This is a genomic window from Serratia sp. CY76391 (genome assembly GCF_052166695.1).
Lineage (GTDB): Bacteria > Pseudomonadota > Gammaproteobacteria > Enterobacterales > Enterobacteriaceae > Serratia > Serratia nematodiphila.
Genome location: NZ_JBJNOJ010000001.1, coordinates 609180 through 665555 on the forward strand (window position 1 = coordinate 609180; position 56376 = coordinate 665555).

Sequence of the window (56376 nt, forward strand, 5' to 3'; positions counted from 1 at the left end):
CGACGAGCAGCTGGACGCGTTCGTGCGCGAGCACGCCGAAACCGCCTTCCACCCGTCCTGCTCGTGCAAGATGGGCGAAGACGAGATGGCGGTGGTCGACGGCCAGGGCCGGGTGCACGGCATGGAAGGATTGCGGGTGGTGGATGCATCAATCATGCCGCTGATCATCACCGGCAACCTGAACGCCACCACCATCATGATCGCCGAGAAGTTAGCCGATCGCATTCGCCAGCGCGCGCCGCTGCCGCGCAGCACCGCCGACTATTACGTCGCCGCTGCCGCGCAGCACCGCCGACTATTACGTCGCCGGCGATGCGCCGGTGCGCAAGCAGTAACCGACACGCCCTCTCGCCGTTGAGGGGGAGGGCCGCCGTAGCAAGCAACCCCTCTCCATATGCTCTTCCCCAAGGCGAGGGGGCAACTCTCTTTTATCCCTTATCCCATCATGCCGCCGGCAGCGAGATCGCCTGATCGAAACTGGTGGGCGTCGCCATGCGCCACATGCGGGCGTAGAACTCGCTTTTGATCTCCGGCTGCAGCAGCGCGCCCGGCTCCAGGTAATAATAGATATCGGCGTATACCTTGATCTCGGTCGGCGTGATGCGGCGCAGCATATGGTGCGAGGTCAGCTGCTCCGGGCGGCTGACGCCGGCCGCCGCCAGCATGTCCGCCAGCGCTTTCACCGTATTCTGATGGAAGTGGTAGACGCGTTCCGCCTTGTTCGGTACCACCAGCGCCTTTTGCCGCAGCGGATCTTGCGTCGCTACGCCGGTCGGGCAGTGGTTGGTGTGGCAGCTTTGCGACTGGATGCAGCCGACGGCGAACATAAAGCCGCGCGCCGAATTCACCCAGTCGGCGCCGAGCACCAGCACGCTGGCGATGTCAAAGGCGCTGATGATCTTGCCGCTGGCGCCAATCTTGATTTGGTCGCGCAGGCCGCAGCCCACCAGCGTGTTATGCACGAACAGCAGCCCTTCGCGCAGCGGCATGCCCATATAGTTGGAGAGTTCGAGCGGCGCGGCACCGGTGCCGCCCTCCTTGCCGTCCACCACGATGAAATCCGGTAGGATGCGGGTGTGCAGCATCGCCTTGACGATGGCGACGAACTCCCACGGGTGGCCGATGCACAGCTTGAAACCGACCGGTTTGCCGCCTGACAGCTCGCGCAGCTGTTGGATGAACTGCATCATTTCCAGCGGGGTGGTGAAGGCGCTGTGCGAGGCCGGCGAGATGCAATCCACGCCTTCCGGCACGCCGCGGGTAGCGGCGATTTCCGCATCTACCTTTTTCGCCGGCAGAATGCCGCCGTGGCCCGGCTTGGCGCCCTGGCTGAGTTTGATTTCAATCATTTTCACCTGCGGGCTTTGCGCCTGTTCGGCAAAGCGGCGCGGATCGAAATGGCCGTCGGCGGTGCGGCAGCCGAAATAGCCGCTGCCCAGCTCCCACACCAGGTCGCCGTTGTTTTCGCGGTGATAGCGGCTGATGCTGCCCTCACCGGTGTCGTGGTAGAAGTTACCCTTGGCCGCGCCGAGGTTGAGCGCGCGGATGGCGTTGGCGGAGAGCGCGCCGAAGCTCATGGCCGAAATGTTGAAGATCGACGCGGAGTAGGGCTGGCGGCAGTCGGCGCCGCCGATGGTGATGCGGAAACTGGTTGGGTCGGCGGCTTCCACCGGCCGCATGGAGTGGCCGATGCACTCATAGCCGGTTTGGTAGACGTCCAGCAGGGTGCCGAACGGTTTGTCACCCATCTCGTTTTTCGCCCGGCGATACACCAGCGTGCGCTGGGTGCGCGAAAACGGGATCTCTTCATTATCCTGCTCGAGGAAATACTGGCGCAGTTCCGGACGGATGAACTCGAAGAAGAAGCGCAGGCGGCCGATGATCGGGTAGTTGCGGCAAATGGCGTGGCGCTGCTGCGTGAGATCGTAGATACCCAGCACCATCAGGCAACCGCAGGCCAGGGCCGGCAGCCAGAACCACGGATGGTTGTGCATCATGATCAAGAAAACCAGGGTGAGCAAGATGCTCAGCACAAAGCAGGTATAGCGGCTGAATAAGGACGACTTCATAACATCTCCTGATGTTTATTTTAATCCACACGACATGACTCACGGATAATCCGTGTGCAAATCGTAACCAACAGGAGAGGATGTTGTGTGTCTGTTGCTGCTTTGTCGCCGGTTGTTACATTAATTTAACCTGGCGGAAGGGAGGGGTTGCCGCGCGGCGTGCCGCGCAACAAGCCAAGATGTTTATTTGCCGGCGACGAAGATGGTGCTCATGCTGCGCAGCCGCAGCTTTTTCATCGCGCTGTATTTTTGCGAGAAGATGGTTTTCGGGTGCGTGCCGCGCTTTTCCGCAATGTGCAGCAGGCTGTCGCCGCGCAGCAGGTTGAAGATCACATCGCTTTCCGCCGGGCTAAGCTCGCGGGTTTTCTGCACTCTGATGCCGCCCGGTTCTTTGCTTTCCAGCAGCCGCTGGATTTTTTCCTGCAGCGAATAAAGCGGAATGCGGGTAGAGACCAATTCAACGGAAATCCCCAGGATCGACAGCAGTTTCACGACGCGCTCGTCGTCATAGAACACCAGCAGGCGCGTCTTGCTGTTGTATTGCTGGTGCAGGGACACCAGGCTTTCGATCACGTTGACGCTCTGTTCAAGGTTTTGCGAGGTGAAAATCAGCGCGATATCGTGCTTGGTGATCTTCTCTGCTTTAGCGCCGCCGTGCATGAAATCGGAAAACAGGCGGATATCGTAGGCGCCGTAATGTTTCTTCAGCAGCACCGACAGGCCAACATAGCTGTACTTACACTCACTAATCACAAGAACGTTGTTTTTAGACATAGGGCAAACACCAATACCGAGTTAAAAGTATTCAGCTGTAAGAAGCGAGTTCAAATCCTTGATGCTGGATTCCTTCCACAGCTTTCCCTGCAGTGCGTAATATGGCATTTCATCCAGCCATTTCTTGTGTTCGGGAGTTTCAACTCCTTCGATAATTACCTTGTAATGATTAAGGTAAAAGAAGCGCAGTAATGCGCGCATCAAGCCCTCGCCGCCGGACTTTTTCATAAAGTCCCAGAGCAGAAAACGATCGAGCTTAACGAAGCGGAACTGGCTGTTGTACAACGCGGAAAAACCCGCATAGCCAGAACCAAAATCATCGAGCCAAAATGAATAACTATTCAATGACGGATCGCCGTGCACGCGATCTTTCACCAGCCGTGTTGAATTCTCGCTGATCTCAAAATGAATACAGCGCAGGGCATTAATTCTTTCGGCAAAGTGACTATTCGCCAGCGATTGCAGGGAATAATCGTCAACATTCAAAGTGGCTATCACTTGGTTTTCATGAAACCAGTGTTTGTATTTATCGATCAGATTGATCTGATCCATCAAAATCTCAATCCGGGTGGCGCTGTCGGCGTGACGAAAGAACTGTTCAGGAGAAAAATGGGCATATTCGCTATTAAACGTAAAGCGAGACAGACATTCAACGGCCAGCAATTGTCCCGATTTCGCGAACATTGGCTGAAAAACATAATTAATGCCGTTATTTTTCTCTCTGAAAGAACCGCTCATTTCCCAATCCTTGGATTGATATTTAACTTGTTGATTTTAAATGATTAAAAAGAAAGTTACTCCAGGTTTATTGGTAAATTTCTTATTTAAAGCGTCAGGATGGCCGAAACGTGTCGACAGACCATTAAACGCGTAATTCGTGCCAAAGTCCAAACGTCGCAATCTGTTACTAAATGTAAATATTCGGGATAATATTCTGATTTTCAGGCCTTAACGCAAAATCTTGAACTCTGCAGCTTTCCCAAACACAGATTATTCCTATTCATATGAATCGTCAACATCGATCGATAGGTATCCGCCGATAGTTTATTCCTATCAAGAGGGGGCTTATGAATGTTTTAAACGATTTAACATTAAGAATATGCTTAGTCTATATTTCGTCCGGCAATGAGTTCATCGAGGCAACGCTCCTTTTCAGCAAGGGAGTGCTATCGCTGAGTGTATGCTCAGTGGCGGCAATATATATATAAGCCCGCCACTGAATCGATTATTTTATTGTTCTATGGAGCTGGAAATGAAAAAAGTATTATTGCCTTTGGCTGCCCTGGTATTGTCTGCAACTGCTTCCAACGCAATGGCAGCAAACGGCAACGTTAAATTCACCGGTGAAATTGTACAGTCCACCTGTAAAGTTGTTGATAAAGACCAGAATAAAGAAGTTTACCTGGGTAAATATCCTACCACCGCTTTCCCAACTGCCGGTTCTACCAGCGGTGCTAAAGCTTTCGATATCAGCCTGGAGAAATGTGAAGCGGGTAACTACACCCTGCGTTTCGACGGTAACACCCCAGCTGGCCACCCAGAGCTGTTGGCTGTAACTGGCGGCGCGACTGGCGTTGGCGTTGAAATTCTGGATAACAACGGTTCTACTCTGCCAATCTCTCAGGAAGTGGCTACCCCAGCTACCGTAACTGTTGCTGCTGATGGCGATAACCCAGGTGCTGCGACTTTCAACCTGCGCGCTCGTTACAAATCCTTCCAGGATCTGGTAACTGCCGGTCAGGCAAACTCTAACGCTACCTTCACCATCGAATACAAATAATTCGCTGGCAGGATAGATAGAGTTATTGGCCAAGGATGGCTAAATTTTGAGAGTTGAGACATTCCGATGAAAAAAATTCTGACTGGTATTTTATTCGCATTCTCTGTTAATGCCTTTGCCGGCATTCAGGTTGATGCGACGCGTGTCATCTATAACAGCGCAAGTAAATCCGCATCGCTCTCAATCAGCAATGACAGCGACGATACCTACATGGTGCAAACCTGGCTGGATACTGGCGATGCAAGCCAGATGCCTAAGAATTTGCCGATCGTGGTGACGCCACCCATTTTGAAGCTGGCTGCCAAGAAAGACGCCATTTTGCGTTTTATCTATTCCGGCAGCGGTTTGCCGCAGGACAGAGAATCTCTGCTCTGGGTCAACGTACAGGAAATTCCGCCAACGCCTAAGCAAGATAACGTGCTGCAGGTGGCGATCCGTACTCGTATCAAACTGTTCTATCGCCCGGATTCGTTGAAAACCAACCTGCAACAGCAGGCGGAAGCGCTGAAGTGGAAGCGCCAGGGCGGCAATTTAGTCGTGACTAACGATGGCCCGCTGTTCGTCACGCTGGGCGTGTTGAACCTGAAGAGCGGCGGCAAGAACTGGAAAGTGAACGCCGACATGGTCAAGCCACACGACAGCCTGCGTATTTCCCTGCCTCAGGGGGCGCAATCAGCCAACAATATGTCGTTTACCTATATCAACGACTATGGCGGTCACACCGAGATTAAAAACGTCGCACTGAATTGATTTGAAGCACTTCAAGGAATGAAAGAAATGGCACACAAAAGAATAACAACCCTCGCGCCAAAACGTTTGGTGAAGCTGATTAATGGTGTAATTTATTTTTCTGCTGTGCCTTTTTCATTCTCACATATGGCCATGGCGGAGGAGCAGTTCAACACCTCCTTCATCCATGGCGATGACAATATCGCCCAGGTGGCGTCGTTGGCCAGCGGGGATGACATTCTGCCGGGTAAATATCCGTTTGATATTTATCTCAACGGGCAGCGTATCGATCACCGCGAAATCGAGTTCAAGAAAGAATCCAAAGACTCTCCGGTAGCGCCGTGCCTGACGGCCGCGGACTATCAGGATTACGGCGTAAAGCTGCCCGGCGATCTGACCACCGCCGGTGCCGCGCAATGCTACGCATTGCCACAACAGATCTCCGGCGCCAAGCTGAGCTATGACGCCGCCGTACAGCGTATGGATCTGGAAGTGCCGCAGGTGTTTCTGATCCCGCGCCCGCAAGGTGCCATTTCGCCGAAAGTTTACGATCGCGGCATCAATGCCGGCTTTGTTAACTATAACTTTAGCGGCACTCATAACCGCTACGGCAACAACCAGAACGACAAGACTTCCGACTATTACTTCCTGAGCCTTAACAATGGCCTCAATATTGGCGATTGGCGCCTGCGCAACAACTCGACGTTGAACCAACAGTCGGGCGCCGGTACGCATTGGAAGAACATTTCCAGCTGGGCGGAAACGGACATCGTTTCTCTGCGCAGCCGTCTGGTGATCGGCCAGACCAACACCAATAACAATGTGTTCGACAGCATTCAGTTCCGCGGTGTGCAGATGTCCAGCGCCGACGACATGCTGCCGGAAAGCCAGCGCGGCTATGCGCCGGTGGTGCGCGGTGTGGCGACGACCAATGCGCGCGTTGAAGTGCGTCAGAACGGCTATACCATTTACAGCACCAACGTGCCGCCAGGGCCGTTTGCACTGACGGACATTTTCCCAAGCACCCTGAGCGGTAACCTGGACGTGACGGTGATCGAAGCCAACGGTTCGAGAACCTCTTTCGTCGTGCCGTTCTCCTCGGTGCCGAACATGCTGCGCGAAGGGATTTGGAACTATCAGCTGACCGCCGGTAAATACCACGACGGCACCAGCCGCTATCAGCCCAAGTTTGTCCAAGGCACCTTGTCGCACGGTATGGCGTATGACATCACGCCTTACGGTGGCGTGCTGGTGGCGGAAAACTACCGTTCAGCGGTCGTGGGCCTCGGTAAAAACCTGGGGAACTGGGGGGCTGTCTCTTTTGATATGTCCTATTCCGACACCAACCTGGTGAACGGCGATGACAAGCAGGGGGAGAGTTTCCGTTTCCTGTATTCCAAGTCGCTCAACGATTGGGGGACGGAATTCCGCATTGCCGGTTACCGTTACTCGACCTCCGGTTATTATGATTTCTCCGATGCGGTTGCCGAGCGCGAACGCTATGAGAACGGTTATTACCGTAACGATTACTACGATCAAAACGATCGTAACCTGGGCGTGCCGGACTGGGCGGAATCTCGCCGCCGCAGCTATTACACCAGCCGTTTCAACAACAAACGCCAGCGCGTTGAGCTGTCTGTCAACCAGCGCATCGCCGGTAATTCGACGCTGTACGCCAACCTCAGCAACCAGTCTTACTGGGGCGGATCCGGCGAAGACCGCACCGTACAAACCGGTTTTAACAGCAGCTATAAAAATATCAGCTATGGCGTCTTTTATCAGGACAGCCGCAGCAACTACGGCTATAAAGACCGCAGCGTCAATCTGACCGTATCGATTCCGTTCAGCTTCTTCAGCAAGGATTCGTCGGACATGACCGCCAGCTTCAACGCCGGCCACAGCAAGCAGAGCGGCAACACCTACAGCGCCGGCCTGAGCGGCACCGCGCTGGATGACAACCGCTTGAACTATGCGGTGCAAAGCGGCCATGATCGTTATTCGGGCCAAACCAGCTCGGCCAACGTCGGTTATCAGGGCAGCATGGGGACCATCAATGCCGGTTATAGCTACAGCAAAGATTATCAGCAGTCTTCGTTGGGCGTGGCGGGCGGTATCGTTGCACACTCCGGCGGCGTGACGTTGACCCAGCCGCTGCAGAATACGTTTGTGCTGGTGGAAGCCAAAGACGCCAAGGGCGTTCGTATCGAAAACCAACCGGGCGTCGCCATCGACCGCTTCGGTTACGCGGTGATGACCTCTGCGTCGCCATACCGCCATAACCGTGTGGCGCTGCGCACCGAAGATATCGGCAACGGCCTGGATATCCCGATGGCGGCAAGAGACGTGGTGCCGACTTACGGCGCAATCACCCGCGTGAAGTTTGAAACGCACACGGGCCAAAGCCTGTTGGTACACAGCAAGATGGCCGACGGCAGCGTACCGCCGATTGGCGCCAACGTCTTCAGTGCGGACGGCAAGAACAACGGTACTGTCGGTACCAACGGCGATATTTATATCTCAGGTGCCTCCGCAGGGGATCGTCTGCTGGTGAAATGGGGCAACGACGCGGGCGAAAGCTGCTCACTGGTGGTGCCGGAATTGAAAGCGGCGACCGAACAGTTGATGGGTTATCAGGAACTTTCGCTGACCTGCGGAAAACCGTAAAAGGAAAGGATATGTCTTCTTTGTTAAAGCATAAGAATCTCGGGTTGGCGGCTGGGCTGCTGGTCACGCTGGGCGCGTTTTCGCAGAGCAGCTATGCGCTGTCGTGTAAGCAGAACGGCAGCATTCGCCAGGATATCGTGCTGGATAAAGCCATCAAGGTGTCGACCGCCAATACCGCGCCGGGCGCGTTGCTGTGGCGTTCGCAGACCTTTACTTCCGTTTTTCAGTGCTCGGATACGGATGGTATGCCGCAAGGTGAAAACGCCTACTTATATTGGGATCCTCAGGCTCGCATGAGTCAGATCCATAACTCGATCGAAGTGGGTGTCACTTATCAGGGGATCGATGTTAAACCGACTAAGGGCGCACGCCAGGACGTGGGGCCCGGCACGGAATGCCGTCGTTCGGGCAGCCGCTGCCTGTCTCCGGCCAGACCGCTGACGGTTACCGTGTCGTATGCTGTCTATATCAAAGCGACCGGCAAGGCGCCGCCGGCCGGCGGCAAGATCAACGATAACAACTCGTACTCGGTGTTCCAGGTTGATGGCGTCGGCGGCTTGAACAGCCGTCCGAACAGCAACTTTAACGCCTACATTTCCGGGCTGGGCAATATTCAGTTTATTTCCTGCAACCCGAAAATCACCGTGGTGGCCAACAACGGTTCGACGGTGAATTTCGGCACTATCCCGCGTCAGAATGCGGTGGTGGGCAAAATCGAGAAACAGGTGCCATTCTCGGTTGCCGCCAATATGTCCGATCCGACGACCGGACAGGACTGCCAGGGGGAGACGCTGCAGGCCAGCTTCAGCAGCACTTATCCGCTGCAGGATAACAGCGTGATCCTGCCGACCAGCGACAGCGGCTTCGGTATTTTGATCTCGCAGGCGGCGACGCCAAATACGCCGATCATGATGAACAGCCCGGTCGATCTGGGCCTGGTCAACGGCACCATCGTTGAAAAGAACTTTATGGCCAGCCTGAAATGGTTGAGCACCAACCCGAAAGTGGGGCCGTTCAGCGCATCGGCGAATATTGACGTCACCTTTAAATAATTCGGTGTCTCGTCAATAGAGAAAGGGTTCAGTTCTCGCGAACTGAACCCTTTTTTGTGCCTTATACCGCGCTGATTAACGCAGCCCCATCCAGCTGGTGCAAACGCCTTCCGGCGGCTTGCCGGCGTACCAGCGGGGCAGCGTGGGGGCATCATGGCGCGGTTCGGTCTCCAGCTCTACCGGCTGCGCCGGCCATTCTGCGACGTCCCAGCGGGTGGTGCGGCGATACACCGCCGGGGTTTTGCCGAACTGTTTCTTGAAGGCGCGCGAGAACGAAGGCTGAGAGTCGAAATGGTATTGCAGGGCGATATCCAGGATCGGTCGTGGAGTGGAGCGCAGCGCCTGCGCCGCCTGCGACAGGCGCCGCTCGCGGATATAGCTGCCGAGCGCGTGGCCGGTGGTGCTGCGGAACATGCGCTGCAGGTGCCATTTGGAGTAGCCCGACTTGGCGGCGACGTTATCCAGCAGCAGCGGCTGATCCAGATGAGTTTCAATCCAGTCTAGTAAATCGTGAATGATATTGACGCGATCCATGGTTTTAGTTCTCCCGCAAAAACGACATTCAGGTCACAGTGACTTAGCTTAATTATCCAAGAATATGCTTTGATAATAGGCGTGACTACGCCGTTACGCAAGGGTAAGCCGGGGATAAAAAGGTGGCCAAAAATGCTCTTTGAACGGCAGGGGAATAGAAGAAAGGCCGCATAAAGCGGCCTTTTCAGTAGGAAGTGACGGAAAATCAGTTAGTTTCCGGTTTCACTTCAATGTAGTTCAGACCCAGCACGCTGCTGGTGTAACCGCGGATCTTGTTGGTCATCTCGATATCGCCGTTCAGCTTGTGGCCGTAGGACGGGATGATCTCTTTCAGCTTGCTCTGCCATTCCGGCGTCGCCACTTTGTCTTTGAACACGGTTTCCATCAGGTGCAGCATGATTGGCGCAGCGGTGGAAGCGCCCGGCGAAGCGCCCAGCAGAGCGGCGATGCTGCCGTCTTCAGAGCTGACGACTTCGGTGCCGAACTGCAGCACGCCGCCTTTATCCGCGTCTTTCTTGATGATCTGTACGCGCTGGCCTGCGGTCCACAGCTTCCAGTCTTCCTGCTTGGCGTCCGGGAAGTACTCTTTCAATGCGGCGAAGCGATCGTCGTCGTTCATCATCAGCTGGCCGACCAGGTATTTCACCAGATCGAAGTTATCCAGACCGACGTGGGTCATCGGCATCAGGTTCGAGGTGCTCAGCGAGTGCAGCAGATCAAACAGCGAACCGTTCTTCAGGAACTTGCTGGAGAAGGTGGCGAACGGCCCGAACAGCAGCACGCGCTTGCCGTCCAGCATGCGGGTATCCAGGTGCGGCACGGACATCGGCGGCGAACCTACGCTGGCCAGGCCATACACTTTGGCCAGGTGCTGGTTGGCGATCTCCGGGTTGGTCGTGACCAGGAACTGGCCGCCGACCGGGAAGCCGCCGTAACCGTCGGCCTCAGGGATGCCGGATTTCTGCAGCAGGGTCAGGGACGCGCCGCCTGCACCGATGAACACGAACTTGGCGTTAACGGTGGTTTCTTTACCGTCGCGGTTCAGATCGGCAACGGTTACGCTCCAGGTCTGGTCGGCGTTGCGCTTGATGTCGCGCACTTCGTGGCTCAGGTTCAGCTTGAACTTGTCGCTGGCGCTCAGTGCGTCAACCAGCTGGTGGGTGATCACGCCGAAGTTAACGTCGGTACCCAGCGGCATGCGGGTGGCGGCGATTTTCTGCGCCGGATCGCGGCCGTTCATCACCAGCGGCGCCCACTGTTTGATTTGCGCAGGGTCTTCGGAGTATTCCATGCCGCGGAACAGGGTGCTGTGCTGCAGCGCCGCGTAGCGTTTACGCAGGAAGTTGACGTTGTCGTCGCCCCACACGAAGCTCATGTGCGGCACGCTGTTAATGAAGGATTTCGGATCTTTCAGGACATTGTTTTTCACCTGATAAGACCAGAACTGACGGGAGATTTCGAAAGACTCGTTGACCTTCACCGCCTTGCTGATGTCGATGGTGCCATCGGCTTTTTCCGGCGTGTAGTTCATTTCGCTGAAGGCGGAGTGGCCGGTACCGGCGTTGTTCCAGCCGTTGGAGCTCTCTTCCGCCACGCCGTTCATGCGCTCGTACATGTCGATGGTCCAGGTCGGCTCCAGCTCATGCAGATAGGTACCCAAGGTGGCGCTCATGATGCCGCCGCCGATCAACACCACGTCGACGGTTTTATTCTTCTCTTCAGCCGCCGCCTGTTGCGTAACGCCAAACAGGCTGAGACTGAAAATCAGGACGAGTAATTTTCTCATTGAATTAAATCTCTTGTGTGTAAATTCTACTCATTGCAGGTGAAAGAATTTAGCGGGAGTTACCCTGGAAATAATGAAGCCGACCGCCCGGCGTGAGCCGATAGGCAGCAATAATGCCTTTTTGTTAATAGGGTTTTTAACGAAAAGTGAACTATTGCAGGCCATCCGGGTGCAAATTGATCGGTTCACGTTACTGGCGGGGTATTATTGTTTGCGAGAATGTTAAAAACTACTTTTGTAACTAAAAAAAATGAATATAAGCAAAAATAGGCCGGTTGCTGTCGCAGTAATAAACAAAGAGGGAAGAAAGGTCGTATAACCGCGTTATTTCCGGGGGTTAATTGTCGCGTAATTAAACGTTATTTCGTTATCACACAATAATTGCGGTTAAATTGCAAATACCTATCGGTAACCAATAATAAATGGCCGCCGTTGCGGGCGGCCATCGCGCAGAAGGCGGTTACTTGATGCCCATCGCATCGCGCATGGTGAAGAACAGATCGGTCTGATCGGTCAATCCCACCACGTTGGCGGCGTGCGGGCCGTAGGCCGCGACGCGCAATTGGGTGCCGGTGTGCCCCTGCGACTCTTCTTCCGAGTTGCCGTAGCTGAGGGTCATCGGCGCGCCGTCTTTGGTGGTCAGCATCTGTGTCAGGCCCGGCGCTTTGGCGTCGGCGGCGACGATCTGGCTGGAGTGCGCATGGTCGGCGGTGACGATCACCAGCGTGTTGCCGTCGGCGCGGGCGAAAGCCAGCGCTTTTTGCACCGCTTCGTCCAGATCGACGGTTTCACCAATCTGCCCGCACGGGTTAGCGGCGTGATCCTGCTTATCGATCGACGCGCCCTCTACCTGCAGGAAGAAGCCGTTCGGGTTATCTTTCAACAGCGCGATCGCTTTTTCGGTCATCGCCGCCAGCGTTGGCGTGGCCGCGGTGCGCGCCGGGTTGTTTTCGCAGGTTACCGCCGGCTTGTCGAGGTTGCCGTGATAGCTGGCTTTCGGCCCCAGCCAGCGCACTGGCATGTTGCCGTCGGCGAACAGACCCAGCAGCGGTTTTTGCTGGTTGGCCAGCGTAACGGCCTGCAGCTCATCCGCGTTGCTCACCCACTGGTAACCCTGCGCTGCCGCCTGATCTTTCAGCGATTTTCCTTGCCATTCGCCGCTTTTCGCCAGCTGGTTGAAGGACTTCGCGCCGCCGCCCAGCGTGACGTCGGCGCGGGTTTTCAGCAACTGCTCGGTGATGGAGCCGCGGCCGCCGTTTTCCAGCGCGTTAGCGGCGCATTTCTCGCTGGTTTCCTCCGGGCCGTAGCATTTGCGCGAGGTGACGTGCGACACCAGCGCCGCCGGCGTAGCGTCTTGCAACTCGGCGGTGGAGACGTTGCCGGTGGCCTTGCCGGCCGCCTTGGCGATCTCCAGCAGCGTCGGCTGATCTTTGCCGTTCACGTCCACGCCGAGCGCGCCGTTATAGGTTTTCACCCCGGTGGTCCAGGCGGTGGCGGAGGCGGCGGAATCGGTCACGTAATCCGGCTTGTGGGTTTTCTTGTCCAGCGAGTAGTGGGTGTATTGCCCGGTCAGCGGCAGAGCGTCGATGCCCTTGAAGTAACCGCCTGCGCCTTCAGCGTAGTTGCGCGCGGCGGTGATCTCGGAATCCCCCATGCCGTCGCCGATCAGCAGAATCACGTTTTTCGCCGTTTTGTCCGACAGCGACGCCTTCAGCGCGGCGGTCTGATCGCCGGCCAGACGACGGGCGCCGCCCGGTTCGGCGAGGTTGCCGCGCGCGGCGCGTTCGGTCAGGCCATCGGCATTGGCCGAGGTTTCCGCCGCGATGGCGGAGGAACAGAGCAGGGCGGACAGCACGGCGCCGGCGATCAGGGATACAGCAGGTTGCATGGGGTAAGCTCCTTGTCGTAATACAACAATGTAAATAACATCAAATTGTTACGAAAGGAGAGTAGAGCAGAGGGATGACAATTTTATGACAATGAAAGACGGGACGGCCCGGCGGCCACCCCGTTTGACAATCAGGCCGCGCGCGCCGGAATAGCCAGCCCGCGCTGCACCGCCGGCCGCGCCAAACCGCGCTCCAGCCACTGCGCGACGCGGGGGAAACTGTCGAACGCCACCAGCTCGCGCGCCTCATAGAAGCCGATCAGGTTACGCACCCAGCCCAGCAGCGAGATATCGGCGATGGTGTAGTCCGCGCCCATGATCCAGTCGCGGCCTTCAAGGCGCGTTTCCAATACGCCGAGCAGGCGTTTCGATTCATTCTTGTAACGCTCCAGCGGCCGCTTGTCTTCATATTCGCGCCCGGCGAATTTGTGGAAGAAACCGAGCTGGCCGAACATTGGGCCGACGGCGGCCATCTGGAAGAACACCCACTGAATGGTCTCATAACGCTGCGCCGGATCCTGCGGCAAGAAACGGCCGCTCTTTTCCGCCAGGTAGAGCAGAATGGCGCCGGATTCGAACAGCGGCAGCGGCCGGCCGCCGGGGCCGTCGGGATCGATGATTGCCGGGATCTTGCCGTTCGGGTTCAGCGCCAGGAATTCCGGCGTCCAGGTCTCGTTGTTGCCGATGTCGATCAGGTGCGCTTCATAAGGCAGGCCGATCTCTTCCAGCATGATGGAGACTTTGACGCCGTTCGGCGTCGGCAGAGAGTAGAGCTGCAGCCGTTCCGGGTGCTGAGCCGGCCAGCGTTTGACGATCGGGAATTGGGTGGAATCGAGCATGGAAACTCCTCGGGTTGGCGGGGTCGTTTAAGCGTACCCCTTGAGTATTGCAGTAAAACTACCCCGCCGCCGGGTTACACCGTGAGGTCAAAATGTGCGGCCAGCGCTTTTTTACCGGCGGGGGGCAGCTGCAGTTCGCGGCTGTCGAGCCGGCGGACGATCCAGCCGCGTTGGATAAAGGCGGCTAACAGCGCGGCGCCCAGCGCGCCACCGAGGTGAGAGCGGCGTTCGCTCCAGTCCAGGCAGCCGCAGGCGAAGCGGCGGCGGGTGGGAGCGGGGGAGCAATCGACCCCCAGCCGCGCCAGCGCGGCCTGACCGACGTCGCTTAACCGGTAGTCTTCTTCGCCGGTCAGCCAGTTCAGCGCATGCAGCCGATCGTGCAGCTTCACCGCCACCTCGCCCGCCATATGGTCGTAACAGGTGCGAGCATATTGCAGCGAGGTGGGCGTGCTGCTTTTCACCGACGGGCGCGGCACGCCCGCCAGCGCCATCAGACCCTCCAGCGCTGCGGCCACCGGTTGCCCGGCCAGCCGAAAATAGCGATAGCGCCCCTGTTTGAGGCAGGCAATCAGCCGCTGCTCCAGCAGCTTCGCCAGATGTGCGCTGGCGGTAGACGGGGCGACCTCGACCGCCGCGCTGAGCTCGGTGGCGGTGTAGGCGCGCCCGTCCATCAACAGACACAGCATGCGCGCCCGGGTGCGGTCGGCGATGGCGGCGCTCAGCGCCGCTAAACGATCTTCTATCTCGATGTTATGCATACTTCGAGGTTAGACGAAGTATGACGGCGCGTCCATCGCTAGCCTGTGGCTATCGCATTCTGGTGCTGTGCGCCCGTGTCCGCTGGATATAGATGAGCGGGCGCTGAAATCGGTGCAGTGGCGCCGTTCGCTCAATGCGCGCGTGCCGGAATTTTACCGTTGAGAGGAGACGAGGATGATTGCCGTGATGTTTGAACTGCAGGCTGCCGACGGGCAGCGCGATACCTACCTGACGTTGGCGGCGGAGCTGAAGCCGCTGCTGGCGCAGATCGACGGATTCATTTCCATCGAGCGCTTTCAAAGCCTGGCCGATCCTGCACGCCTGCTGTCGCTCTCCTTCTGGCGCGACGAGGCGGCGGTGCAGCAGTGGCGCAATCTCGAGCAGCACCGGGCGGCGCAGGCGCGCGGCCGTGGCGAGGTGCTGGCGCAGTATCGGCTGCGGGTGGCGGAGGTGGTGCGGGACTACGGGCTGGAAAGTCGCGACCAGGCGCCGCAGGATAGCCGTTGTTATCACCGTACCTAAGAATAAGCCCGCCGCCGGCGGGCTTTCACCCGCTATTTCGCCTCGCTGCCCACCTTCATCGCCCCGGCGTAGCTGGCGCCCATCCCCCAGGCGGCGCCGTGGTCGCGAGCGATCTGCAATACACCCCCCGCCGTGGCTTTACGGCTCCAGTCCTGCTGCCATTCCAGCATCAACGCTACCCAGTTGATGGGCGTGGCGCCCGCCTGAACCAGACGCTGTATGGCGTTGTTTTGGCTGTCTGGCGTAATGTCGCCGGTGACGTCCGACAGGATATAAACCTCATACCCCTCGCCCAGGGCGGACAGCGCCGGCAACATCACGCAACTGGCGGTCCACAGCCCGCCGATGATGATTTTCTTGCGGCCGGATTGTTTGATCAGATCCACCACGCGCCGATCCTGCCAGACGTTGATGGCGGTGCGGTCGTACACCTGCAGGTCCGGGCGTGCCTGCGTCACCTGCTGGAATACCGGCCCGGCGAAGCTTTTGGCGTTGGCCGAGGCCAGAATGGTCGGCACGTTGAACACTTTGGCGGCCTTGGCGATGCCGGCGGCGTTATTCACCAGATTGGTTTGATCGATAGAGGAAATGGTCATGCCGAACATGTCCTGCAGATCGACCAACAGCAACAGGCTGTTGTCGGCGGTCAGCGGCTGCACATAACCCGCCTGGCGGCTATCGGCGGCGGGGGATTGCGCCAGCGCGGCGACGGGGGCGGTGGCGGCGCTCAGGCCGAGCATCAGGGCGAATAGGGTCTTTTTCATTATTAACTCCATCATTATCAGTAGATTAAATTCACTTACCACTCAGGGAAGCGGTTGGATAAAGTCTACTTAGGTTGTTGTGGTTAATAATCTGTGTTTTATTGAATTTATAATTAACTAACGGGACATAATGTGGACGTGCTACTGACGATGCGCGCCTTTCGCCGCGTGGTGGAGCGCAACAGTTTCTATAAGGCGGCGGAGGATCTGGCGATCACGCCGGCGGCGTTGAGCAAGCAGATTAAGCAGTTGGAAAGCCGGTTGGGGACGCTGTTGCTCGTGCGCACCACCCGCAGCATGAGCCTGACCGAAGCCGGGCAGATCTATTACCAGGAAGCCTGTCGGTTGCTCGGCGAGTTCGACGCGCTGGAACAGACGGTTGCCGCCAGCGCGCAGCAGGTCTCCGGCATGCTGCGGGTCAATGCGCCGCTCTCATTCGGCCTGACGGTGCTGTCGCCGCTGTTGCCGCTGTTTATGCAACGTTACCCGCAGTTGCAGGTGGAACTGACGCTGGACGACAGGGTATTGGACGTAGTGGCGGCTGGTTTCGATATTTCCTTGCGCATTCGCCAACGGCTGCCGGACTCTTCCCTCAGCGCCCGGGCGTTGGGTGAAGTGCACCAGCGAATTTGCGCCGCGCCCGGCTATTTGGCGCAACACGGCATGCCGCAAACGCCGAATGAATTACAGCGACACAGCTGTCTGGCCTATTCCCTGGCGGAAAGGCCGGGGCAGTGGCAGTTCACCGCCGGCGAGGAGAGCCTGAGCGTGGCGTTCACTCCCCGGTTGATCGCCAACAACAGCCTGATGCTGCGGGATATGTTGGTGGCGGGATTGGGCATCGGTTCGCTGCCGTCGTTCGTGGCGGATCCCGAGATCGCCGCCGGCAGGCTGGTGCGGCTGTTCCCTGAACAGATTGCCGACGTGCATCAGGTCTTTGCGGTTTATCCGACACGCCGGCATGTGCAGCAGAAAGTGAGTTTATTCACCGAGTTTGTGCGAGAACAGGGATTGATGACGGCGAATTGACAACGGCGTACGGTTGTCATATTCATTAGCTATGAAAAAATCCTACCGCTCATTCGCGCTAATTATTATCACCCTTCTCCAAAGGGTGGGATAGCGCGTATGTCGCCAATATAACCCGCCGGCAGGCGGGTTTTTTTATCCCCCTCCCGCAACGACCGGAGAACGTTATGCAAACCTACCCTGTAACCCGTTTGCACTGAGCGAAACGGAGTTTGAGCGCCTGGCACAGTACTTTTTTCCCGGCGGAAGAAGAAGGGATGGCCGTCTTGCGTTATGGCAAACGGGACTGAAAACCGGCGCCATGACGGCGCCGGCAACAGGGTTACGCTTTGGCGTTAAACGCAGCGTGGAATGCGACTTCCGCGCACGGCAGAACGCCCTGGAAGGCGATGGCGCGGAAGTAGTCTTGCGGCACGCCCGGCAGGGTCAGCGCGTCCTGCGCCTGGAAGCCGAAACGGCCGTAATAGTTCGGCTCGCCCAGCACTACGCAGCCTGCGGCGCCGTGTTCCTGCAGCTCGGCCAGCAGTTGGCGGATCAGGCGGCTGCCGATCCCCCGGTTCTGACAGGCCGGCAGCACCGATACCGGCGCCAGCCCGTACCAACCGGCGGCGCCGTTGCTGAGCACGACCGGTGAGACGGACGCGTGCCCGAGCGGTGTGCCATTGTGCTCGGCGACCAGCGACAGGGTGAGGGCTCCCGCTGCGCGCAGCGCATTGACGATAAACTGCTCGGTGTGGCTGCTGTGTTCGGCGTGCAGGAATGCGGCGGCGGTCAGGGTGGCGATGGCGCCGACGTCGGCCGGCGTTTCGTGGCGTAACGTGATGTTCATGGTTGTATCCTGATTCAATAAGGCTGAGCCGACCGGGCTGCCTGCCCGGCCGGTATCGATGATTAACGGTTATCCAGCTGCGCACGCACGGCCTTGAGCCCGGCGAAGGTGACGCGATAAGGGCGCCCCTGGCGAGAGAGGATCAGGCGTTTGGTTTTGAGCTTGGTGAAAACGGCCAGCGAGCAGTCGGCCAGGCCGAGCCCTTCGCGGGTGTAGCATTCGACGTGGGTGACGCGACCGGCGTCGTTGCGGGTGAAGGCGATATAGCCGCCTTTGGCCAACACGTGCAGCACGCGTTGTTCCGCTTTGGAAATGTTCATGTTGGGAGATCCTGTAATAACCCCAGATACGCGCATCCCCGCGCAAACGCGCGTCGGATACGTCAAAGTCCCTCGCCATGCGGCAAGGAAACGACTATCGGGTGGTTACAATCTCCAACATACAGGCCTCGGGCAGTGAAAAACGCCAGGACGGCGTTTAAGCGCAGTTAATGTAGCCAATGGCCGGTTGGCTGTCAATTTGCCGGCGACGCGGGCCGCCGGCGAAAGGCCAGTCAGAAAGGCTTGGTCGGCAGGTATTTGCCGTCCAGGGTGATCACCGCGCGTTCGCCGCCGTCCGGATCGGCGACCTTCTTGATATCCAGCTTGAAGTTGATGGCGCTGATGATGCCGTCGCCAAACTGCTCGTGCACCAGCGCTTTCAGCGTGGAGCCGTAGACCTGCAGCATTTCATAGAAACGATAAATGGTCGGGTCGGTCGGCACGCCGCCGGGAATGCTGCCGCGCAGCGGGATGGTTTGCAGCAGCTGCACCGCTTCTTCATCCAGCCCCAGCTTGGCCGCCACGGTGCGCGCTGCCGGTTCCGGCAGCGCATGCTGCCCCAGCAGGGCGGCGGTGACAAACGCCAGGCTGAGGCCGGTGCCCTCGGCCAGCGCTTCGAACGTCAGGTTATGGCGGATCTTGGCGGCCATGATGGTGTTGGTGAGCGCTTCGCGCGGGGCGGCGTTATGCAGAGAGTGTGTCATATTGGCTCCTTTTGTTGGCTTAAAAACGGGCGATCGCCGGCGTGGCGGTCACCTCGGGATGGGTGGCGAGCGGCACGAAGCGGCGGGTTTCGCCGTCCAGCGCCTCGATAGCGCCGCTGGCGATGTCATAGACCCAGCCGTGCAGCGTCAGGCGGCCCTGATCCAGCGCCAGGGCGACGGAAGGGTGCGTTTTGATGTTGTTGAGTTGGGCGATGACGTTCTCGCGCACCATCGACGCGACCCGGGCCTCGTCGGAGACATGCGGATAAGCCTGATTGACCGCCTTGGCGGAATCGGCGTAACGCAGCCAGCCGGCGACCGTCGGCAGGTGATCCAGGCACTGGCAGGTGGCGATAGCGGTCATCGCGCCGCAGTCGGAATGGCCGCAGATCACGATATCTTCCACGCCCAGCGCGGCGACCGCGTACTCGACCGAGGCGGTCACCCCGCCGGGTTCGGGGCCGAAAGAAGGCACGATGTTACCGGCATTGCGGATCACGAACAGATCGCCCGGCTCGCGCTGGGTGACCAGCTCCGGCACCAGGCGGCTGTCGGAACACGAGATAAACAGGGTGCGCGGATTTTGGCGGGTCGCCAGCCGCTGAAACAGCGCCGTGCGTTCAACAAAGGCTTCGCGCTGGAACTTCAGGAAGCCCTCAATCACCTCTTTCATTGTTTTTCTCCCTGGGGGGGTAAGCGATGACGGCATGATGAACGCTTCTGGCTATAGGGTCTAAGACCCATTTATAATGATGGCTATAGGTATTACTAATAGTTGGGGCGCTATGCTGCTGCGACATATCCGTTATTTTCTGGCCGTGGCCGAACAGGGCAATTTCACCCGTGCCGCCGAAGCGCTGCACGTCTCGCAACCGACCTTGTCGCAGCAGATCAAACAGCTGGAGGATGCGCTGGGAGCGCCGCTGTTCGATCGCAGCGGCAGAAGGGTGCAGCTGACCGACGCCGGTGAGGCCTGGATGCGCTATGCGCGCCTGGCGCTGCAGGATCTGGACGCCGGCGCGCGGGCGATCCATGACGTGGCGACGCTGGCGCGCGGCCATCTGCGGCTGGCGATGACGCCAACGTTCACCGCCTATCTGGTGGGGCCGACGATCGATGCGTTCTACCGCCGCTATCCGGGGATTACGCTGAGCATTGAGGAGATGGCGCAAGAGCGGATCGAGGCGCTGTTGGCGCAGGATCGGTTGGATCTGGGGATTGCCTTCGAGATGGCGCAGTCGGTGGAGGTGGAAGCGACGCCGTTGTTCAGCGAGACGCTGGAGCTGATGGTCGGCGCCGATCATCCCCTGGCGGCGCGGCGCCGGCCGCTGACGCTGGCGGAATGGCGGCATCTGCCGCTGGCCTTGCTGAGCGGCGATTTCGCCACGCGCCAGTTTATCGATCGCTACTGCACGCAGCTCGGTTTCCGGCCGCTGGTGGCGGTGGAGGCCAATGCGCTGGGCGCTATCGTCGAGATCGTGCGGCGGGGGCAGCTCGCCACGCTGTTGCCGGCCGCCATTGCACGCGAGAACCGGCAGTTGAAAAAAGTGGTGCTGGCCAACGCCATGCCGGCTCGGCAGGCGGTGTTGCTGCAGCGCCAAGGCGCTTACCGCAGCGCCGCCGCGCAGGCGTTTATCGCCGTTTTGCAGCAACAGGGCGTTACGCCAACGCCCCCCAGCGCTGCGTCATCCCCAGCAGATGCACCAGCCCGAAGCCGAGGCAAATCAGCGAGCTGACGATGATAAAGCGTTGGCTGCGGCCGGTGTCGCGCAGGGCGAAAGGGCCGGCGACGCCGCGCAGCAGGTAGATAAAGGTGATGATAAACAGCGCGGGCCGCAGCAGCGGCAGCGGCGCGATCAGCCCGGCGCCGGACAGCGCGTAAAGCGCCCAAATAAACAGCACCAGCGCGATACCGGTGGTGACGACGGCCGGGAACTTTTTACCCGCTTCCGCCGCCTTAATGAAGCGATCGCCGGCGCCGCACAGCCGATAGCCGCGCGGCCCGGCGGCGATCACCCAAATATGCAGCAGTGCGGCGATGGCGCTCACCGCGGCGCCGATCAGCAGCGCGGTGTTATAGAGGTGTGGCATGGTTCAGCATCCTTGTCCTAAATCAGTCTGGTATCAAGCGTAGACCAGAATGCGTAAGTCAGGCCCGGGGGAGCTCAACGGCCGACATTTGCAGCGCGTCTTCAGGTACCACGCGGGCCTGCGCATCGATAAATGCCAGCTGCACCGGCAGCCCGCTGTGTTTATCCACCAGTTGAACGTGGGGGGGGCATGCAGAATATGCCGGTGGCCCCATGCCATCAGCGCAACCAGGATGGGCCCCAGGCTGCGTCCCTTGTCCGTCAAGACATATTCATGTCGCTCACGCTCGCCCGGCTCCCGGTAAGCGCGTTTGGCCAACAGTTCTTGTTCTACCATGGCATTCAGACGGTTGCTCAACGCCTGGCGCGAAGCGCCGATATTCTCGCATGCCTTCTCACTTCTGAGTAAGTTATCCCCTGCGGCAGTATCGGTACTGAACGGTACGTTACTCGGTGTGGCGCTCCCGGAACAGCAGAGTAGCTATCAGGCTGACGGTCAACATGCCGGTTACGTACCACGCCGGCGCCAGCGGGTTGCCGCTGGTCTCCAGCAGCCAGGTAACGATCAACTGCGCCGATCCACCGAACAGCGTCACGCCAAAGGCGTAGATCATCGAGGTGCCTGTGGCGCGCACGTGGCGCGGCAGCGCCGAGACGATCAGCATGGTGCTGGCCAGCATGTTGATCCCCAGTGCGCCGATCAGCAGGATGCGGAAAACGATCGCCAGCCACAGGGTTTGCGTGGCGCTGAGGAACCAGAAGGTTGGGTAAATCAGGATCAGTGCCGCAAAGATCGAGAACAGCAGCGGCCTTTTGTAATTCTGGATCCGATCGACATAGCGCCCGGCGTAATAGACCGCCACGATTTGCACCACGGAGGCAATGCAGCTGAACAGATAGGCGGTCGGGCCGGCGATGTGGTAGGTCTGCATCATGTAGGTCGGCATGTAAAGCAGCACCACATAAACCATCACGGTGCCGGACATGATGACCAGCCCCCCCAGCAACAGGTCTTTGGCATGGTTGCTCACCAGATCCCACACCGGGTTCAGCGGTACCCGCGCACGATCCGGCTGTTCGCCGCTGTAGGTCTCTTCCAGATGCTTACGGATATAGACGCCGACCGGAATGATCAGCAGGCCGATGATGAACGGCACGCGCCAGCCCCAGGCATACAGCGCCTCTTCCGACAGAAAATAGGTGAGCGCCAGGCCGCACGAGGCGCCGAGCAGGGCGCTGACGCCCTGGCTGATTGCCTGCCAACTGACGAAAAAGCCGCGCTGATTGGCTCCGGCGGACTCCAGCAGCAGCGTAGTCGCTGAGCCCACTTCACCGCCGGCGGCGAAACCCTGAATCAGGCGACCGACTACGATCAGCACCGGCGCCATAACGCCGATTTGCGCATGGGTTGGCGCGAAGGCAATCAGGGCGGTGCCGACGCCCATTAGCACGATGGTCATCAGCATGGCGGCCTTGCGGCCGACCCGGTCGGCATAGGCGCCCAGCACCATGCTGCCCAGCGGGCGCATGATAAAGCCGACGCCAAATACCGCCACCGACATCAACAAGGAGCCGTAGGCGCTGTCGCTGGGAAAATAGAGTTTGCCGATGATGGCGGCAAAGAAGCTGTATACGGTGAAATCGAAAATCTCCAGGCCGTTGCCCAGGCTGGCGCCGACAATGACTTTGTAATCTACTGTGCCTTTCTCTGCCGTTTGGCTTTTGGGCAATGCATCTTCAGCAGCGTTCATCGTTATCTCTCACAAGTAGGTGGACGGTGTTGTTATTATTTTCCGGCCAGGGCGGCGTTAGGTGGCGCAGCGATGGCGCCGATGCGTGAAACGCCAACAAGCTGGCAACGTCATGTTTACATATACTTGTATGTACAATCATATGCAATGCTATGGTGGCCAATGCATAAACGACGAATTTATTTGCATAAAACAATTTATTTTATTGATTTTATTATATTAATTTAATTTTTGATGAAGAGGAGACACACAGGTTTAGTGAGCTGTAGCACATTAATTATCTAAATATTCCTGGCTTTTAAGAAGTCAGTCACAAAATATCGCTTATAGTGGAATATGCGGTAATAATCGGCAAAAAATAGAATGAAATAGAGGGGAGAGGAGAGCGGGCAGTGGTCACGATACGATAAATCGATTTCCTTTACAGCTCTGTTCTCACGAGCATGCCGCGCACTTCGTAACGCTAGACTCACAAGCACCCTCTGTTAATTCCTTCCAGGGTGCTATTTATTTTTTAAATTAAGCGTACTACTCTAGTTTTTACAAATAAATTTATTTGATTTATTTTATACATGTTCAATGACGATGAGTGAGTATGAGCGTAATTCATGATACTGACTTAAGTGGTTTTGATATGGGAAACGTATTCTCAAGTAACATGATGGTTAGTTATTTTTAGGAGATGCACTTTGCCATTTAACTGGTATTTCCTGCATGAATTTTGGCATGCTCTCCTCAAGTCCCCTGGCGAGTATTACAACCAAAGTGAGTGGAACAAGAAGTAACCCATTCGAACTATCTCCCTTCTATAATAATGGTACAGATAGGTTTCAATGGGTTTCCGCGACTTTCGTAGCTTTGGCTCATCTGATTATCTGGGGTAAATACGTCGAAAAAATAGTAGCCTGCGTGCGGAATGTAGCTGAGTTAATTACAGCTCATCGGCTAGAGAGTCAGTAATCAGCATTGAAAGCGATATGATAACTGTCTCTATTTAATTTAAATTATACCGTTCACTCAGGACTTTCATCGTACACTTTTTTAACTGCAAATCTAAAAATGACATACCCTAAGGAAACTCCCGCTATTGATATCGCAACCCACAGATACTTCAAATTGTCGTCGGAATAAAACATGAACCAGGCAATGGCTAACAGCGAGAGGGCCACAACGCCACACCCAATACCCTGAATAATTCTGGATAAAGCCGCCAGCATAAAGTTCTTCATACGTTAACCTTGGCAAAAAATTACTGACAAATTTGGTTGAATTTCTTTCGATCTCTTTCCCAAACCGAGACGGCATCCTCGAATGGTCGGACTTTTTTTTCTAACAGAAAGTACAACAGACCGAGGTTTCCCAGGCGTCTGAGTTGATCATACATCCGCGAGTTTCTTGCCCTCAAGTCGCGTGATGTATAGACAGAGCGCGATATGCTTGCCCCAGCGGCGAGAATTGAGCCAACGGCAACACCCGAGACAAGTCGTGGAATGATTTGTTTAGAGAATATATATCCCATGTTTGCGGTGGCTAACTGATTAAAGGCGAATTTGCCGATGAGTTTGCCTGATGTTCTTATGGTCATGCCCTTAACATCTTCAAACTTGAGCTTACTGGCGAAGTTTTCGATGAAGATATGAGCCACTTTTTCGATGCTCGCTTTATTGGCCTGGCCTGGCCTGACTTGATGAGTCTGATAAGTCGCTCTTTATCTTGCGAGTTTAACCATCTGTTTTCAGTATCAATATAGTCGTAGCCCAGGTAGTAGAAATCGACCGGTATGCTGATAAAACCTTGTGCAAACCCGCGCACTAAATTGCTGTCAATGTTTACGGCATCCGCCATTTCGTTGGCTATCTGCTTTGCGCTTTTCATAGTTCAATATGAAGCGCGAATCTAGCAGAATGAAGCGCGAATCTAGCAGAATGAAGCGCGAATCTAGCAGACTTTTTGTACGCAAGCCAATGCCCACCGGCAAACGATGTGAACTCGCCGCTCAAAATGTCACCGAAACTTCCCGCGATCTCTGCACCCCGTTGTGGCATAATGCGCGCCAAATCACATTCCCTATGTATAAAGAGCGAGCGCTGTGTTAAGCACTAACAACATCACCATGCAGTTCGGCAGCAAGCCGTTGTTTGAAAACATCTCTGTCAAATTCGGCGGCGGCAACCGTTACGGCCTGATCGGCGCCAACGGCTGCGGCAAGTCCACCTTTATGAAAATCCTCGGCGGCGATCTGGCGCCGAGCGGCGGCAACGTGTTCCTCGATCCGAACGAGCGCCTGGGTAAACTGCGTCAGGATCAGTTCGCCTTCGAGCAGTACAGCGTGCTGGATACCGTGATCATGGGCCACACCGAACTGTGGGCGGTGAAGGAAGAGCGCGACCGCATCTACGCCATGGCGGAGATGAGCGAAGAAGACGGCTATAAAGTGGCCGATTTGGAAGTGGCCTACGGTGAAATGGACGGCTACAGCGCCGAAGCGCGCGCCGGCGAACTGTTGCTCGGCGTCGGTATTCCGGTGGAGCAGCACTACGGCCCGATGAGCGAAATCGCGCCGGGCTGGAAGCTGCGCGTGTTGCTGGCGCAGGCGCTGTTCTCCGATCCGGAAATCCTGCTGCTCGACGAACCGACCAACAACCTGGACATCGACACCATTCGCTGGCTGGAAAACGTGCTCAACGAGCGCAACAGCACCATGATCATCATTTCGCACGACCGTCACTTCCTGAACATGGTCTGCACCCACATGGCGGATCTGGACTACGGCGAACTGCGCGTTTATCCGGGCAACTACGACGAATACATGACCGCCGCCACCCAGGCGCGCGAGCGTCTGCTGGCGGATAACGCCAAGAAGAAGGCGCAGATCAATGAGCTGCAATCGTTCGTCAGCCGCTTCAGCGCCAACGCCTCCAAATCCAAGCAGGCTACCTCCCGCGCCCGCCAGATCGACAAGATCCAGCTGGAAGAGGTGAAAGCCTCCAGCCGCCAGAACCCGTTCATCCGCTTCGAGCAGGACAAGAAGCTGTTCCGTAACGCGCTGGAAGTGGAAGCGCTCACCAAGGGCTTCGACGAAGGTCCGTTGTTCAGCAAGCTGAACCTGATGGTGGAAGTGGGCGAGAAGGTCGCGGTGCTGGGTGCCAACGGTATCGGTAAAACCACCCTGCTGAAAACGCTGGTGGGCGACGCGCAGCCGGACAGCGGCACCGTCAAGTGGTCAGAAAACGCCCGTATCGGTTACTACGCGCAGGATCACGAATACGAGTTCGACGACACCCTGAGCGTGTTCGACTGGATGAGCCAGTGGAAGCAGGAAAAAGACGACGAGCAGGCGGTGCGCAGCGTGCTGGGCCGTTTGCTGTTCAGCCAGGACGACATCAAGAAGAAAGTGAAGGTGCTGTCCGGTGGTGAAAAAGGCCGCATGCTGTTCGGCAAGCTGATGATGCAGCGCCCGAATATTCTGGTGATGGACGAACCGACCAACCACCTGGATATGGAATCCATCGAATCGCTGAACATGGCGCTGGAGATGTACGAAGGCACGCTGATCTTCGTCTCCCACGACCGTGAGTTCGTCAGCTCGCTGGCGACGCGCATTCTGGAAATCACCCCGAACAAGGTGATCGACTTTACCGGCAACTACGAAGACTATCTGCGCAGCCAGGGCATCGTGTAACCCTCGCGGCAACGCATCAGGGCGGGAATTATCCCGCCCTTTTTTTATCCGTCATTCCCCGCCGCACACCTCACAGTGTGGGTCTTTCGGCAGCTTCATCTCGCGGAACTGCATGCTCATCGCATCGAACATCAACAGCTTGCCGCGCAGCGGCTGACCGTAGTCGGCCAGCAGCTTGATGGCCTCCATCGCCTGCAGAGTGCCGATGGTGCCGACCAGCGGTGCCATCACGCCCGCTTCGACGCAGGTGAGGGAGCTGTCGCCGAACAGCCGGCTCAGGCAGCGGTAGCAGGGCTCGCCCGGCTGATAGGTGAACACGCTGAGCTGGCCTTCCATGCGGATCGCCGCGCCGGAAACCAGCGGCTTGCGCTGTGCGTGGCACAGGCGGTTCAGCGCGTCGCGCGCCGCCACGTTGTCGGTGCAGTCCAGCACCAGATCGCAGGCGGCGATCTCTGCCGCGATCGCGTCATCTTCCAGCCGACCGTCGATGGCATCGATGCGGATATGCGGATTGATGGCGCTCAGCTCCTGCCTGGCGGAGCTGACTTTGCTCTGGCCGATGCGATCGTCGCGGTGCAGGATCTGGCGCTGCAGGTTGGAGAGCGAGACGGTGTCGAAATCCACCAGCACCAGATGGCCGACGCCGGCCGCCGCCAGATATGGCGCGGCGGCGCAGCCCAGCCCGCCCAGTCCGGCGATCAGCACGCGGGCGGCCTTCAGCTTCTCCTGGCCGTCGAAGTCAAAGCCGCGCAGTACGATCTGGCGGTTGTAGCGCAGCGCTTCGGCGTCGGTCAATTCCGGCAACATGTTCAGCTCCTCAGCAGGGCGTTGAACGGCTCGATCTCCACCGTTTCACCCGCCGCCACCGAACCGCGTTCGCGCTCCAGCACGATGAAACAGTTGCCCTGGCTGTAGGAGCTGAAGACGTGCGAGCCCTGGTGGCCTGTGGTGCTCACCTCCAGTTCGCCCGCGGCGTTGCTGCTGAATACGCCGCGCTGAAAATCGAGGCGGCCCGGCGATTTCTTCAGCGGCGTCAGCGCGCGGGCGCGCAGGCGCGGCGGCAGGCGCCAGTCGCTGTGGCCGGCCAGCTTCGCCAGCAGCGGTTGCACCAGCTGGTAGAAGGTCAGGGCGGCGGAAACCGGGTTGCCCGGCAGGCCGCAGAACCAGGTGTGTCCCAGTTTGCCGAAGGCGAACGGTTTGCCGGGTTTGATCGCCAGCTTCCAGAAGCTGACCTGGCCCAGTTCGTCGAGCATCTGTTTGGTGTAGTCGGCCTCGCCGACCGAGACGCCGCCGCTGCTGATCACTACGTCGGCCTGGCTGTCCGCTTGTTCGAAGGCGGCGCGCAGCGCATCGCGATCGTCGCGGATAATGCCGAGATCGAGCACTTCACAGCCCATCTGCTCCAGCATCAGGCGCACCGCGAAGCGGTTGGTGTCGTAGATCTGGCCTGCCTGCAGCGGCTGGCCGACCGGCTGCAGTTCGTCGCCGGTGGAGAACACCGCGACCTTCAGCTTACGCATCACCTGCACTTCGGCGACGCCGAGCGAAGCCAGCAGCGGCAGCTGCGCGGCGCCCAGCTTCACGCCGGCCGGCAACACGCTGGCGCCTTGGCGAATGTCTTCACCCGCTAAACGGATATTCTGGCCGGCTTCTACCGGGGCGGTAAAACGCACGCCCTGGTCGCTCACTTCGGCCTGCTCTTGCATGAAAACCGCTTCCGCCCCGGCCGGGATCGGCGCGCCGGTCATGATGCGCACGCAGCTGTTGGCCGGCCATTGGCCGTCGAACGGCGCGCCGGCGAAGGCTTTCCCGGCGACCGGCAACGGCGCATTGGCCGCCAGATCGGCGAGGCGTACCGCATAGCCGTCCATCGCCGAGTTGGCGAACGGCGGCACGTCGAGCGGTGAGACCACCGGCGCGGCGGTGATGCGGCCGGCGGCGGCGGTCAGCGCGACGGATTCGGTCTGTTGCAGCGGGGCGATCTGCCCGAGCATTTTTTCCAGCGCTTGCTCCAGGGAGATGAGATCGGAAGTATGGCAATGATCCATAAGGGGAACTCCGTAATCAGGGTGCGCAATGATAGCGACAAAGTGCGGCTATTATGGCAGAGAACGCCGGGGGGGAGAACGGGGTATGCCCGCCATCTTTCGCACTGCGCCGGAAGCGTGAACGGGTATAAACTGCGTAAAACAGAGGAGGAGCATGATGCATAAACAGGTTATCGAGTTCTGGTTCGACGAGATCGAACCGGTGATGTGGTTCAAAAAGGACGATGATTTCGATCGTCTGCTGCATAGCCGCTTCGGCGAAATCTGGCGGGCGGCGGCGGCGGGGGAACTGGCGCACTGGCGCGACACCATCGAAGGGCGCCTGGCGGAGGTGATCGTGCTCGATCAGTTCAGCCGCAACCTGTTTCGCGGCACGCCGCAGTCGTTCGCCTGCGACGGCATGGCGCTGGTCCTGGCGCAGGAGGCGATCCGCAGCGGCGAGTGCGAACGGCTGAGCCGTGAGCAGCGCGGCTTCCTTTATCTGCCGTTCATGCATTCGGAATCACCGCTGATCCACCAGCAGGCGCTGGTGTTATATACCGAGCTTAATAACGGCGACCAGCTGGAGTTCGAGCTACGGCATAAGGCGATCATCGATCGTTTCGGCCGCTACCCGCATCGCAACGCAATATTGGGGCGCATCAGCACGCCGGAAGAAGAGGTCTTTTTACGGCAGCCCGGCTCGGGTTTTTAATCGTCGGATCATCTGCGCCCGGCCGGGGAAAAAACAGCAGGCCGGGCGCCACAATAAGCGTGACTCAGCGCGAACGTTTATTTCATTACGCCATGCCGCTATTTCCTCTCGCGAAATTACCAATAATCCCAGCCGCACTGTCAGCGGTTTGCCGCTTTTTATAACCTGCTGTTTTTATTCCAATAAGCTATTTCAAGGTGCGAAATGGTCTAAGCGCGCTACGCTAAAAGCGGGACGTGGACGTTATGCTGTACTTCCACTGTAGGACTAAATAGAGTCGAAAAAGACTGAATAATAATGATACCGCGCTCAGCTTATTCGCTGCGCAACGGCGGGATTAACACAGGGTGTCAGGCAAATGAGCAAACCAGTGATTGCCATTCATGGCGGCGCGGGCGCAATTACCCGGGCGGCGCTGAGTGCGGAAAAAGAACGGCAGTATATCCAGGCGCTGTCCGAGATCGTGGCCGCCGGGCAGGCGGTACTGGCGCAGGGCGGCAGCGCGCTGGACGCGGTGACCGAAGCGGTGCGGCTGCTGGAGGAATGCCCGCTGTTCAACGCCGGCAAAGGCTCGGTGTTTACCCATCAGGGCACCCACGAACTGGACGCCTGCGTGATGGACGGCCGCACCTGCGACGCCGGCGCTGTCGCCGGCGTCAGCCGCGTCCGCAACCCGGTGCTGGCGGCGCGCGCGGTGCTGGAAAACAGCGAACACGTGCTGTTTGCCGCCGAAGGCGCCGAGAAGTTTGCCGCCGCCCACGGCCTGGAAATGGTTACTCCCGACTTCTTCTTTACCCAGGAACGCTTTGATCAGTTGCACCGCGCCCAGGCGGAGCAGGGGCGGGTGCTGCTCGATCACGACGGCGCGGCGCAGGCCGGCGATCCGCTCGATCCCGATCGCAAATTCGGCACCGTCGGCGCGGTGGCACTGGATGCGCTGGGCAACCTCGCCGCCGCCACTTCCACCGGCGGCATGACCAACAAGCAGGCCGGGCGGGTAGGCGACACGCCGATCATCGGTGCTGGTTGCTATGCCAACAACGCCACGGTGGCGGTCTCCAGCACCGGCACCGGCGAAATCTTCATGCGCGGCGTGGCGGCCTATGACGTCTCCGCCCTGATCGAATACGGCGGCCTCAGCCTGCAAGAGGCCAGCGATCGGGTGGTGATGGAGAAGCTGCCGGCGCTGGGCGGCAGCGGCGGCATGATCGCCGTCGATCGCCACGGCAATATCGCGCTGCCGTTCAACAGCGAGGGGATGTACCGCGGTTTTGGCTATGTCGGCGATGCGCCGTCCGTCGGGATTTATCGCTAAGCGTTCACCGGGAGGGTGTATGACCGACGTTTCATTCCGGCCCGCCGGTGACGGGCTGTCATTGCCGCCGCAGCGTGTGCTGTCGGTGCGCGATCTGAGCATCAGTTTTCCTCAATCGGAAGGTGCTGTGGAAGCGGTGCGCAACCTGTCGTTCGAGCTCGATCGCGGCGAGACGCTGGCGATCGTCGGCGAGTCCGGCTCCGGCAAATCGGTGACTTCACTGGGGCTGATGCGGCTGGTGGAGCAGGGCGGCGGGCGTATCGTCGGCGGCGCCATGACGCTGCGCCGGCGCGACGGCGCGCTGCTCGATCTGGCGCGCGCCTCGCAGAGCACGCTGCGCACGGTGCGCGGCGCCGACATGGCGATGATCTTCCAGGAACCGATGACCTCGCTCAACCCGGTATTTCCGGTCGGCGAGCAGATCGCCGAATCGCTGCGTTTGCATCAGGGCATGGATCACCGCAGCGCGCGCCAGGAGGCGCTGCGCATGCTCGATCTGGTGCGTATTCCGGAGGCTAAAGAGGTGTTGGGGCGCTACCCGCACCAGCTTTCCGGCGGCATGCGCCAGCGGGTGATGATCGCCATGGCGCTCTCCTGCAAGCCGGCGCTGTTGATCGCCGATGAGCCCACCACCGCCCTCGACGTCACCATTCAGGCGCAGATCCTGCAGCTGATCCGCGTGCTGCAACAGGAGATGCAGATGGGGGTGATCTTCATCACTCACGACATGGGCGTGGTGGCGGAGATCGCTGACCGGGTGCTGGTGATGCGCCGCGGTGAGCAGGTGGAGCAAAATCGGGTGCGCGAGCTGTTTGCCACGCCGCAGCAGGCCTATACCCGGGCGCTGCTGGCGGCGGTGCCGAAGCTGGGGGCGATGGCCGATCGGCCGCTGCCGGCGAAGTTTCCGCTGCCGGATGGCGAGGGCGATGCCGCGCCGCAGGATACCGTGCCGCCAGACGCCGCGCCGATCCTGCGGGTGGAGCATCTGGTCACGCGTTTTGATCTGCGCGGTGGGCTGTTCAATCGGGTCACTCGCCGGGTGCACGCGGTGGAAAACGTCAGTTTCGATCTTTACCCCGGCGAGACGCTGGGGCTGGTGGGCGAGTCCGGCTGCGGCAAGTCCACCACCGGGCGTTCTTTGCTGAAGCTGGTGGACAGCCAGAGCGGCACTATCACCTTCGCCGGGCGGCGAATCGATCGGTTGAAGGGATCGGCGTTGCAGCACCTGCGGCGCGATATTCAGTTCATTTTTCAAGATCCTTACGCCTCGCTCGATCCGCGCCTGACGGTCGGTTTCTCCATCATGGAGCCGCTGCTGGTGCACAACGTGATGCGTGGCCGCGAGGCGGAACGGCGGGTGGCCTGGCTATTGGAACGCGTCGGCCTGTTGCCGGAACATGCGCGCCGCTACCCGCACGAATTTTCCGGCGGCCAGCGCCAGCGCATCTGCATCGCGCGCGCGCTGGCGCTGAACCCGAAAGTGGTGATCGCCGACGAGGCGGTCTCGGCGCTGGACGTGTCGATTCAGGCGCAGATCGTCAATCTGTTGCTCGATCTGCAGCGCGAATTCGGCATCGCTTTCTTGTTCATTTCGCACGACATGGCGGTGGTGGAGCGCATCAGCCACCGGGTGGCGGTGATGTATCTCGGGCAGATCGTCGAGATCGGCCCGCGGCAGGCGGTGTTCGACAATCCGCAGCATCCCTACACCCGCAAGCTGATGGCGGCGGTGCCGGTGGCCGATCCCGCTCATGCCCACAAACGGCAGCCGCTGCCGGCCGATGAGATCCCCAGCCCGGTGCGCGCGCTGGGCGATGAACCCGTTACCGCACCGCTGGTGCAGGTTGGCGCCGGGCACTTTGTCGCCCGCCACCCGATCGCCGGTGCTTTTTAAAGACCTCAGGAGAGACAAGCGACATGAAGCACACATTCAAACGCAATGCGCTGTTGGCCGCCGTACTGCTGGCGGCGGGAACCGGCCCGGTTTGGGCGGCGAAGGACGCGGTGATCGCCGTGGCCTCCAACTTCACCACCCTCGATCCTTACGACGCCAACGACACGCTGTCGCAGGCGGTGGCCAAGTCTTTCTATCAGGGGCTGTTCGGCTTCGACAAGGACATGAAGCTGGTGAACGTACTGGCGGACAGCTATGAGGTCAGCAAAGACGGCCTGACCTACACCGTCAAACTGCGCCAGGGCATTAAATTCCACGACGGCACCGCGTTCAACGCCGAAGCGGTGAAGGTCAACCTCGACCGCGCCAGCAACCCGGACAGCCACCTCAAGCGCTACAACCTGTTCAAGATGATCGACAAAACCGAAGCGGTGGACGCCAATACGGTGAAGATCGTGCTGAAGGCGCCGTTCTCGGCGTTCGTCAACAATCTGGCGCACCCGGCGGCGGCGATTATCTCGCCGGCGGCGCTGAAGCAATACGGCAAGGAGATCGGTTTCCACCCGGTCGGCACCGGGCCGTATCAGTTCGTGACCTGGAACCAGACCGATTTCGTCAAGGTGAAGAAGTTCGACGGCTACTGGCAGCCGGGGCTGCCGAAGCTCGACAGCATCACCTGGCGCCCGGTGGTGGATAACAACACCCGCGCGGCGATGCTGCAGACCGGAGAGGCGACCTTCGCCTTCCCGATCCCTTACGAGCAGGCCAAGGTGCTGGAGGGCAACGCCAAGCTGGACGTGGTGGCCGCGCCGTCGATCCTGCAGCGTTACATCAGCATGAACGTCACCCAAAAGCCGTTCGACAACCCGAAGGTGCGTCAGGCGCTGAACTACGCCATCAATAAGGACGCGCTGATCAAGGTGGCATTCGCCGGTTACGCGGTGCCGGCGGAAGGGCCGGTGCCGCCGGCCATCGATTTCGCCGCCCGCTACAAGCCGTGGCCGTACGATCCGGCCAAGGCGCGCGAGCTGCTCAAAGAGGCCGGCTACCCGAACGGCTTCACCACCACGCTGTGGTCTTCCCACAACCACAGCACCGCGCAGAAAGTGCTGCAGTTCACCCAACAGCAGCTGGCGCAGGTGGGGGTGAAAGTGACGGTGACGGCGATGGATGCCGGGCAGCGCGCGGCGCAGGTGGAGAGCGTCGGGGTGAAAGACACCGGCGTGCGGCTGTTCTACACCGGCTGGTCGGCCTCGACCGGGGAAGCGGACTGGGCGCTGTCGCCGCTGTTCTCCACCCAGGCGGCGCCGCCGAAGCAGTTCAACACCGCGTTCTACAGCAACCCGCAGGTGGACAAGGATCTGACCGACGCGCTGGCGACCACCGATCGCGCCGAGAAGCAGAAACTGTATCAGGACGCGCAGGATCGCATCTGGGCCGACGCGCCCTGGATCTTCCTGGCGACCGAACGTCTGTTGTCGGCCAACAGCAAACAGCTGAGCGGTTTCTACGTGATGCCGGATACCTCGTTCAACTTTGATAACGCCGATCTGAAATAAGGCGACCATCCCCGCCTGCGGCCAGACGGCGGCGGGCGGGGGAAGGAATGAGATGCTCAATTATTTTCTGAAACGACTGCTGGGCCTGATCCCGACGCTGCTGATCGTGGCGGTGCTGGTGTTCCTGTTCGTCCACCTGCTGCCGGGCGATCCGGCGCGGCTGGCGGCGGGGCCGGAGGCCGACGAGGCGGTGGTGCAGCTGGTGCGCAAGGATTTGGGGCTGGATAAGCCGCTGCCGCAGCAGTTCGCGCACTTTTTCGTTAACGCGCTGCGGGGTGACTTCGGCATCTCGATGGTGTCCAAGCGCCCGGTGAGCGAAGAGATCGCCTCGCGCTTTCTGCCGACCTTCTGGCTGACCGTCACCAGCATGCTGTGGGCGGTGGCGTTCGGTTTGGCGATCGGCGTGGTGTCTGCGGTGTGGCGCAATCGCTGGCCGGATCGCCTCGGCATGACGCTGGCGGTGTCGGGGATCTCGTTTCCGGCCTTTGCGCTCGGCATGCTGCTGATGCAGGTGTTCTCGGTCGAGCTGGGGTGGCTGCCGACGGTGGGCGCCGACAGCTGGCGGCACTACATTCTGCCTTCGGTAACCCTGGGGGCGGCGGTGGCGGCGGTGATGGCGCGCTTCACCCGCGCTTCGTTCGTCGAGGTGCTGCAGGAGGACTACATGCGCACCGCCCGCGCCAAGGGCGTGCGGGAAAGCGTGGTGGTGATGAAACACGGCCTGCGCAACGCGATGATCCCGGTGGTGACCATGATGGGGCTGCAGTTCGGCTTCCTGCTCGGCGGTTCGATCGTGGTGGAGAAGGTGTTCAACTGGCCGGGGCTGGGGCGCTTGCTGGTGGACTCGGTGGAGATGCGCGATTACCCGGTGATCCAGGCCGAGGTGCTGTTGTTCTCGCTGGAGTTCATCCTGATCAACCTGCTGGTGGATATGCTGTACGCGGCGATCAACCCGGCGATTCGTTACCAATGAGGACGCGGCATGATTAAGCATTGGCGGCGCAACGCCGCACTGAAGGCGATGCCGCTTATTGACCCCAACGCGGTACGCACGCCGTGGGGTGAGTTTTGGCGGCGTTTTCGCCGCCAGCGGGCGGCGCTGGTCGCCGGTCTGTTGGTGCTGCTGCTGATCGCGGCGGCGCTGCTGGCGCCTTATCTGGCGCCGTTCGATGCGGAAAATTACTTCGATTACGACCGGCTGAACGAGGGGCCTTCGCTGATGCACTGGCTGGGGGTGGATTCCCTCGGGCGCGATATCTTCAGCCGCATCCTGATGGGCGCGCGCATTTCGCTGGCGGCCGGGGTGTTCTCGGTGCTGGCGGGCGGGGCGATCGGCACCTTGCTGGGGCTGCTGGCCGGCTACTATGAGGGCTGGTGGGATCGCCTCACCATGCGCGTCTGCGACGTGCTGTTCGCGTTTCCCGGCATTCTGCTGGCGATCGGCGTGGTGGCGATCATGGGCAGCGGCATGGCCAACGTGATCGTCGCGGTGGCGATCTTCAGCATTCCGGCCTTTGCTCGCCTGGTGCGCGGCAACACGCTGGTGCTGAAGCACCTGACCTATATCGAGTCGGCGCGCAGCATCGGCGCCTCGGACTGGACCATCATTCTGCGGCACATTCTGCCGGGCACGCTGTCGTCGATCGTGGTCTATTTCACCCTGCGCATCGGCACCTCGATCATCACCGCCGCCAGCCTGTCGTTTTTGGGCCTGGGCGCCCAGCCACCGACGCCGGAGTGGGGGGCGATGCTCAATGAGGCACGCGCCGATATGGTGATCGCGCCGCACGTGGCGATTTTCCCCAGCCTGGCGATATTCATCACCGTGCTGGCGTTCAACCTGTTGGGCGACGGATTGCGCGACGCGCTGGATCCGAAGCTGAAGGGGTGAGGGCATCGCTGAATTGGCATACCCCTGTTTCACGAGTACAATTGATGAAAATTTGAGCCGTGTATATTACAGGGATGAGGAATGGATATGGCAAATAACAATGTGACGAAAAAGACAGTCAACGTAACCATCGATCGCGATCTTTTCCAGCGCGCAAAATCCCTGGGCGTCAATGTGTCATCCGTATTGACAGACGCATTGAGCGTTCGTGTCAGGGACATTGAGATTCAACAGTGGCGCGAGCAAAATCGCGCGGCGTTAGAAGAACTTAATCGTATCACTGAAGAAAATGGTTTGTTGTCTGATGAATATCGGACATTTTGAATATGCAGTTTACCGTATATGACAATACGTATCCGGCATCAGCCTATCCCTACTTACTGGACGTTCAAAGCGATCTTATTGATGCCCTCTCGACCCGGTTAATGATCCCTCTTTATGCTTTATGCTTTGGATAACGTCAGGGTTAAAATTTCTGCACGTTTATGCCCGGAGATTGAGGTAAACGGCGAAAAGTTTCTCGTTATGACCCATGAGATGGCTGCGGTACGTATTTCACAGCTCGGGAAGGCCGTTGGTAATGCCAATGAGCACAGGAATCAAATTAAAGCTGCCATCGATTTTCTGATTGATGGCTTTTGAAGAAATCCGGGCGGTTTAACCGCCCGGATTTTTTATCAGCGGAACAGGTGCTCGGCGTGGAAGCGCAGGTGATCTTCCACGAAGGTGGCGATGGTGAAGTAGCTGTGATCGTACCCCGGCTGAATGCGCAGCGTCAGCGGCCAGTCGCGCTGGCGCGCCAGTTCGGCCAGCCGCGCCGGCTGCAGCTGATCGGCCAGGAACTGGTCGTCGTCGCCCTGATCGATAAGGACCGGCATTTTCTCCGCGCCGCTGGCCAGCAGATGGCAGCTGTCGTACTGCAGCCACTGGCTTTCGTCGCTGCCCAGATAGGCAGTGAAGGCTTTGCGGCCCCACGGCACCTGGCACGGGTTGACGATCGGCGCGAAGGCCGATACCGAACGGAAGCGCTGCGGATTGCGAAACGCCATCATCAGCGCGCCGTGGCCGCCCATCGAGTGGCCGAAGATCGACTGACGATCGCTGACGCTGAAGTGCTGTGCGATCAGCGCTGGCAGTTCGGCGCTGATGTAGTCGTACATGCGGAAGTGACGATCCCACGGCGCCTGGGTGGCGTTCAGGTAGAACCCGGCGCCCTGGCCCAGATCGTAGCCTTCGTCGTTCGGCACTTCGTCGCCGCGCGGGCTGGTGTCCGGCATCACCAGCACCAGGCCCAGCTCGGCGGCGATGCGCTGCGCGCCGGCTTTCAACGTGAAGTTCTCGTCGTTACAGGTCAGCCCCGACAGCCAGTACAGCACCGGCGGCGGGTTGTCATCGCGCGGCGGCGGCAGGTAGATGCTGAATGTCATGTTGCAATTCAGGCTCTGCGCCGCGTGGCGATAACGCTGTTGCCAGCCGCCGAACATGCGGTGCTCTTCGAGAAGTTCCAATGACAACGTCATCTCTGCCTCCTGGCTTATTGGTCGAAGTGGATAACGGAACGGATCGATTTGCCTTCGTGCATCAAATCGAACGCTTCGTTGATCTGCTCCAGCCCCATGGTGTGGGTGATAAAGTCGTTCAGCGCGAACTCGCCGTTCAGATAGCGCTCGACGATGCCCGGCAGCTGCGAACGGCCCTTGACGCCGCCGAATGCCGAGCCGCGCCAGACGCGGCCGGTGACCAGCTGGAACGGCCGGGTCGAGATCTCTTCACCGGCGCCCGCGACGCCGATGATCACCGACTCACCCCAGCCCTTGTGGCAGCATTCCAGCGCGGAGCGCATCACGTTAACGTTGCCGATGCACTCGAAGGAGAAATCGACGCCGCCGTCGGTCAGCTCGACGATCACCTCCTGAATCGGTTTGTCATAGTCTTTCGGGTTGATCAGATCGGTAGCGCCCAGCTTGCGCGCCAGATCGAACTTGCTGGTGTTGATGTCGATGCCGATGATGCGGCCCGCGCCGGCCATCTGCGCGCCGATGATCGCCGACAGGCCGATGCCGCCCAGGCCGAAGATCGCCACGGTGTCGCCCGGTTGCACTTTGGCGGTGTTGATCACCGCGCCCATGCCGGTGGTCACGCCGCAGCCCAGCAGGCACACTTCCTCCAACGGCGCTTCCTTGTTGATTTTCGCCAGTGAAATCTCCGGCACCACGGTGTATTCGGAGAAGGTGGAGGTGCCCATGTAGTGGAAGATCGGCTTGCCGTCCTTGAAGAAGCGGGTGGTGCCGTCCGGCATCAGCCCTTTACCCTGAGTGGCGCGGATCGCCTGGCACAGGTTGGTCTTGCCGGATTTACAGAATTTGCACTCGCCGCATTCCGGGGTGTAGAGCGGGATCACGTGGTCGCCGACCGCCACGCTGGTGACGCCTTCACCGACCGCTTCCACCACGCCGCCGCCCTCATGGCCGAGGATCGCCGGGAACACGCCTTCCGGATCTTTGCCGGACAGGGTGTAGGCGTCGGTATGGCAGACGCCGGTAGCGACGATCCGCACCAGCACTTCGCCTTTTTGCGGTGGCATCAGATCGACTTCTTCGATCTTCAGCGGCTGGTTCGGGCCCCAGGCAACGGCGGCGCGGGTTTTGATCATCTCCATCATAGTCTCCTCAGTGGTTTTCTTTTAAATCAGGCGATATCGCTAACGTCTGATAAATCGTTGGGGGTGCTTTCATCAACAGCGGCGGTTTCCGTCTGTTCAATAATCAATTCTTTCAGCGCGCGCACGTTCGGCCCGAACGCGTCGCGGCGCCACAGCAGCCAGGTGGCGGTGTCGGCCACGTCCGGCGGCAGGGAGTGAACCCGAACCCGCTCATGGCCCGGCAGCAGGCTGAGCACCGAATGCGGGATCATCGCCAGCCCGGCGCCGCTGGCGACGCAGGCCAGCATGGCGTGATAGGACTGGATCTCCATGATCTGCCCCGGCCGCGCGCCTTCGCGCTTGAACCAGGCCTCCAGCCGCAGGCGGTAGGAACAGCTGGCGCGAAAGGCGAACAGCGTTTCGCCGTTGGCGTCTTTGGCGCTGTGGATCGGCGCGTGATCGAGACAGGAGATCACCACCATATGTTCAGGATAGGCGATGCAGCCGTTCAACTCGTCATAAGGCACCGGGCCGTCGACCAGCGCCGCCGCCAGCGTGCCGGCGCGCACCCGATCGGCGATTTCGCCGGAGGTGCCGGTAGTCAGCGACAGAGACACCTGCGAGAAGCGCTGGTGATAAGCCGCCAGCAGCGAGGGCAGGCGGGTGGCGGCGGTGCTCTCCATCGAGCCGAGAGCAAAGTTGCCCGCCGGTTCGCCGGCGTGGGTGATGCTCATCGCCTCGTCGCTCAGCGCCAGGATGCGGTTGGCGTAGCACAGAAAGTTATGGCCCATCGGTGACAGGCGCAGGCGCTGTTTTTCGCGGATAAACAGATCGGCGCCTAGCTCCTGCTCGAGCTGGCGCAGCCGGGTGGTCAGATTCGACGGCACGCGGTGCAGCTGCTCGGCGGCGCGGGCGACCGAGCCGGTTTCCGCTACGCAGCAGAACATGCGAAGCTGGGTCAGATCCATAATGTTCTCGTTTCGTGATGAACTTGATTAGTATTATTCAGTTTTTGTGAGTTTAATACTGCGGCATGATACTGGCAACTTTCTTTTAACCTTTTGGATGCCGATATGGCTTTACGTATTGCCTTGAGCGGGTTTGCCGCGCTGATCGTGGCGATGGGCATTGGCCGCTTCGCTTTCACCCCTCAGGTGCCGCTGATGATCGCGGAACATCAGTTCAGCCTGACCGGTGCCGGGCTGGTGGCGGCGATCAACTATTTGGGCTACCTGTGCGGCGCCTACGACGCGATGCGCGCTACGCGCCACGTCGAGCGGCGCCTGTGGCTGGGCGTATGGGGCGCGATGGCGCTGACGCTACTGTCGGCGCTGGCGCAGGATGAATGGACGCACGGCGCGCTGCGCTTCGTCATCGGCTGGGCCAGCGGCTGGGCGATGGTGCTGGTGGCGGCCTGGACCAACGATCGGTTGGCGCACTACGGCCGGCCGGCGCTGAGCGCGGCGGTGTTCGCCGGACCGGGCGCCGGCATCTTTCTCAGCGGCATGCTGGCGGTGGGCATCAACGCGCTGGGGCTGACGGCGGCGCAGGCCTGGTTGGTGTATGGCGGGCTGGCGCTGGTGCTGGTCGGGGGGATTAGCGCCTTTCTGCCGCGCAGCGGCGAGCTGCATCGCCCGGACGTGACCCCTGAGCCGCTGCTGCTGACGCCGGCGCTCAAACGCCTGGTGTGGAGCTACAGTCTGGCCGGCTTCGGCTACATCCTGCCGGCGACCTTTTTGTCGCAGATGGCGGCGGCGCGCTTTCCCGCCAGCCTGTTCGCGCAGTTCGTCTGGCCGGTGTTCGGCGGTGCGGCGGTGCTGGGGATTGTCATCGGCATTCTGACCCGCCATCGGCTGACCACCCAGACCCGGCTGGCGATCACGCTGTGGATACAGGCGCTCGGCGTACTGAGCGCCGAAGTGGTGCCGGGCGTGGCCGGCCTGGCGCTCGGGGCGTTGCTGACCGGCGGCGGTTTCCTTTGCGTGGTGCAGCTTGCTCTTCAACACGGCCGTGAGCTGGCGCCGCGTCATGCGCGTTACATGGCCGGATTGCTGACCACCGGTTATGCGATCGGCCAACTGGTCGGGCCGATGCTGTCGGCGCTGTCGACCGCCTTGACCCATCGGCTGGAGCCGGCGCTGTATGTGGCGGTGGCGGCGCTGTTGGCGGCCGGAGGGCTGGTAGTGAATACCCCGGCGCGGCGGTTGGCGCAAAAAACGGCGACTCGGTGATTAAAATCCATACAAAACGCATGGAAACCCGCAGCCGGCCTGATTGTGCTAAATGCGAATATTTCACCTGCGGATGAAGCACTATCGCTGGATAATCGCCGCGCTCTCATCTACAGTGGGGGCAAAATCTTGACCGGGTTCACGTTATCCACCACGAAAACTCTGCCGTCACGAGAGCAAGCAATTCGCCGGCCGCACGCCCTATCGGGCCGCCGGCGGATTCCGTCCGCAGGAGAACAAATACATGACATCATTAAGTAAAGAAGCCGCGCTGGTGCATGCGGCACTGGAAGAGCGTGGTCTGGAGACGCCGCTGCGCGGGGAAGTGCTGGATCGCGAAACGCGCAAGCGTCGCATCAAAGAGCACATGACCGAAATCATGCAGCTGCTGAATCTCGATCTGTCCGATGACAGCCTGGCGGAAACGCCGCATCGCATCGCCAAAATGTATGTCGACGAGATCTTCTCCGGACTGGACTACGCCAACTTCCCGAAAATCACCGTCATCGAGAACAAAATGAAGGTGGATGAGATGGTGACGGTGCGCGATATCACGTTGACCAGCACCTGCGAGCACCACTTCGTGACCATCGACGGCAAGGCCACCGTGGCCTATATCCCGAAAGATTCGGTGATCGGCCTGTCGAAGATCAACCGCATCGTGCAGTTCTTCTCCCAGCGTCCGCAGGTGCAAGAGCGCCTGACCCAGCAGATCCTGGTGGCGCTGCAAACTCTGCTCGGCACCAATAACGTGGCGGTATCGATCGATGCGGTCCATTATTGTGTCAAGGCGCGCGGCATTCGCGACGCGACCAGCGCCACGACCACCACCTCGCTGGGGGGGCTGTTCAAGTCCAGCCAGAACACCCGCCAGGAGTTCCTGCGTGCGGTGCGTCATCACCAGGGGTGATGGCCGTTGCGGGGCGACCCGCAAGACGACAACAGGCGCCTGCGGGCGCCTTTTTCATGAGCGGAAGACAGCGATAAAAAATGAACAGTCACCCTCTGCCGCGCATCGCCACGCTGGACTGCGTGCGCGGCATCGCCATCCTCGGCATTTTATTGCTGAACATCAGCGCCTTCGGCTTGCCGAAGGCCGCCTACCTCAACCCGGCCTATCTGGGCATGCCGTCGTCGCGCGATGCCTGGACGTGGGCGCTGCTCGATCTCTTCGCCCAGGCCAAGTTCCTGGCGATGTTCGCGCTGCTGTTCGGCGCCGGGCTGCAAATGCTGCTGCGGCGCGGCAAAAGCTGGATCCGCGCGCGGCTGTCGTGGCTGGTGCTGTTCGGCCTTGCGCACGCCATCTTCCTGTGGGACGGCGACATTCTGCTGGCCTACGGGCTGATCGGCCTGGTGTGCTGGCGCATGATCCGCGAGGCCAAAGAAACTTTCCAACTGCTGAAAACCGGCGTCGTGCTGTACCTGATCGGCGTGGCGGTGCTGCTGCTGCTCGGTTTTGTCTCGCACGGTGAGCCGGGCAGCTTCTGGCAGCCGGGCGTGGCGGAGTTGCAGTACGAGAAGTTTTGGAAGCTGCAGGGCGGTTTCGAAGCCTGGCGCAGCCGCGCCGATCTGCTCTCGTCCAGCCTGCTGGCCATCGGTGCGCAGTATGGCTGGGAGCTGGCGGGGCTGATGCTGTTCGGCGCCGGGCTGATGCGCAGCGGCTGGCTGCGCGGCAGTTATTCCTCCGGCTATTACCTGCGGCAGGCGGCGTGGCTGCTGCCGCTTTCGGTGCTGATCCAGCTGCCGGCGGTGGCGCTGCAATGGCAGGTGCACTGGGACTATCGCTGGAGCGGTTTCCTGCTGCAGGTGCCGCGTGAGCTGGGCGCGCCGCTGCAGGCGATGGGCTATCTGGCGCTGTGTTACGGTTTCTGGCCCGCGCTGTCGCGCCTGCGCATCGCCCGCTGGCTGAGCCAGGTGGGGCGTATGGCGTTAAGCAACTACCTGCTGCAAACGCTGATCTGCACCACGCTGTTTTATCGCTTTGGCCTCTATGAGCAGTTTGACCGGCTGCAGCTGTTGGCGTTTGTGCCGCTGGTCTGGTTGGCCAACCTGGTCTTTTCCGCACTGTGGCTACGTTACTTCGAACAGGGGCCGATGGAATGGCTGTGGCGCAAATTGACGCAGATGGCCGCCGGCGAAGCGGAATCCAAAGCGCTGAAGTGAGCGCCCGTCGGCAGGTTAAAAAAATGTATGTAAACGTTTTCTTTCCTGTGACGTAATTCACGCAGAGCAGCGGGTCAATCGGGGTAGGATAGCGCCACCGGCCACTACCCCGATTTCAGGATCCCGCATGTCTCCAGTTCATCCGATCACCATTCGCGACGTGGCGAAACGCGCCGGGGTCTCCGTGGCGACCGTCTCCCGCGTGCTGAACCACAGCGCGCTGACCAGCAAAGAGACGCGCGAGCAGGTGCTGCAGGCGGTGGCGGATCTGGGCTATCGCCCCAATGCCAACGCCCAGGCGTTGGCGACCCAAAGCAGCGATACGTTGGGCGTGGTGGTGATGGACGTCTCCGATCCGTTCTTCGGCGCGCTGGTGAAAGCGGTAGACACGGTGGCGCAGAAACACCACAAGTATCTGCTGATCGGCAACAGCTATCATCAGGCGGACAAAGAGCGCCACGCGATCGAGGTGCTGATCCGCCAGCGCTGTAACGCCCTGATTGTTCACGCCAAAGCCCTGAGCGACGCCGAGCTGATCGGTTTTCTGGAGCAGGTGCCGGGCATGGTGCTGATCAACCGGATTATCCCCGGCTATGAGCCGCGCTGCGTCGGGCTGGATAACGTCTGCGGCGCAGAAATGGCGATACGTCTTTTGCTGTCGCAGGGCCACCGGCGCATCGGCTATCTGGGCTCCAATCACCCGATCGAAGACGGGCCGCTGCGCCAGCAGGGCTATGCGCAGGCGATGGCTGCCGCCGGGCTGGCCACGCCCGACAACTGGCGTGCCTACGGTTCGCCGGATCTGCAGGGCGGCGAGGCGGCGATGGTCGAGCTGCTGGGGCGCAACTTACAGCTGAGCGCGGTGTTCGCCTACAACGATGCCATGGCCGCCGGCGCTATGGCGGTGTTGAAAGAAAACGGTATCACGGTGCCGCAGCATTTCTCGCTGATCGGCTTCGACGACATCCCCATCGCGCGTTACACCAGCCCCAAACTCACCACGGTGCGCTACCCGATCGTCTCGATGGCCACGCTGGCGACCGAGCTGGCATTGCAGGGCGCAGCAGGCCTGGCGGAGCCGCAGGCCGCTCATCTGTTCATGCCGACGCTGGTGCGGCGCCATTCTGTCGCCCCCTGGCAAAGTGAGGCGACGGTCACTCTCTGACGATTTAATCTTGTGTAACCGTTTTCAATCTGTGAGAAAATTCACAGAATATTAACATCGCGCCGTCTATGCTCTAGGCGTTTTCCGGCGCAAAGGCCCTTGCCGCTGTAACCTTATCTCGCGCTGACACAGCATTTCTCGGAAATAACAAGATCCACGGACGACAGGTGTTGAGTGGAAATCGCCAGGCCTGGGGTGTACGCACTGCCGGTGACCATTGGCTCAAAGACGAGTAATACCCTACACAGAACCGGAGACTGACAATGAATAAGAAGGTTTTCACCCTGGCCGCCATGGCCGCTGCCATGATGTTTGGCGCCGCAGCCCATGCTGATACCCGTATTGGCGTCACGATTTACAAATACGACGACAACTTCATGTCGGTGGTGCGTAAGGCGATCGAGAAAGACGCCAAGGCTTCACCGGACGTTACCCTGCTGATGAATGACTCGCAGAACGACCAGTCCAAGCAGAACGATCAGATCGACGTGCTGCTGGCCAAGGGCGTGAAAGCGCTGGCGATCAACCTGGTCGACCCGGCCGCTGCGCCGGTGGTTATCGATAAGGCGCGCGCAAACGATATCCCGGTGGTGTTCTACAACAAAGAACCTTCCCGCAAGGCGCTGGACAGCTATGACAAGGCATATTACGTCGGCACCGATTCCAAAGAATCCGGCGTGATCCAGGGCGAACTGATCGCCAAACACTGGCAAGCCAACCCGGCCTGGGATCTGAACAAAGACGGCCAGATCCAGTTCGTGCTGCTGAAGGGCGAGCCGGGCCACCCGGATGCCGAAGCGCGCACCACCTACGTGGTGAAAACGCTGAACGAGAAAGGCATCAAGACCCAACAGCTGCAGATGGATACCGCGATGTGGGATACCGCGCAGGCGAAAGACAAGATGGATGCCTGGCTCTCCGGCCCGAACGCCAACAAGATCGAAGTGGTGATCGCCAACAACGACGCCATGGCGATGGGGGCGGTGGAAGCGCTGAAAGCGCACAACAAGACCAGTATTCCGGTGTTCGGCGTCGATGCGCTGCCTGAAGCGCTGGCGCTGGTGAAATCCGGCGCGATGGCGGGCACGGTGCTGAACGACGCCGACAACCAGGCGAAGGCCACCTTCGAGCTGGCGAAAAACCTGGCGGCGGGCAAGCCGGCCACCGAAGGCACCCAATATAAAATCGAAAATAAAGTCGTGCGTATTCCTTACGTCGGCGTAGATAAAGACAACCTGTCTCAGTTTGTTAAATAAGAATTGAGATCCCGCTAAGACCCCGCCTGCGGCGCCAACACCAGGGATACCGCCGGCGGGGATGTTTACGACTGCAAGATCGTTACGCCAGGTGTATTTATGGCCGATAGCTCACGCGAATTTTTGCTGGAAATGACGGATATCTGTAAGTCATTTCCCGGCGTCAAAGCCTTGGACAATGTCAATTTACGCGTCCGTCCGCACTCGATTCACGCCCTGATGGGGGAGAACGGCGCGGGGAAATCGACGTTGTTGAAATGCCTGTTCGGCATTTACAAAAAAGACAGCGGCAGCATTGTATTTCAGGGCCGGGAAATCGATTTCAAGAGCTCGAAGGAAGCGCTGGAACACGGCGTTTCGATGGTGCATCAGGAGCTGAACCTGGTGCTGCAACGCACCGTGATGGACAACATGTGGCTGGGGCGCTACCCGACCAAAGGCCTGTTCGTCGATCAGGACAAGATGTTCAAAGACACTCAGGCGATCTTCGACGAGCTGGATATCGACATCAACCCGCGCGAAAAGGTGGGCAACCTGTCGGTGTCGCAGATGCAGATGATCGAGATTGCCAAGGCGTTCTCCTACGACGCCAAAATCGTCATCATGGATGAACCGACCTCTTCGCTGACGGAGAAAGAGGTCAATCACCTGTTCACCATCATCCGCAAGCTGAAAGAGCGCGGCTGCGGCATCGTCTATATCTCGCACAAGATGGAAGAGATCTTCCAGCTGTGCGACGAGATAACGGTGCTGCGCGACGGCCAGTGGATCGCCACCCAGCCGCTGGAAGGGCTGGATATGGACAAGATCATCGCCATGATGGTCGGCCGCTCGCTGAGCCAGCGTTTCCCCGACAGGCAGAACACGCCGGGTGAGGTGATCCTCGAGGTGAAGAATCTGACGTCGCTGCGCCAGCCTTCGATCCGCGATGTGTCCTTCGATCTGCACCAGGGCGAGATCCTCGGCATCGCCGGGCTGGTGGGTGCCAAGCGCACCGATATCGTCGAGACGCTGTTCGGCATTCGCGAGAAGGTGGCGGGCACTATCAAGCTGCACGGCAAGGCGATCGACAACCACAGCGCCAACGAAGCGATCAACCACGGTTTCGCGCTGGTGACCGAAGAGCGCCGATCCACCGGGATTTACGCCTACCTCGACGTGGGTTTCAACTCGCTTATCTCCAATATCCGCAATTATAAAAACAAGCTCGGCCTGCTGGATAACGCACGGATGAAGAGCGACACCCAATGGGTGATCGACGCCATGCGGGTGAAAACGCCGGGGCATCACACCCATATCGGCTCGCTGTCCGGCGGCAATCAGCAGAAGGTGATCATCGGCCGTTGGCTGCTGACGCAGCCGGAGATCCTGATGCTGGATGAACCGACGCGCGGCATTGACGTGGGCGCCAAGTTCGAGATTTATCAGCTGATGACCGAGCTGGCGAAAAAGGGCAAGGGGATCATTATCGTCTCGTCTGAAATGCCGGAGCTGTTGGGGATCACCGACCGTATTTTGGTGATGAGCAATGGTCAGGTTGCGGGCATCGTTAACACCAAGCAGACCTCGCAAAATGAAATCTTACGTCTCGCCTCCCTGCACCTTTAAGGATCGGAATTATGAACGCGCTAAATAAAAAAACCTTATTTACCTATTTCAAGGAAGGCGGCATTTACGTGGTGTTGCTGGTGCTGTTGGCCATCATCATCATTCAGGACCCGACTTTCCTCAGCCTGATGAACCTGAGCAACATCCTGACGCAGTCTTCGGTGCGCATCATCATCGCGCTGGGCGTGGCGGGGCTGATCGTCACCCAGGGCACCGACCTGTCCGCCGGGCGGCAGGTGGGGTTGGCGGCGGTGGTGGCGGCCACGCTGCTGCAATCGATGGATAACGTCAACAAGGTGTTCCCGCACATGGAAACCTGGTCGATTCCCCTGGTCATCTTGCTGGTATGTGCGGTCGGCGCGGTGATCGGCCTGGTTAACGGCCTGATTATCGCCTATCTCAACGTGACGCCGTTCATCACCACCTTGGGCACCATGATCATCGTCTACGGCATCAACTCGCTGTATTACGATTCGGTCGGCGCGTCGCCGGTCGCGGGCTTTGATCCGAAGTTTTCCACCTTTGCCCAAGGCTTTTTGCGCTTCGGCGACTTTAAGCTGTCGTACATTACTTTTTACGCGCTGATTGCCATCATTTTCGTCTGGATCCTGTGGACCAAGACCCGCTTCGGCAAGAACATCTTCGCCATCGGCGGCAACCCGGAAGCGGCCAAGGTCTCCGGCGTTAACGTACCGCTGAACCTGATCATGATCTATGCGCTGTCCGGCGTGTTTTATGCCTTCGGCGGCTTGCTGGAAGCGGGGCGCATCGGCAGCGCCACCAACAACCTCGGTTTTATGTATGAGCTGGACGCCATCGCCGCCTGCGTGGTGGGGGGCGTCTCCTTCGCCGGCGGCGTGGGTACGGTGTGGGGCGTGGTGACCGGGGTGATCATCTTTACCGTCATCAACTACGGCCTGACCTATATCGGTATTAACCCGTACTGGCAGTACATCATCAAGGGCAGCATCATCATCTTCGCCGTGGCGCTGGACTCGTTGAAATACGCCAAGAAGAAGTAGGTTTACCGCAGTACAGACAACAAGGCCGGCCTATTGCCGGCCTTGTTACGTTGGGGCGCTGTACGGTGCCAGGCAAAATAATAAGGCATTATTTGGCAATGGTTGGCGAGGTATCTCGGGATATCGCCTGATCTTAGGCTGGATTGGTTACAGCGTGACACAGTTTTCGGGCTACCAACGCGGTATGAAGTCAGTAAACTTGTTTTACCTACCGTTTCCGGGGAGCAAACTATGCCTGTATTTACCATTACGCTGAAAAGTCGTAATACGCTTGATAAGAAAAGAATTTCATCAGCTATTCACGCGGCGGTAGTAAAAACCGGCTATCCTGCGAACGATCAATTCCAGCGCTTTATCCGTCTTGAGGAAGACGATTTATATGTGGATCCCACTTATCCTGACCTGGATTCCCCCCGCAGCGCCAACTTCGTGTTGATTGAAGCCATGCTTTCCTCTGGTTCCCCTGATGCCCGCAAACATTTGCTCTTGCAATCACTGGTACAGGAACTCGCCCTGATTGGACTGGACAGCAATGATCTGATGGTCCTCTTCATTGAATTGGACCGTTTGAATAGTTCATTCGGCGGTGGCAGAAGGGCATCCCCGCTTTCAATGCCGCAATAAGCTGTCAGCGTACGTAGAGAGCGCTTTACGCAAATCATCCGGTATTCGTTAACACTGTGTTTTCTCTCGGATAATACGCCCTTTTAGCGTATTGCCGAGGCGCGTGTAAAACCCTCTGCCGGATGACTAAGGCTGTTTGGTTTTCTGCTTCTCTTCTTTCAGCTTGTGCTCCAGTTCCACCAACTGCTCCGGCGAGACGGCGGGATAGCCCTGGGCGTCTTCCGGCACGGTGTGCATGGCGGAGATCGGGATCAGCGGGCCGAGGAAGCGCGGCTCGCGCTTGAGGATATACAGATCGGTCAGCGCGCCCAGGCGGGCGAAGATCTCGCGGGCGCGCACCGTCATCATGTCCTTCGGCGACGGCACCGCGTAACACTGCGCCTGAATGCCCATGTGCAGGGCGATGAACAGCGCGCGCTCGCAGTGGAAGCGCTGGGTGATGATGATGAAATCGTTGGTGTCGAACACCTTGCGGGTGCGCACGATGGAATCCAGGGTGCGGAAGCCGGCGTAGTCCAGCACGATATCGCTCGGCGCCACGCCGGCGGCGATCAGATCGCGCCGCATGGTCATCGGTTCGTTATAGCTTTGCTGGGCGTTGTCGCCGCTCAGCAGCAGGTATTTCACCTTGCCGCTGTTATAGGCGTTGATCGCTCCCTGAATGCGGTAACGGTAATACTGGTTGATCACCCCGGTGCGGTAATACTTAGCGGTGCCGAGCACCACGCCGACCTGGCGATGCGGCAATTCCTGCAGTTCGTCGTAGACGTAAGGCGCGGTTTTCCAACTGATCCAGCGATCGAGCGCAATAGCCGAACCCATCAACACCGCAATGATGATGAACAGGCTGATGATCAGGCGTTTCCACATGTTGTTGCCTTACGCGCGCCGGGCTGAAAAAGATGGATCAAGGCTACTTTACCTGACCGACCGACGCAAGACGCGAACCGCCTGAAGCACGCGCGCCGCCGCATTTTTCGGCGGTTTTGCCGCACAAAAAAGCCCGGCGGAGCCGGGCTGGGTCATTTCAGCTCACCATTCAGAACGAGGTGCGCTTGTAGCTGCGGTACTGCGGCCGCCAGAAGTTGTGCTCGATGGCTTTCGACAGCGCATCTTCGGAGGTGACGATCGCCACGCCCTGCAGCTGGGCGGCTTTACCCACTTCCATGGCGATGCACTTCGACACGCCCTGAATATCGTCGATATTCGGCAGCAGCGCGCCGTGGCCGTCGGTAGCCAGCGGCGAACAGTCCGCCAGTGCGCGGCTGGCGGCCATCAGCATGGCATCGGTGACGCGAGTGGCGCCGGAGGCCAGCACGCCCAGACCGATCCCCGGGAAGATGTAGGAGTTATTGCACTGGGCGATCGGGTACAGCTGCTCTTTGTAGCTTACCGGCGCGAACGGGCTGCCGGTCGCCACCAGGGCGGCGCCGTCGGTCCAGTTGATGATGTCTTCCGGACGGGCTTCCACGCGCGAGGTCGGGTTGGACAGCGGCATCACGATAGGGCGTTCGCAGTGCTTGTGCATCTCGCGGATCAGCTCTTCGGTAAACAGCCCCGGCTGGCCGGACACGCCGATCAGAATGGTCGGCTTGGCGTTGCGCACCACGTCCAGCAGCGAGATGGCGTCGCTGGCGGTTTCCCAGCCGGCCAGGTTGTCGCTCTTCTGCACCAGCTTGCTCTGGAAGTCGAGCAGGTTCGGCAGTTTGTCGGTCAGCAGGCCGAAGCGGTCAACCATGAATACGCGGGCGCGCGCTTCGTCTTCGCTCAACCCCTCGGACTTCATCTGCGCGATGATCTGCTCGGCGATGCCGCAGCCGGCGGAACCGGCGCCGAGGAAGGTGACGGTCTGATCGCGCAGCTGGCTGCCGGCGGCGCGGCTGGCGGCGATCAGGCTGCCGAGGGTGACCGCGGCGGTGCCCTGGATGTCGTCGTTAAAGCAGCAGATCTCGTCGCGGTAGCGGTTCAGCAGCGGGGTGGCGTTGTTCTGCGCGAAGTCTTCGAACTGCAGCAGGACGTTCGGCCAGCGGCGTTTGACCGCCTGAATAAACTCTTCGACGAAGGCGTGATACTCCTCGCCGGAGATGCGTGGATGGCGCCAGCCCATGTACAGCGGATCGTTGAGGCGCTGCGGGTTGTTGGTGCCGACGTCCAGCACTACCGGCAGGGTATAGGCCGGGCTGATGCCGCCGCAGGCGGTGTACAGTGACAGCTTGCCAATTGGAATCCCCATGCCGCCGATGCCCTGATCGCCCAGGCCGAGAATGCGCTCGCCGTCGGTGACCACGATCACCTTGACGTTCTGCTTGGTGGCGTTTTGCAGCATGTCATCGATGCGATCGCGGTTCGGGTAGGAGATGAACAGCCCGCGCGCGCGGCGGTAGATATCGGAGAAGTGTTCACAGGCCTCGCCGACGGTCGGGGTGTAGATGATCGGCATCATCTCGCTCAGGTGCGAGTCCAGCAGACGGTAGAACAGGGTTTCGTTGGTGTCCTGGATGTTGCGCAGATAGATGTGCTTATCGTTATCGTTCTTGAAATCCTGATACTGACGGTAGGCGCGTTCCACCTGTTCTTCGATGGTCTCCACCGCTTCCGGCAGCAGGCCGTGCAGGTTGAAGTGGCTACGTTCTTCCTCGGTGAAAGCGCTGCCTTTGTTCAGCAGCGGAAATTCCAGCAGAATCGGGCCGGCGTAAGGGATATAGAGCGGGCGTTTGCTTTCGTATTCTAGTTCCATCAGTTTTACTCTTCACGTATCAGATAACTTTATTGCCGACGATCCTAAGAGATAAAGAGAAGATGTACAGCATTTGTTGCCAGATGATGAACCAGGTTGGCGTAATTATCGACAATCAAATGATTTTTTAACTAAAGAAAGTGTCTCTGGCGGCGTTGGGGCATTGTATTTGGCGGGCGGGGCTGTTAACGGCGGAACCGGATGGCCCCGCCGTGGCGCGCTTAGAAGGCGGCGCGGCTGACGTTCTGGCAGCCCAGCGCCGCCAGGGTGGCGCGGGTGGCGTCCCACTGGCTGAGGATCGCCTTCTGCGGCTCGGCCAACACGGCGCGGCGGATGTTCAGGCAATCGCCGCCGGAGAGGTTCAGCAGGATCAGCGCAGCCTGCAGCGGCGGCAGGCTAGGGTTGAAGGCGGCGTTTTCCGCATAGCGGCCGGCGTAGAGGCTGCCGTCCTGCGTTTCCAGCGCTACGCCGCTGTGGGCGTTGCTGTACGGAGCATGGCTCTTATTGGCCGCCGCCAGCGCCGCCTGCGCCAGCGCATCGTCCAGCGCCAGCCGGTGGCCGTGATCGACCTTGTCCATCAGCAGCGAAGCGATATCCAGATCTTTCGGGCCGAAGGCGTCCGGCAGATAGTCCGCCAGCGTGGCCGGTGCGCGGCCCGGCAGACGGATCTGCAGCTCGCCGCCGCTGTTCAGTTCATTCATAAACTGGCGGCAATGGCCGCACGGCGTGTAGTTGACGGTGACCGAGGCCAGCGCCGGCTCGCCGCGCAGCCAGGCATGGGTAACCGCGCACTGCTCTGCATGCACGGTTTGCTGCAGCGGCGCGCCGCTGAACTCCATATTGGCGCCGAAATAGAGGTTGCCGCTTTGCCCGCGCGCGATGGCGCCGACGTGAAAGTGCGATATCGGGGTTAACGAGCAGGCCGCCGCCAGCGGCAGCAGCGCGAATGCCAGCGCATCATCGTCCAGCCCGCAGCCTGTGCGGATCGCCGCCGCTTGCTCGGCCGTGAACATCGCCGGAAAGTCTGGCGCGTCCAGATAGGGCCGCAGGGCGGATTGCAGTGTCGCGGGCAGTGCGCTGAAAGCGGTGTGAAAACGCGGGTGCATAGAAAGTCTCTCTACGGGTTAACGGGATAACATTCTAGGCAGGCCAGAGACATTAAAGTGTGATTAATGTCTCTTAATTGATGAAATTAATGCAATGAAATACATAAATGCGAGATGTATCGCAAGTTTCACCCTGTTCAGCCGAACAGGCGCAGCAGCACCGGGAACAGGAACGGTGCCAGCAGCGAGGTGATGATGCCGCAGATCACCAACGCCAGCGAGCCGAAAGCACCTTCCTGGTAGTCCATCTCGGCGCAGCGTGCGGTGCCCAGCGCGTGGGATGCCGTGCCCATCGCCAGGCCGCGCGCCGAGTGGGTGGTGATTTTCAACAGATTGAACAGCGTATGGCCGAACACGGCGCCGAGGATACCGACGAAAATGACGCAGACTGCGCTGATCGCCGGAATGCCGCCGAGCGAGTCCGCGACGGCCATGGCGATCGGCGTAGTGACCGATTTCGGCAGGATAGAGGCGGCGATTTCCGGCGTGGCGCCCAGCCACAGGGCGATGGCGCCGCCGCTGATCATGGCGGTCAGGCTGCCGATGAAGCACACCGCGATAATCGACTTCCAGCGCGCGCGGATCTGGTGCAGCTGCTCATAGAGCGGGAAGGCCAGCGCGACGACCGCCGGCTGCAGCAGATCGTTGAGGATTTTGCTGCCCTGAAAGTAGCGTTCATAGGGAATACCGGTGAGCAGCAGCAGCGGGATGATCACCGCCATGGACACCAACAGCGGGTTGAGCAGCGGCATATTCAGCTTGCGCGCCAGCCAGCGCGCGGCGAAATAGACCGCCAGCGTCAGCGGCAACGACCACCAGATTTCATGGTTCATGAATTGCCCTCCGTGTCGTCGGGCTTGCCGGCGATGCGGCGCTCGCGATGAAAATAGTGTGAGGTATAGCCGACCACCACCAACACCATCAGCGTGCTGATGAGGCAAGAGATAACCAGCGGGCCCAGATGCGCGACGATCTGGTCGTAGTATTTCATCACCCCGACGCCGATCGGTACGAACAGCAGCACCATATAGCGGATCAGCAAATGGCAGCCGGGTTTGACCCATTTGGCCGGCATAATCTGGGTAGAGAGCAGGGCGAACAGCAGCAGCATGCCGATGATGCTGCCGGGAATGGCGAACGGCAGCAGCGCCGCCACCGTGTTGCCGACGAACAGACACAGGTAAATAAGGAGCAGGGCCCTCAGGTATTTCCAGCACAGTGTGAACACGTTGGCCATTGTCTTTTCCCGTTTAACTGATGTATTCATCATACAATTAAACTGTGAGCCATGCCACAGATCGCACCATGAATTCTCGCTATGGGTGCTATGCCCGAGCGGCGGGTTGACAGCCCGTATAGGCCGTTGCCTGCGGGATCAGCGTACGTCTTCGGCGGCTGCCGCCGTGTGTTCTGCCAGCCGGTGGCCGAGGAAGAAAAACAGCAGGCTGAGCAGGGCGGCGACGATCAGCATCACGAACATCAACGGCGGCGCGGCATAGCTGAGCAGCACCCCGCACAGCACCGGGTTGATGGCGCCGCCCAGCGCGCTGAGGTTTTGTACTCCATAGTAGCTGCCTTTCAGGTGCGGAGGCGCAATAAAGTCGATGAACATGTATTCCACCGGGATAACGATGATTTCACCGAGGGTAAACACCGCCATCGCCGCCAGCCACAGCCAGACCGCCTGGCCGGCCGCCATGAAACCGAGCAGCCCGACGATGAAAAACAGCGTGCCCAGCACCAGCCAGCGCAGCATGTTTTCCTGGCGCATGCCGCGGCTGATCAGGTATTGCAGGGCGATGACGATGCCGGCGTTGACGATCATCACCAACCCAATGATTTTGTAGGCGAACTCGGCGCTGGAGACGGTGATCAGATACTGCGACAGATAGCCGGTGAACTGACCGAACACCACGGCGCCCAGGGTGCTGCCGAGGGTGAAGTAGATAAGCCGCCGATCGTTTCGCAAGATGGTCAGCGTCTGACGGAAGTTGGGGAGTGCCGCCGGTGCGGCGGCGGTTGTTGTCGGGCGCTGTTCCCGGCCGCGCAAGCGCAGGCTTAGTGCCGTCACCGTCGCCAGCGCCAACCCGCCCGACAGGTAAAACGGCAGCAGCGGGCTAAGCCCGGCCACCAGAACGCCGAGCGCAGAGCCGATCGCCCAGCCGACGTTGACCAGCGTGTAGTTGATTGAGAAAGCCTTGATGCGCTGCTCGACCGGCAGCCAGTCGGCGAAGCAGGCCTTTATGGTGATGCTTAACACCGAATAACAGGTATGCAGGATCGCCAGCACCACGATCACACCGCCTGGGCGCGGGATCCAGGGAATGGCGAAGAAACTCAGCGCGAACAATAAAATCGACAGCAGGATCAGGCGGTTTTTGCTGAATTTGTCCACCAGATAGCCGCCGTACAGGCTGGCGATGATGCCGAGGGTCAGGCTGACGCCCAGGATCACGCCCACGCTCTTCGGCAGCAGATGGAAATGTTCGGTGAGGTAGATGGTGATGAACGGCAGCGTAACGCCGCGGCCGATGGTCAACACCAGCGAACTGGCCAGCAGTACGTTGATCAGCGGGGGGAATCCCTTCATTCGAGGCCTGTCTATGCATACAGTTATTGGGCGATGCAGATAACATAGCGCATTTTGGCGAGGACGGAAGGGGAAAGCCGATAATTAGTTTAAAAACAGAGGCTGCGTCGGCAGCCTCGTCAAAAACAGCATTATTTACCGTGTTCGGCCTGCAGCGTGGCGAACCACGGCTGAACGAAATCGCTGCTGGTGCCCCAGCCGGGGATGATCTTCGCCAGCCCGGCGACGTTAACCGGCCCCGGCTGCGCCAGCAGCAGCGCCTGCGGAATGACCGCTGCTTTGAACTGATAGCTGTCCGGCGTGCTTTCCCCGGCGATCTTGTTGGCCACCAGGCGCAGGTTGACCGCGCCGATCAGCTTCGGATCCACCGCCACGCTGACCTGCCATGGGCTGCCGGCCTCGCGCATCAGCTGCAAATCCTGGTTGGAGATATCGATGCTGTACAGTTTGATTTCGGTGCGGCCGTTCTCTTTCAACGCCTTGTAAGCGCCCTGGGTGAAAGCGTCCCAGGTGCCCCAGATGGCGTCAATCTTGCCTTTCGGGTATTTCGCCAGCACCGCACCCACTTTATTAGCGGTATCTCCCTGCACGTCGGATGAAACCGCGCCAATCGATTCCAGCTCGTGAATGCCCGGATGCTGTTTCAGCAACTGCTGGTAAGCGGCCTGGCGGCGCTCCATCGGCGGGAAGCCTGCCACCCAGAGTTTGATGATGTTGGCCTGGCCGTTGAAATCCTTCACCAACTGGCCGAACGAGGCGTTAGCCAGCGAAGCGTCGTCCTGCTGCGAGACGGTGACGCCGGGAACGTGGCCGCTGACGTCGGTATCGAAAGCCGCGACGGCGATGCCGGCCGCCGCGATGCGCTTGACCAGGTCGGTGGAATAGGGGGCCCGCCCCTGCGAGAGAATGATGCCGTCATATTTCTGGCTGATAGCCTGGTTGACGAAGTCCTGAAAACGCGCGTCGTCGCCGTTGCTGAGGAAGGTGTCCACCTTGAAGCCCAGCTTGCGCCCTTCCTGAATGGCGCCCGCCAAAAATTGCGTGGTGTTGTCGTCGGATCCGAGGTTGCGGATCACCGCGATGCGCACCGGCCCCTGATGTTGAGCGATGGCGGCCGGCACGGCGGCGTTTTCCGCCGCCTGCAGCGGCAGGGCGGCCAGCAGACTGAGGGCGAGCAGCGAAGTCTTGAGGTTTTTCATTATTATAGGCTCCAAAAAAGCAGGGAAACGATCCCGGTGAAGGTCTGTTATAGCAGTCTTTCTGTCTG

At 59.5% G+C, this 56376-nt stretch carries 54 protein-coding genes and 1 pseudogene (1 of these 55 cut by a window edge); 25 read left to right on the forward strand and 30 right to left on the reverse strand.

The window, feature by feature from the left end; all coding sequences use genetic code 11:
- Positions 1-358, forward strand: partial view of a choline dehydrogenase gene (betA, locus tag ACJ8PN_RS03185; protein WP_442534604.1) — the 3' end only. Its footprint begins 1367 nt before the window's first position; 358 of the gene's 1725 nt are visible here — the last part of the coding sequence; its start codon lies off the left edge, out of view; it ends in the stop codon at positions 356-358.
- 85 nt (positions 359-443) lie between these two features.
- Here the strand turns inward: betA and ACJ8PN_RS03190 are convergent, their stop codons facing one another.
- The 3 genes from ACJ8PN_RS03190 to ACJ8PN_RS03200 all read right to left on the reverse strand — a co-directional run bounded on the left by ACJ8PN_RS03190 (position 444) and on the right by ACJ8PN_RS03200 (position 3581).
- The gene (locus ACJ8PN_RS03190; RefSeq protein WP_015377182.1) at positions 444-2069 is read right to left on the reverse strand and encodes an FMN-binding glutamate synthase family protein; all 1626 of its coding nucleotides are present in this window, start codon (positions 2067-2069) and stop codon (positions 444-446) included.
- A 183-nt stretch (positions 2070-2252) separates the two neighbouring features.
- Positions 2253-2843: a LuxR family transcriptional regulator gene (locus ACJ8PN_RS03195; RefSeq protein ID WP_004939094.1), complete on the reverse strand. Its 591-nt coding sequence runs from the start codon at positions 2841-2843 to the stop codon at positions 2253-2255.
- Positions 2844-2864: 21 nt separating this feature from the next.
- The gene (locus ACJ8PN_RS03200) at positions 2865-3581 is read right to left on the reverse strand and encodes an EAL domain-containing protein (RefSeq protein ID WP_004939091.1); all 717 of its coding nucleotides are present in this window, start codon (positions 3579-3581) and stop codon (positions 2865-2867) included.
- A gap of 514 nt (positions 3582-4095) precedes the next feature.
- Between ACJ8PN_RS03200 and ACJ8PN_RS03205 the strand changes: the two genes are divergently transcribed.
- The 4 genes from ACJ8PN_RS03205 (at position 4096) to ACJ8PN_RS03220 (ending at position 9068) form a co-directional block, all read left to right on the forward strand.
- Positions 4096-4623 carry a fimbrial protein gene (locus tag ACJ8PN_RS03205; RefSeq protein WP_004939088.1) on the forward strand — a complete coding sequence of 176 codons (528 nt, stop codon included), beginning with the start codon at positions 4096-4098 and terminating at the stop codon, positions 4621-4623.
- Positions 4624-4689: 66 nt separating this feature from the next.
- The gene (locus ACJ8PN_RS03210) at positions 4690-5373 is read left to right on the forward strand and encodes a fimbrial biogenesis chaperone (protein ID WP_351106473.1); all 684 of its coding nucleotides are present in this window, start codon (positions 4690-4692) and stop codon (positions 5371-5373) included.
- 27 nt (positions 5374-5400) lie between these two features.
- Positions 5401-8016, forward strand: coding sequence for a fimbria/pilus outer membrane usher protein (locus tag ACJ8PN_RS03215; protein WP_033633736.1), 2616 nt, complete (start codon positions 5401-5403; stop codon positions 8014-8016).
- A gap of 11 nt (positions 8017-8027) precedes the next feature.
- Positions 8028-9068 (forward strand): fimbrial protein, encoded by a 1041-nt coding sequence (locus tag ACJ8PN_RS03220; RefSeq protein ID WP_048322570.1) that lies wholly within the window; start codon positions 8028-8030, stop codon positions 9066-9068.
- A gap of 75 nt (positions 9069-9143) precedes the next feature.
- Here ACJ8PN_RS03220 and ACJ8PN_RS03225 read toward each other — a convergent pair whose 3' ends face one another.
- The 5 genes from ACJ8PN_RS03225 to ACJ8PN_RS03245 form a co-directional block, all read right to left on the reverse strand.
- Positions 9144-9602 carry a helix-turn-helix domain-containing protein gene (locus tag ACJ8PN_RS03225; RefSeq protein ID WP_351106476.1) on the reverse strand — a complete coding sequence of 153 codons (459 nt, stop codon included), beginning with the start codon at positions 9600-9602 and terminating at the stop codon, positions 9144-9146.
- Positions 9603-9807: 205 nt separating this feature from the next.
- Positions 9808-11388 carry a malate:quinone oxidoreductase gene (locus ACJ8PN_RS03230; protein ID WP_015377186.1) on the reverse strand — a complete coding sequence of 527 codons (1581 nt, stop codon included), beginning with the start codon at positions 11386-11388 and terminating at the stop codon, positions 9808-9810.
- A gap of 460 nt (positions 11389-11848) precedes the next feature.
- Positions 11849-13276, reverse strand: a complete 1428-nt coding sequence (gene phoA / locus ACJ8PN_RS03235) for an alkaline phosphatase (RefSeq protein WP_044031625.1) — start codon at positions 13274-13276, stop codon at positions 11849-11851.
- A 131-nt stretch (positions 13277-13407) separates the two neighbouring features.
- Positions 13408-14115 (reverse strand): glutathione S-transferase N-terminal domain-containing protein, encoded by a 708-nt coding sequence (locus ACJ8PN_RS03240; protein ID WP_004939065.1) that lies wholly within the window; start codon positions 14113-14115, stop codon positions 13408-13410.
- Positions 14116-14189: 74 nt separating this feature from the next.
- The gene (locus ACJ8PN_RS03245; protein WP_351106479.1) at positions 14190-14873 is read right to left on the reverse strand and encodes an ArsR/SmtB family transcription factor; all 684 of its coding nucleotides are present in this window, start codon (positions 14871-14873) and stop codon (positions 14190-14192) included.
- Positions 14874-15048: 175 nt separating this feature from the next.
- On the opposite strand from ACJ8PN_RS03245, the gene ACJ8PN_RS03250 reads away from it, so the two are divergent.
- Positions 15049-15396, forward strand: a complete 348-nt coding sequence (locus tag ACJ8PN_RS03250; protein WP_004939060.1) for an antibiotic biosynthesis monooxygenase family protein — start codon at positions 15049-15051, stop codon at positions 15394-15396.
- A gap of 32 nt (positions 15397-15428) precedes the next feature.
- Here ACJ8PN_RS03250 and ACJ8PN_RS03255 read toward each other — a convergent pair whose 3' ends face one another.
- Positions 15429-16160 carry an isochorismatase family protein gene (locus ACJ8PN_RS03255; protein ID WP_274864773.1) on the reverse strand — a complete coding sequence of 244 codons (732 nt, stop codon included), beginning with the start codon at positions 16158-16160 and terminating at the stop codon, positions 15429-15431.
- Positions 16161-16292: 132 nt separating this feature from the next.
- Between ACJ8PN_RS03255 and ACJ8PN_RS03260 the strand changes: the two genes are divergently transcribed.
- On the forward strand, positions 16293-17189 hold the full coding sequence (locus ACJ8PN_RS03260; RefSeq protein WP_351106481.1) for a LysR family transcriptional regulator: 897 nt from the start codon (positions 16293-16295) through the stop codon (positions 17187-17189).
- A 322-nt stretch (positions 17190-17511) separates the two neighbouring features.
- Here the strand turns inward: ACJ8PN_RS03260 and ACJ8PN_RS03265 are convergent, their stop codons facing one another.
- The 4 genes from ACJ8PN_RS03265 to ACJ8PN_RS03280 form a co-directional block, all read right to left on the reverse strand.
- Positions 17512-18018 (reverse strand): GNAT family N-acetyltransferase, encoded by a 507-nt coding sequence (locus ACJ8PN_RS03265; RefSeq protein ID WP_171453635.1) that lies wholly within the window; start codon positions 18016-18018, stop codon positions 17512-17514.
- A 62-nt stretch (positions 18019-18080) separates the two neighbouring features.
- The gene (locus tag ACJ8PN_RS03270) at positions 18081-18338 is read right to left on the reverse strand and encodes a YjhX family toxin (protein WP_004939031.1); all 258 of its coding nucleotides are present in this window, start codon (positions 18336-18338) and stop codon (positions 18081-18083) included.
- Positions 18339-18571: 233 nt separating this feature from the next.
- Positions 18572-19042: a cyanase gene (gene cynS / locus ACJ8PN_RS03275; RefSeq protein WP_351106485.1), complete on the reverse strand. Its 471-nt coding sequence runs from the start codon at positions 19040-19042 to the stop codon at positions 18572-18574.
- Between the two features lie 19 nt (positions 19043-19061).
- Entirely contained in the window at positions 19062-19715 is a 654-nt protein-coding gene (locus ACJ8PN_RS03280) for a carbonic anhydrase (RefSeq protein ID WP_004939026.1), read from the reverse strand.
- Between the two features lie 112 nt (positions 19716-19827).
- Here ACJ8PN_RS03280 and cynR point away from each other — a divergent pair, with 112 nt between their 5' ends.
- Positions 19828-20778, forward strand: a complete 951-nt coding sequence (cynR, locus tag ACJ8PN_RS03285; protein ID WP_351106488.1) for a transcriptional regulator CynR — start codon at positions 19828-19830, stop codon at positions 20776-20778.
- Here cynR and ACJ8PN_RS03290 read toward each other — a convergent pair.
- From ACJ8PN_RS03290 to ACJ8PN_RS03310, 5 genes are all read right to left on the reverse strand, one after another.
- The gene (locus tag ACJ8PN_RS03290) at positions 20702-21133 is read right to left on the reverse strand and encodes a hypothetical protein (protein WP_351106490.1); all 432 of its coding nucleotides are present in this window, start codon (positions 21131-21133) and stop codon (positions 20702-20704) included. The genes cynR and ACJ8PN_RS03290 overlap by 77 nt on opposite strands.
- 33 nt (positions 21134-21166) lie before the next feature.
- The gene (locus ACJ8PN_RS03295; protein ID WP_351106843.1) at positions 21167-21469 is read right to left on the reverse strand and encodes a winged helix-turn-helix transcriptional regulator; all 303 of its coding nucleotides are present in this window, start codon (positions 21467-21469) and stop codon (positions 21167-21169) included.
- Between the two features lie 109 nt (positions 21470-21578).
- Entirely contained in the window at positions 21579-22883 is a 1305-nt protein-coding gene (locus tag ACJ8PN_RS03300; protein ID WP_442534605.1) for an MFS transporter, read from the reverse strand.
- A 1013-nt stretch (positions 22884-23896) separates the two neighbouring features.
- Entirely contained in the window at positions 23897-24112 is a 216-nt protein-coding gene (locus tag ACJ8PN_RS03305; RefSeq protein WP_171453638.1) for a hypothetical protein, read from the reverse strand.
- Between the two features lie 20 nt (positions 24113-24132).
- A complete protein-coding gene (locus ACJ8PN_RS03310) occupies positions 24133-24528 on the reverse strand; it encodes a hypothetical protein (protein ID WP_442534606.1) in 396 nt (131 codons plus the stop codon).
- A 444-nt stretch (positions 24529-24972) separates the two neighbouring features.
- Here ACJ8PN_RS03310 and ACJ8PN_RS03315 point away from each other — a divergent pair, with 444 nt between their 5' ends.
- A complete protein-coding gene (locus ACJ8PN_RS03315) occupies positions 24973-26565 on the forward strand; it encodes an ABC-F family ATPase (RefSeq protein WP_171403302.1) in 1593 nt (530 codons plus the stop codon).
- A gap of 51 nt (positions 26566-26616) precedes the next feature.
- Here the strand turns inward: ACJ8PN_RS03315 and moeB are convergent, their stop codons facing one another.
- Positions 26617-27372: a molybdopterin-synthase adenylyltransferase MoeB gene (moeB, locus tag ACJ8PN_RS03320; protein ID WP_442534607.1), complete on the reverse strand. Its 756-nt coding sequence runs from the start codon at positions 27370-27372 to the stop codon at positions 26617-26619.
- A gap of 2 nt (positions 27373-27374) precedes the next feature.
- Positions 27375-28613: a molybdopterin molybdotransferase MoeA gene (gene moeA / locus ACJ8PN_RS03325; protein ID WP_442534608.1), complete on the reverse strand. Its 1239-nt coding sequence runs from the start codon at positions 28611-28613 to the stop codon at positions 27375-27377.
- Positions 28614-28770: 157 nt separating this feature from the next.
- Here moeA and ACJ8PN_RS03330 point away from each other — a divergent pair, with 157 nt between their 5' ends.
- From ACJ8PN_RS03330 to ACJ8PN_RS03365, 8 genes and pseudogenes are all read left to right on the forward strand, one after another.
- Positions 28771-29307, forward strand: coding sequence for a DUF924 family protein (locus ACJ8PN_RS03330; RefSeq protein ID WP_437189798.1), 537 nt, complete (start codon positions 28771-28773; stop codon positions 29305-29307).
- Between the two features lie 358 nt (positions 29308-29665).
- Positions 29666-30622 carry an isoaspartyl peptidase/L-asparaginase family protein gene (locus tag ACJ8PN_RS03335; protein WP_060559027.1) on the forward strand — a complete coding sequence of 319 codons (957 nt, stop codon included), beginning with the start codon at positions 29666-29668 and terminating at the stop codon, positions 30620-30622.
- A gap of 19 nt (positions 30623-30641) precedes the next feature.
- Positions 30642-32516 carry a dipeptide ABC transporter ATP-binding protein gene (locus ACJ8PN_RS03340; protein ID WP_442534609.1) on the forward strand — a complete coding sequence of 625 codons (1875 nt, stop codon included), beginning with the start codon at positions 30642-30644 and terminating at the stop codon, positions 32514-32516.
- Between the two features lie 23 nt (positions 32517-32539).
- Positions 32540-34075, forward strand: a complete 1536-nt coding sequence (gene gsiB, locus ACJ8PN_RS03345; RefSeq protein ID WP_004938996.1) for a glutathione ABC transporter substrate-binding protein GsiB — start codon at positions 32540-32542, stop codon at positions 34073-34075.
- A 52-nt stretch (positions 34076-34127) separates the two neighbouring features.
- Positions 34128-35048: a glutathione ABC transporter permease GsiC gene (gene gsiC, locus ACJ8PN_RS03350; protein ID WP_004938995.1), complete on the forward strand. Its 921-nt coding sequence runs from the start codon at positions 34128-34130 to the stop codon at positions 35046-35048.
- Positions 35049-35057: 9 nt separating this feature from the next.
- Complete coding sequence (gsiD, locus tag ACJ8PN_RS03355) at positions 35058-35966, forward strand: glutathione ABC transporter permease GsiD (RefSeq protein ID WP_169540348.1); 909 nt, start codon at positions 35058-35060, stop codon at positions 35964-35966.
- A gap of 81 nt (positions 35967-36047) precedes the next feature.
- Positions 36048-36290 carry a type II toxin-antitoxin system CcdA family antitoxin gene (locus ACJ8PN_RS03360; protein WP_078061989.1) on the forward strand — a complete coding sequence of 81 codons (243 nt, stop codon included), beginning with the start codon at positions 36048-36050 and terminating at the stop codon, positions 36288-36290.
- Between the two features lie 2 nt (positions 36291-36292).
- A pseudogene (locus ACJ8PN_RS03365) lies at positions 36293-36608 on the forward strand (CcdB family protein).
- Positions 36609-36643: 35 nt separating this feature from the next.
- Here the strand turns inward: ACJ8PN_RS03365 and fghA are convergent.
- The 3 genes from fghA to ptrR are packed head-to-tail and all read right to left on the reverse strand — an operon-like array spanning position 36644 to position 39575.
- On the reverse strand, positions 36644-37486 hold the full coding sequence (fghA, locus tag ACJ8PN_RS03370; RefSeq protein ID WP_048322602.1) for an S-formylglutathione hydrolase: 843 nt from the start codon (positions 37484-37486) through the stop codon (positions 36644-36646).
- 14 nt (positions 37487-37500) lie between these two features.
- A complete protein-coding gene (locus ACJ8PN_RS03375) occupies positions 37501-38625 on the reverse strand; it encodes an S-(hydroxymethyl)glutathione dehydrogenase/class III alcohol dehydrogenase (RefSeq protein WP_442534762.1) in 1125 nt (374 codons plus the stop codon).
- A gap of 29 nt (positions 38626-38654) precedes the next feature.
- Positions 38655-39575, reverse strand: coding sequence for a putrescine utilization regulator PtrR (ptrR, locus tag ACJ8PN_RS03380; RefSeq protein WP_171453644.1), 921 nt, complete (start codon positions 39573-39575; stop codon positions 38655-38657).
- Positions 39576-39680: 105 nt separating this feature from the next.
- Between ptrR and ACJ8PN_RS03385 the strand changes: the two genes are divergently transcribed.
- From ACJ8PN_RS03385 to ACJ8PN_RS03420, 8 genes are all read left to right on the forward strand, one after another.
- Positions 39681-40838 carry a YbfB/YjiJ family MFS transporter gene (locus ACJ8PN_RS03385; protein WP_442534610.1) on the forward strand — a complete coding sequence of 386 codons (1158 nt, stop codon included), beginning with the start codon at positions 39681-39683 and terminating at the stop codon, positions 40836-40838.
- Between the two features lie 244 nt (positions 40839-41082).
- Positions 41083-41748: a GTP cyclohydrolase I FolE gene (folE, locus tag ACJ8PN_RS03390; protein ID WP_004938969.1), complete on the forward strand. Its 666-nt coding sequence runs from the start codon at positions 41083-41085 to the stop codon at positions 41746-41748.
- An 80-nt stretch (positions 41749-41828) separates the two neighbouring features.
- Positions 41829-43001: a DUF418 domain-containing protein YeiB gene (yeiB, locus tag ACJ8PN_RS03395; protein ID WP_442534611.1), complete on the forward strand. Its 1173-nt coding sequence runs from the start codon at positions 41829-41831 to the stop codon at positions 42999-43001.
- Between the two features lie 127 nt (positions 43002-43128).
- Positions 43129-44166: an HTH-type transcriptional regulator GalS gene (gene galS, locus ACJ8PN_RS03400; RefSeq protein ID WP_442534612.1), complete on the forward strand. Its 1038-nt coding sequence runs from the start codon at positions 43129-43131 to the stop codon at positions 44164-44166.
- A 263-nt stretch (positions 44167-44429) separates the two neighbouring features.
- Entirely contained in the window at positions 44430-45422 is a 993-nt protein-coding gene (gene mglB / locus ACJ8PN_RS03405; RefSeq protein ID WP_004938962.1) for a galactose/glucose ABC transporter substrate-binding protein MglB, read from the forward strand.
- 99 nt (positions 45423-45521) lie between these two features.
- On the forward strand, positions 45522-47030 hold the full coding sequence (mglA, locus tag ACJ8PN_RS03410) for a galactose/methyl galactoside ABC transporter ATP-binding protein MglA (RefSeq protein WP_004938959.1): 1509 nt from the start codon (positions 45522-45524) through the stop codon (positions 47028-47030).
- A gap of 11 nt (positions 47031-47041) precedes the next feature.
- Positions 47042-48052, forward strand: coding sequence for a galactose/methyl galactoside ABC transporter permease MglC (gene mglC / locus ACJ8PN_RS03415; protein WP_004938953.1), 1011 nt, complete (start codon positions 47042-47044; stop codon positions 48050-48052).
- A gap of 231 nt (positions 48053-48283) precedes the next feature.
- Positions 48284-48676 (forward strand): tautomerase family protein, encoded by a 393-nt coding sequence (locus ACJ8PN_RS03420; RefSeq protein WP_049299825.1) that lies wholly within the window; start codon positions 48284-48286, stop codon positions 48674-48676.
- A 126-nt stretch (positions 48677-48802) separates the two neighbouring features.
- On the opposite strand, the gene sanA is transcribed toward ACJ8PN_RS03420, so the two are convergent.
- From sanA to ACJ8PN_RS03455, 7 genes are all read right to left on the reverse strand, one after another.
- Positions 48803-49546: an outer membrane permeability protein SanA gene (sanA, locus tag ACJ8PN_RS03425; RefSeq protein ID WP_351106516.1), complete on the reverse strand. Its 744-nt coding sequence runs from the start codon at positions 49544-49546 to the stop codon at positions 48803-48805.
- Positions 49547-49715: 169 nt separating this feature from the next.
- Complete coding sequence (locus ACJ8PN_RS03430) at positions 49716-51413, reverse strand: NAD-dependent malic enzyme (RefSeq protein ID WP_004938945.1); 1698 nt, start codon at positions 51411-51413, stop codon at positions 49716-49718.
- Between the two features lie 221 nt (positions 51414-51634).
- Positions 51635-52519: a cytidine deaminase gene (cdd, locus tag ACJ8PN_RS03435; RefSeq protein ID WP_442534613.1), complete on the reverse strand. Its 885-nt coding sequence runs from the start codon at positions 52517-52519 to the stop codon at positions 51635-51637.
- Between the two features lie 137 nt (positions 52520-52656).
- On the reverse strand, positions 52657-53352 hold the full coding sequence (locus ACJ8PN_RS03440) for a CidB/LrgB family autolysis modulator (protein ID WP_171453647.1): 696 nt from the start codon (positions 53350-53352) through the stop codon (positions 52657-52659).
- On the reverse strand, positions 53349-53756 hold the full coding sequence (locus tag ACJ8PN_RS03445) for a CidA/LrgA family protein (RefSeq protein WP_442534614.1): 408 nt from the start codon (positions 53754-53756) through the stop codon (positions 53349-53351). Before ACJ8PN_RS03445 ends, ACJ8PN_RS03440 begins: the two co-directional genes overlap by 4 nt.
- A 138-nt stretch (positions 53757-53894) precedes the next feature.
- Entirely contained in the window at positions 53895-55109 is a 1215-nt protein-coding gene (locus tag ACJ8PN_RS03450) for an MFS transporter (protein ID WP_442534615.1), read from the reverse strand.
- A 131-nt stretch (positions 55110-55240) separates the two neighbouring features.
- Entirely contained in the window at positions 55241-56308 is a 1068-nt protein-coding gene (locus ACJ8PN_RS03455; RefSeq protein WP_442534616.1) for a sugar ABC transporter substrate-binding protein, read from the reverse strand.
- Positions 56309-56376: the final 68 nt, after the last annotated feature.

Excerpts from the sequence above, each read along its gene's own strand:
- ACJ8PN_RS03445 (WP_442534614.1), bottom strand. The coding sequence starts at position 53,756 with ATGGCCAACGTGTTCACACTGTGCTGGAAATACCTGAGGGCCCTGCTC.
- ACJ8PN_RS03430 (WP_004938945.1), bottom strand. The coding sequence starts at position 51,413 with ATGGAACTAGAATACGAAAGCAAACGCCCGCTCTATATCCCTTACGCC.
- mglC (WP_004938953.1), top strand. The coding sequence starts at position 47,042 with ATGAACGCGCTAAATAAAAAAACCTTATTTACCTATTTCAAGGAAGGC.
- ACJ8PN_RS03230 (WP_015377186.1), bottom strand. The coding sequence starts at position 11,388 with ATGAGAAAATTACTCGTCCTGATTTTCAGTCTCAGCCTGTTTGGCGTT.
- ACJ8PN_RS03440 (WP_171453647.1), bottom strand. The coding sequence starts at position 53,352 with ATGAACCATGAAATCTGGTGGTCGTTGCCGCTGACGCTGGCGGTCTAT.
- ACJ8PN_RS03205 (WP_004939088.1), top strand. The coding sequence starts at position 4,096 with ATGAAAAAAGTATTATTGCCTTTGGCTGCCCTGGTATTGTCTGCAACT.
- ACJ8PN_RS03330 (WP_437189798.1), top strand. The coding sequence starts at position 28,771 with ATGCATAAACAGGTTATCGAGTTCTGGTTCGACGAGATCGAACCGGTG.
- ptrR (WP_171453644.1), bottom strand. The coding sequence starts at position 39,575 with ATGGATCTGACCCAGCTTCGCATGTTCTGCTGCGTAGCGGAAACCGGC.
- gsiB (WP_004938996.1), top strand. The coding sequence starts at position 32,540 with ATGAAGCACACATTCAAACGCAATGCGCTGTTGGCCGCCGTACTGCTG.
- galS (WP_442534612.1), top strand. The coding sequence starts at position 43,129 with ATGTCTCCAGTTCATCCGATCACCATTCGCGACGTGGCGAAACGCGCC.
- folE (WP_004938969.1), top strand. The coding sequence starts at position 41,083 with ATGACATCATTAAGTAAAGAAGCCGCGCTGGTGCATGCGGCACTGGAA.
- ACJ8PN_RS03335 (WP_060559027.1), top strand. The coding sequence starts at position 29,666 with ATGAGCAAACCAGTGATTGCCATTCATGGCGGCGCGGGCGCAATTACC.
- ACJ8PN_RS03300 (WP_442534605.1), bottom strand. The coding sequence starts at position 22,883 with ATGAACGCTGCTGAAGATGCATTGCCCAAAAGCCAAACGGCAGAGAAA.
- ACJ8PN_RS03305 (WP_171453638.1), bottom strand. The coding sequence starts at position 24,112 with ATGAAGAACTTTATGCTGGCGGCTTTATCCAGAATTATTCAGGGTATT.
- ACJ8PN_RS03265 (WP_171453635.1), bottom strand. The coding sequence starts at position 18,018 with ATGAACATCACGTTACGCCACGAAACGCCGGCCGACGTCGGCGCCATC.
- ACJ8PN_RS03450 (WP_442534615.1), bottom strand. The coding sequence starts at position 55,109 with ATGAAGGGATTCCCCCCGCTGATCAACGTACTGCTGGCCAGTTCGCTG.
- ACJ8PN_RS03360 (WP_078061989.1), top strand. The coding sequence starts at position 36,048 with ATGGATATGGCAAATAACAATGTGACGAAAAAGACAGTCAACGTAACC.
- cynR (WP_351106488.1), top strand. The coding sequence starts at position 19,828 with ATGCTGCTGCGACATATCCGTTATTTTCTGGCCGTGGCCGAACAGGGC.
- ACJ8PN_RS03290 (WP_351106490.1), bottom strand. The coding sequence starts at position 21,133 with ATGCCACACCTCTATAACACCGCGCTGCTGATCGGCGCCGCGGTGAGC.
- yeiB (WP_442534611.1), top strand. The coding sequence starts at position 41,829 with ATGAACAGTCACCCTCTGCCGCGCATCGCCACGCTGGACTGCGTGCGC.
- moeB (WP_442534607.1), bottom strand. The coding sequence starts at position 27,372 with ATGTTGCCGGAATTGACCGACGCCGAAGCGCTGCGCTACAACCGCCAG.
- ACJ8PN_RS03385 (WP_442534610.1), top strand. The coding sequence starts at position 39,681 with ATGGCTTTACGTATTGCCTTGAGCGGGTTTGCCGCGCTGATCGTGGCG.
- gsiD (WP_169540348.1), top strand. The coding sequence starts at position 35,058 with ATGATTAAGCATTGGCGGCGCAACGCCGCACTGAAGGCGATGCCGCTT.
- ACJ8PN_RS03195 (WP_004939094.1), bottom strand. The coding sequence starts at position 2,843 with ATGTCTAAAAACAACGTTCTTGTGATTAGTGAGTGTAAGTACAGCTAT.
- ACJ8PN_RS03250 (WP_004939060.1), top strand. The coding sequence starts at position 15,049 with ATGATTGCCGTGATGTTTGAACTGCAGGCTGCCGACGGGCAGCGCGAT.
- ACJ8PN_RS03420 (WP_049299825.1), top strand. The coding sequence starts at position 48,284 with ATGCCTGTATTTACCATTACGCTGAAAAGTCGTAATACGCTTGATAAG.
- ACJ8PN_RS03295 (WP_351106843.1), bottom strand. The coding sequence starts at position 21,469 with ATGGTAGAACAAGAACTGTTGGCCAAACGCGCTTACCGGGAGCCGGGC.
- fghA (WP_048322602.1), bottom strand. The coding sequence starts at position 37,486 with ATGACGTTGTCATTGGAACTTCTCGAAGAGCACCGCATGTTCGGCGGC.
- ACJ8PN_RS03375 (WP_442534762.1), bottom strand. The coding sequence starts at position 38,625 with ATGGAGATGATCAAAACCCGCGCCGCCGTTGCCTGGGGCCCGAACCAG.
- mglA (WP_004938959.1), top strand. The coding sequence starts at position 45,522 with ATGGCCGATAGCTCACGCGAATTTTTGCTGGAAATGACGGATATCTGT.
- ACJ8PN_RS03225 (WP_351106476.1), bottom strand. The coding sequence starts at position 9,602 with ATGGATCGCGTCAATATCATTCACGATTTACTAGACTGGATTGAAACT.
- ACJ8PN_RS03455 (WP_442534616.1), bottom strand. The coding sequence starts at position 56,308 with ATGAAAAACCTCAAGACTTCGCTGCTCGCCCTCAGTCTGCTGGCCGCC.
- ACJ8PN_RS03220 (WP_048322570.1), top strand. The coding sequence starts at position 8,028 with ATGTCTTCTTTGTTAAAGCATAAGAATCTCGGGTTGGCGGCTGGGCTG.
- ACJ8PN_RS03255 (WP_274864773.1), bottom strand. The coding sequence starts at position 16,160 with ATGAAAAAGACCCTATTCGCCCTGATGCTCGGCCTGAGCGCCGCCACC.
- moeA (WP_442534608.1), bottom strand. The coding sequence starts at position 28,613 with ATGGATCATTGCCATACTTCCGATCTCATCTCCCTGGAGCAAGCGCTG.
- gsiC (WP_004938995.1), top strand. The coding sequence starts at position 34,128 with ATGCTCAATTATTTTCTGAAACGACTGCTGGGCCTGATCCCGACGCTG.
- cynS (WP_351106485.1), bottom strand. The coding sequence starts at position 19,042 with ATGACACACTCTCTGCATAACGCCGCCCCGCGCGAAGCGCTCACCAAC.
- ACJ8PN_RS03190 (WP_015377182.1), bottom strand. The coding sequence starts at position 2,069 with ATGAAGTCGTCCTTATTCAGCCGCTATACCTGCTTTGTGCTGAGCATC.
- ACJ8PN_RS03240 (WP_004939065.1), bottom strand. The coding sequence starts at position 14,115 with ATGCTCGATTCCACCCAATTCCCGATCGTCAAACGCTGGCCGGCTCAG.
- ACJ8PN_RS03270 (WP_004939031.1), bottom strand. The coding sequence starts at position 18,338 with ATGAACATTTCCAAAGCGGAACAACGCGTGCTGCACGTGTTGGCCAAA.
- cdd (WP_442534613.1), bottom strand. The coding sequence starts at position 52,519 with ATGCACCCGCGTTTTCACACCGCTTTCAGCGCACTGCCCGCGACACTG.
- phoA (WP_044031625.1), bottom strand. The coding sequence starts at position 13,276 with ATGCAACCTGCTGTATCCCTGATCGCCGGCGCCGTGCTGTCCGCCCTG.
- ACJ8PN_RS03280 (WP_004939026.1), bottom strand. The coding sequence starts at position 19,715 with ATGAAAGAGGTGATTGAGGGCTTCCTGAAGTTCCAGCGCGAAGCCTTT.
- mglB (WP_004938962.1), top strand. The coding sequence starts at position 44,430 with ATGAATAAGAAGGTTTTCACCCTGGCCGCCATGGCCGCTGCCATGATG.
- ACJ8PN_RS03200 (WP_004939091.1), bottom strand. The coding sequence starts at position 3,581 with ATGAGCGGTTCTTTCAGAGAGAAAAATAACGGCATTAATTATGTTTTT.
- sanA (WP_351106516.1), bottom strand. The coding sequence starts at position 49,546 with ATGTGGAAACGCCTGATCATCAGCCTGTTCATCATCATTGCGGTGTTG.
- ACJ8PN_RS03245 (WP_351106479.1), bottom strand. The coding sequence starts at position 14,873 with ATGCATAACATCGAGATAGAAGATCGTTTAGCGGCGCTGAGCGCCGCC.
- ACJ8PN_RS03215 (WP_033633736.1), top strand. The coding sequence starts at position 5,401 with ATGGCACACAAAAGAATAACAACCCTCGCGCCAAAACGTTTGGTGAAG.
- ACJ8PN_RS03340 (WP_442534609.1), top strand. The coding sequence starts at position 30,642 with ATGACCGACGTTTCATTCCGGCCCGCCGGTGACGGGCTGTCATTGCCG.
- ACJ8PN_RS03210 (WP_351106473.1), top strand. The coding sequence starts at position 4,690 with ATGAAAAAAATTCTGACTGGTATTTTATTCGCATTCTCTGTTAATGCC.